The sequence below is a fragment of the Bifidobacterium goeldii genome (genome assembly GCF_003951095.1).
Classification (GTDB): Bacteria; Actinomycetota; Actinomycetes; order Actinomycetales; family Bifidobacteriaceae; genus Bifidobacterium; species Bifidobacterium goeldii.
Genome location: NZ_QXGL01000001.1, coordinates 692,058 through 749,728, shown reverse-complemented (window position 1 = coordinate 749,728; position 57,671 = coordinate 692,058). Strand labels below are relative to the sequence as shown.

Genomic DNA, 57,671 nt, shown 5'->3' with positions numbered 1-57,671 from the left:
CGCGATCGGCTCGCGACGCCAAGTCACCATGTCGGCGGAGGAGACGTGGCCCCAGTGCATCGGGCCCCACTGGGTGCCGTACGGGTGCAGCTGGTAGAAGACATGCCAGCGGCCCTGGTAGTAGCACAGGCCGTTCGGATCGTTGATCCAACCGCCGTTCGAGGCGATATGGAACTTCGGGTACCAGCGGTCGTTGCGGCTTGCGGCGAGCTTGGCAACGCCAGCTTCGGCTTTGGCGAGCTCTGCGTCATGATCGGCGATTGGAGTGTAGACAGGGGATGCGCTCATCGTTGAGTTTCCTTTCAATGCTGATGGGTGATTATTGGTTTGGTAGTGGATGGTTAGGGCAGATTGCGGGTGGTTGTGGGTTTGGACCGGGCATGGTCTGCGATTGACTATGCCCGTTGTGCGGAGGAAGCCGTCCGCATCGTGGGTCAAGAGGACAAGGAAGGGGAATCAAAAAAACACCTCATGACCGACGTTGCGGGCGGCCGCCCCCGAGGGGACGGTGCTGTGGAATGTTGCGAGCAGAATCAGGCCTTGGCCGCCTCCATCTGACGCAGTTGCTTGTCAGTGTAGAACGGGTCGCCGCCGACATCCTGGTCATCTTTCTTGATAACGAAGAAGCCGTAGATCAGCGCTGCGAGCACAATGCCGGAGATAACCCAGAAGGTGACGCGCGAACCCATGTCGTTGTTCGGCAGCATGGCCTTCATCTGGCCGTGGAACCAGCCCAGCGGCGTGGAGAAGACAATCTGACCGACCTGAGAAGCGATCTGGAAACCGACCATGTACAGCGTCGCGGACAGCTTAGTGTCGAAGTGCAACGTGAAGTAGCGGAATGCCGGCAGGCAGAACAGCGGCACTTCGATGGAGTGGAACAGCTTGACGATGGAGACCATAACCGGATCGTGGAACACGCCGCACAAGCCGATGCGAGCGAACATGACGAACGCGCCGAGCAGCAGTGAGTTGCGCACGCCGATTTTCTTCATGATGATCGGCACCACGCCCATCATCGCGGACTCAAGGAAGACCTGGAAGCCGTTAAGCGTGCCGTAAGTGGCCTGGCCGATTTCCGGCGTGGCGAACAGGTTGCGGTAGTAGACGGGGAAGAACTGCTGGTCAAACACGACGTAGAACGTGTTGGTGAACAACATGAACACGACGAGCACCCACAGGGTTGGCATGCCGAGCACAGCGACCATTTCCTTGAAGGTCGGGCCAGACTTTTCAGCCTTCGGATCAGCAGCTTTCTTGAGTTCCTCGCGCTGTTCGGCTGGAATCCAGAACGCGTAGATGGCGAGCATGGCCAAGCCGCAGATAGAGCCGACCCAGAAGTTGATCATCGGGTTGACGTTGAACATGAAGCCAGCGCACAGTGCGACGATCGCGTAGCCGAAGGAGCCCCAAGCGCGCGACTGACCGTATTCGAAGTTGAATTTGCGGCTGTAGCGTTCAGTGACGGCCTCGAGCAGCGAGCAGGCTGCCATGAAACCGGCTGATAGGACGATGGATCCGATAAGTGCGCCCGCCCAGCGAATGTTGCCACCAGCCATGAGCATTGGATGGTAGATGAACTGGACGAATGGGCCGACGAGCGCGGCAATAATAGAGGTAACGATTACCAGGTTTCGTTTGATGCCGAGCTGATCTTGGATCGCGCCGTAAGCGAACATGATGATCATGGTCGCGGTGGAGTTGATGGCGTAAATGGTACCGATTTCAGTGTCGCTCAGCTGGAGTGATTCAAGCCAAATACGGAAGAATGACCACCATACGCCCCATGAGCAGAAAAACATGAAGATGCCAAACGAGCTTTCCAAATAGGAAGGATTTCGCCATGCAGCTTTGCGTTCTGTTGCCATTTGTTGTTGTTCCCTTGTCCCTCTCAGTCGCTGCCGTGCGACTGTGTTGTGTCTATCTCCATTGTGTGGTTTATAGGGGTTCCCTGCCCAGCTTCCGCGCTGTTGTGGGGAATCGTGACACTTCATATGATAGAACGTCAATCGATTTACGTCAAACGATTGACGTTCTACGTACGAAACACATTTGCTGCGTGACGTCAAACGATTGAAATGTTGCGGTTATTAGGTTTTCCAAGATACTGTGTATCGGCGTGTCGCGCGATGGGCATGTGTGTGCTCAAACAATTAAGAGCTAGGACTTTGAGCTGGCACGTTGAGCAATGAACACGGGCGGCAATGAACACGGGCGCACAGTGTTGCCACTGTTAGCGTCGCACGGATTCCTTTTCAATAAGCGTGCAGTGGATTTTCGCTGGAATCGGAGCGTCAAGCGGTGGCAGTGCAGCAGTGGTATGCGGTAGTTGTAGATCGGAAAGATCACGATCCTCAATCATGGAAACAAGCTTGCACGTCGCCCAATAGCCCATTTCATAATGGGGCAGTTCCACGGTGGTCAACTGTGGTGAGAACGTCTCCGCGAATACGCGATGATTATCAACGCCTACTACGGAAACGTCCTTGCCGATGGTGAGCTCGCGCCGCGCAGCACACTCATACACATACCATGCGCGCGCATCGTTAAAGCAGAAGACGCCATCGGGCTTCTCACGGTCGAACAAGTCGCTCACAGCTTGCAGTGCGGGGCCGTTGTTGAGCACGTTAACTACCAGTCGCTCGTCGAATTTGCGCCCAGCATCTTCCAGTGCGCGCCGGTAGCCTTCAAGACGGCCGTCCTGTGCGAGCATCAATTCTGAACAGCCAACGTATGCAATGCGCTCGCACTGTGCATCAATCAGTCGTTTGGTTGCATCGTACGCGATACGGAATTCATCTGGTTCAATGCTAGGGAAGCGGCCTTCGCGGTCGGTGGCATCGACCAAAACAACCGGATAGTCGCCAAGGCTGGAGGGCACGTTGGCGTATCGGTTCGACATTTTTGCGTACATAAACCCGTCTACACCATAGCGTTTGAGGGTGGCGATTTCGGTTTCTTCATCTACGCGACCGTCTGCATTAACGGTGAACAGCATGTAGCCGAGTGTGCTGGCAGCATCCTGCGCACCAAGGATGATGCCGCCGGCGTAAGGGGTAGTGGCGATTTCTTCACTGACGAATGCGAGAATACGCGTACGACTGGTGCGCAATGATCGTGCGAGAGGATTGGGACGATAGCCAAGTTTGCGTGCGGTGTCGCGCACCTGTGCGGCGATAGAAGCTTTGACTCGTCCGGCGTCTCGATCATTGAGCACGAGGGAAACGGTGGATACTGACACCCCCGTTTGTTCGGCGATCTCCTTCATCGTGGTCATACGTCAAACGATACACGTAGCGGTAGGCGATGGGCGGCATTGACTTGCAACTATGTGTTCGTTGCATTACAAAAATTGCAGTTGAGCCAATTTTGTAATATGTAGTTTCAGCAACATGCTATTTTGTGCAGAAAAAACGTCATTTTTTCAATGTTTTCAATATGAAAGCGTGTGCAAAACACGAATGCTCGACGTATGATAGAGGGTATGGAAACCTCAGTTACAGTCTACGATGTCGCCGCTCGTGCGGGGGTATCTGCGTCGACAGTGTCGCGCGCTTTTTCTCGTCCAGATCTTGTCTCTGCAAAGACGCGCAAACTGGTGATGGAGACAGCCGAGGCAATGAATTTTACGGTGTCGCGCTCCTCGCTAGCATTAAAATCTGGCCAGTCATTTCGTGTGGCGCTCTTGCTGAGCGCTACGGTGACGACATGGTTTAATTCGCGTGTTTTTGAAGGATTAGACAACGTACTTCACCCTGCCGGCTACGATATTTCGATTTATCCAATTGGTGACACGCAAAGTCGTCGCGAGTTCTTCGATACGATGCCGGCTCGGCGTAATGCTGATGCGGTGGTCGTGCCATCGTTCGACGTTGATCCTGAGGAATCCGAACGACTCATGACCATGAACGTGCCGATCGCTGGCATCAACACGACTTCGCATGCAGGCATGTCTGTCTCCGTATCAGTGAACGATGCACTGGGTGTGCGCATGCTGATGCGTCACCTTATTTCACTCGGTCACCGCCGGATCGCGTATGTAGGAAGAAATCCGCAGGTTACACTGCCGTTCAGTACTTCCGGCCGTCTTGCTGAATATCGCAATATTTGCGAGCAGGAAGGACTTGAGCAGATCGTCATTCCGATCACTGATGATGATACGAATTTCAACAAGGCGTTTAATCATCTTGTTGGTTTGCCGCAGTTGCCTACTGCAGTGTGCTGCCAGGAGGATGGCATTGCTATTCCACTGATGTGCAAGATGCGTGATTTTGGTATTCGTATTCCTGAAGACGTGTCAGTCACTGGTTTTGATGACAGTACTTATGCGCAAGATATGGATTTGACTACGGTGCGGCAGGATCCGCGCGCAATGGCTTCGAGTGTGGCAACGAAACTGCTCGATATTATTAACGATCGGAAAGTAGCTCAGCCATTCGAGGAATTCCCGCTTGAGATGGTAGTGCGTGGTTCAACGACAGCACCTCGCGCTACACGCGCATTGGGGCCTGCACATAAGTAGAGCGGCAAGCATCGCTGAACAACACGTAAGCGACATCGGATACATTCATCCGATGTCGCTTTTTATATGCATGCAACCGGTGGCATACGATTGTGGCGCATCATGCGATTGCGCAATCACATGATGCACCACAGCAGCAATCAATGAACACAAAGTCGCGTAAATAAATACAAAAAAGCGGGGACCATACCTGTGTATGATCCCCGCGGTGATATCAACTCATTCAGTTAGCAATCGAACTGAATGATAGGAGACTCACTCAGCATCGAAAGCAGTGGCTTCCGGCAGCATGCCGATGGTCTTCTCTTCGGTAGCCCACTCAGTCTTCCAGCCGTTGACGTAAGCGTCGCGGACCTTGGACCAGTCGCCGGTCTCGTTGACGTACTCAACGAGAGCATCCAGCACGCCCTGGCCCCAAGCATCGAGAGTGGAGAAGGAGCGCACGCTCGGCTTGCCAGCGGTCAGGTAAGCGCGAGCAGCCTTGGTCAGCGGGTTAGCCGGCTGGTCGTCATCGCCGTATGCGGTGCTCGGCACAGCGAAGCCCATGTCCTGGCTCATAGCCTTCTTGCCCTTCTCAGAGCTGAACAGCCACTCGATGAAGTCGAAGGTAGCCTTCTTATCCTTCTCGCTAGCGTTCTTATTCACTGCCCAAGAAGCGTCGTAGATACCAGCCGGGCCGTAAGCATCCTCACCAGGAATGCCCATGAAGTAGGGGAGCATGCCCAGGTCTTCGTCAGCGACTTCGTTGTCCTTGATCTGGGTGTAAGCCCACACACCGTTGGTGTAGAAAGCAACCTGGCCGAGAGCGAATTCGCTGGTGACATCCTCATAGGTCTTGGAGGTGAGCATGGAACGCGGGGTCGGGCTGTTGTCCATCTCTAGGTCGAACAGATCCTTGTAGTTGTCGACGTAGGTGCCCTTGATTTCCTTCATGAACGTCGTGTTGTTGTCCTTGTATTCGAAGGCCAGCGGGATACGAGTCATGTGGGAAGCCCAGCGGTAGCCGTTGGAGGAGTCCATGCCCGGCGAGGAGAATGCGCCGTCGATGCCCAGGTCATCCTTGTGCTTCTGCATGTCTTCGACGACTTCCTTGAGCACGTCGTAGTTGGTGATGTCCTTGTCGGACTTGATCTTTGCGTAATCCTTGGAAGCGTACTCGTTGACGATCTTCTTGTTGTAGATGATGCCGTACCATTCAGCGGCGTACGGCAGCGTGTAGTGGTGGCCGTCAGCCTGGTAGGAGTTAGCCTTACCTTCATCGGTGAGCAGCTTGTAGGCGGCGGAGTCGTCAACCGGCTCCATGTAATCCTTCCACTTAGCGAAGTTCGGGTAGCCGGTGATGCTCCACATGGTCGGGGCGTCAGACTTAGCCAGCTCGGAAGCAAGGGTGTTGTCGTAGTTGTTTGCAGCGGAGAGGACCTTCACCTCAACGCCAGTTTCCTTGGTGTACTCCTTGGCCAGATCGTCAAGCTGGTCAACGACCTCTGCCTTGTTGTTGACGAAATAGACCTTGCCCTTGTTCGGGTCTGCAGTGCTGCCGCCGCAGGCCGCGAGCGTGCCGACCATCATCGACAGTGCCGCGATGGAGGCGATGGCCTTGATCTGCTTCTTCATGGTGGTTTCCTTTCCTTTTCCATTGACGAATCCTTCGCTGGATTCGTTTGGCTTTGATTATTTAGTTGATTGGGTTATGAGGGGTAAGAGTGAATGGTTGATTGCGATGTTGGATGAGTACGTGTGCATCAGTGCACAAAATGACTCCGGTTGCATTATGACATGCAGTATTGCATCGCAATGTCATTGAAAGTGGGGGAGGGAACGGTTGGCGGCGGTTTATGCGGAAGGTTGCCGCCGCCAACCATGAGGGAAGGAGGAACAGCACTAGCGTTCGGCATACGCTAGCACCGGGGTGGACCGGTCAGCCCTTAACGGCGCCGGCGGTCACACCCTTGACGATGTACTTCTGGCAGCACAGGTAGAAGATCACGATCGGCAGGATCGCGAGCACCAGTGCAGCCATCAGGGCGCCCATATCAACCGAACCGTATCCGCCGCGCAGATACTGGATGGCGATGGACAGAGTCTTGAAGCGCTGCAGGTCGAGGGACAGGTACGGCATCAGGAAGTCGTTCCACACCCACATGATTTCGAGGATGCCAACCGACACTAAGCCGGGGCGCATCATCGGCAGCACAATCGTGAAGAATGTGCGCAGCGGGGTAGCGCCGTCAATCATTGCAGCTTCTTCAATTTCAGCGGGAATCGACTTGACGATACCAGTGAAAATGAACACTGGCAGGCCTGCGCCGAAGCCCAAGTAGATAATCCACATGCCCCACGGGGTGTTCAAGCTCAACATGTCGGTGATCTTGGACAGCGGGAACATCACCATCTGGAAGGGGACGACGATACTGAAGATGAACGCTACGTACATCGTCTTCGCAACCCAGTTGTTCACGCGCACAATCCACCATGCGCACATCGAGCAGCACAGCAGGATGAGTGCAACCGAACCCAGCGTGATGACAATAGTCCAACCGAAGCTGGCGAGCATGTCAGTTTTTTCAATACCGCGCTCGTAGTTTTCGAGGCCAACAAAGGACTTGCCGGCGGGGATAGAGAACACGTCCTTGGAGATGTAGGCGCGCTTCTTGAACGAGTTGATAATGACCAGGATGATCGGGTAAATCCAGGCCAGAGAGACCACAGCGAAGATCGCGGTCCACAACCATCCGTGCTTGAGCTTGTCGGTCATGCCTGGACCTCCTTGGAAGTGGTGATGCGGTTCTGAATGATTGCAACAATTGCAACGATGATGAAGAAGATGACAGCCTTAGCCTGTGCAACACCTTCAAAGCCGGTACGGCTATACATCGTGCGGTAGATGTTCAGTGCGAGCATTTCGGAAGTGTTGGACGGGGCGCCGTTGGTCAACGCCAAGTTCTGATCGAACATCTTGAAACCATTTGCAACCGTCAGGAAGCTGCACACGGTGATCGACGGCATCATCAGCGGGATAGTAATGCGGAAGAGGATCTGACGGCCGGAAGCACCGTCAACCTGTGCGGCTTCGAGCAGATCACCCGGAAGGCTTTGGAAGCCAGCGATGTAGATGACCATCATATAGCCGATCTGCTGCCAGCAGAACAGGATAACCATGCCCCAGAAGCCGTAGACAGCGGAGTAGGTAAGCGACTTATCAAACAGGGCGAGCACACCGTTAAGCAGCAGCTGCCAGATGTAGCCCAAGATAATGCCACCAATGAGGTTTGGCATGAAGAACACCGAGCGGAAGAGGTTTGCACCCTTCATTGCCTTGGTGAACATGTAGCCAACGGCGAAGGCGATGACATTCACCAGGACGGTAACCACGATGGTGAAGGCTACCGTGCGCCACAGTGCGTTAGCGAATTCGGGGTCGCTGAACGCTTGACGGTAGTTGTCAAGGCCGGTCCACTTTGCATCTGTCATCGTCCTGAAGCTTGTGAAGCTCAGATAGATACCCATTGCTAGCGGGATGATGAACGCCACGATGAATGCGAGAGCGGTTGGCAGTGCGAACAGTGCCCACCACCTCCGTATTGCTTTTCCAGTCATGGTAATCATTGCTGAGTCATCGTCTCCTCCCTGAGATCAACGCGGTGATCATACAGTGTATGTCACCGTGAATGTCACCGTGTGCAATGCTTATTTCCTTTTGTTTTGAGGAAGCTTGCCGTTGCTGATGGTTGAAACAATAACACGTTTTGCATCCGGTTGCAAATCGTGTCGGAAAAATGTATGATCAAGTTCATCAAACATAAGGCAACAAAGGAGTGCATCCGTATGTATGAATCACACTTACCTGACACGCATCCGATGAATCCCACAATGCAACTGGAACCAGTAATGAATCCAGAAGCTATTGTTTCTGGCACCAATTGGCGTATTGGCATTCTGTCAGATGCACTACTGCGTCTGGAATGGTCTGATGAAGGCGTTTTTGAAGATGCAGCAACACAAATGGCTGTGCGTCGCAACTTTGGTCAATCCGTGCACTATACGGTATCTGAAGCTGATGGTCTGCTTGTTATAGAAACGCCATCGCTGCGCCTGACCTACGATCGCAAGCCCTTTAGCAAAGAAGGATTAAGCATCGTCGTCAAAGGTGTCAAGAACACCAAAACCAACACATGGCACTATGGTGAGGCGCAAAGCGGCAACCTGCGCGGCACCGCGCGTACCCTCGACTGGGCGAACGGTGAGATCCCGCTGGGACTCGGCGTCGTATCACGCGATGGTTGGGCGGTACTCGACGACTCAGCCTCGAATCTCATCGTTTCCGACGATGCAAACCCCACCGTCGGTACGCGCATCACACCGCGTGAACACGCCGAAACAGACCTGTACTTCTTCGGTCACGGTCATGATTACGCCGCCGCAGTACGCGACTTCTACCGACTGTCAGGCGACACGCCGCTACTGCCGCGTTGGGCGCTCGGCAACTGGTGGAGCCGCTTCCACCGGTACACCACCGATGAATACTTGGCGCTCGCAGACCGCTTTGAACGCGAACGCTTGCCATTCACGGTGGCCGTGATTGATATGGACTGGCATCTCGTTGACGATGTTGACCCGAAGTACGGCTCTGGTTGGACTGGCTACACGTGGAATCGCAAGCTGATTCCGGATCCAGAACACTTCTTGAATGGCTTGCACCAGCGCGGCTACCGAGTCACGCTGAACGATCACCCGCGTGACGGTATTCGCGCATTCGAAGACTGCTATCCGAAGGCTGCCGCTCAAATGGACATTGATCCAAGCAGTGAGCAACCGGTGGAATTCGATCTGACAAACCCGAAGTTTGTTAACACGTATCTTGACGTGCATCATGACCTCGAGCAGCAGGGTGTTGATTTCTGGTGGGTGGACTGGCAGCAGGGTGGTGTGACGCGTCAGAAGGGTCTTGACCCGCTGTGGGCGCTCAACCACTTGCACTATCTCGACTCTGGGCGTGAAGGCCACGAGCCTTTGACGTTCTCCCGCTATGCTGGCCCTGGCTCGCACCGTTACCCGGTCGGCTTCTCCGGCGACACGATTGTGACGTGGGAATCGTTGCAATTCCAGCCGTACTTCACTGCTACCGCGTCCAATATTGGCTACGGTTGGTGGAGTCACGATATTGGCGGCCACATGTTCGGCTACCGTGATGAGGAGCTGGAAGCGCGCTGGTATCAGCTCGGCGTGTTCAGCCCCATTAACCGACTGCACTCCACTGATTCGCCGTTCAATGGCAAGGAACCGTGGAATTTCAAGCCGGAATATCGCGAGTCGATGAATGAGTCGTTGCGTTTGCGCCACCGGTTGCTGCCGTACTTGCACACGATGAATCATGTTGCAGCTCAAGAAGGCACGCCGATTGTGCGACCGATGTATTGGCTGGAGCCGGACAATGATCACGCGTACACCGTGCCGAACGAGTTCCTGTTTGGCTCGCAGCTGCTCGTAGCTCCGATTACTTCGCCGATGGATAAGGCTTCACATCGTGCTTCGTGCGACGTGTGGCTGCCACGCGGTGAATGGTTCGACTTGTTTGATGGCCGTCGCTATGCCTCCTCGGCGCCTGATGGCCGCCGTATTGGCGTGTGGCGTGGCATTGACCGCATTCCGGTGTTTGCGAAGGCTGGAGCGATCGTGCCGTTGCAGGAGCTTGGCGATGGTACTGATAGCCCAGTGAACGGCGTTGATAATCCGCAAGCATTGACTGTGCTGGCATTCCCTGGCGCGGCTGGTTCGTTTACGCTGCGTGAGGATGACGGTCATGGTGCAAATGCGACTACGGACATCACAATGACACCGGTTGCAGACGGTGATGATGTGACTGAAGTGGTAATCGCTCCGGTTGCAGGTGCGGCGGACGCTGTTCCCGCAACCCGTACGTGGACGATTACGTTGCGCGGCGTGGCTCAGGGTACCGTGAGTGCCACGGTGGATGATCTTCCGGCGACGGCGAACGCGCAGTATGACGAGCATACGCTCAGCCTGAGCGTGACTGTTACAGCATCGAGCAGCGCCCAAGTGCGTGTGCAGTTTGCCAATGCGCCTATCGCTGCAAACCCGTATGTGCAGGATGCGTTTGACGCGCTTATGCATGCTGACATGCGCTACCTGACCAAGGAACGCACGTATGCGGCTATTCGCCACGACGGCCCGCTGGCGTTGCCTTCGCTTGATGCGATGGAACACGTGAGCAGTGACGATATGGAAGATTGCTCCGATTCGCACATGCCATCAGCTGTCAAATCCGTGCTTGCGGAGATTCTTCTGCGCGGCTGACATGATGATGTTCGCATAACAACTGGTGCAGAACATCAATAAATCGATAAGGAGGCTGGGGAAGAACACTCAATACCGTGTTCTTCCCCAGCCTCCTTACTTATGCACATGAACGCGTAGAGGAGGAGCTGGCTATAGGTTGCGTACCGCGCCGATAAACAATGGCACACCGTCCGGCGTGTCGTACTCGTAGAGGAACGGGCGGTTGACATCGAACTCGACGATGTCCTCGACCTGAGCGCTCCCCGCTTCCGCGTCGGCGAACGTGAACGCCGACGCTTTTGCACCATGCTCGTTCACGTCAATCGCTGTACCCTGCATGATCTGGCTCAAATACACGTTCCCGGCGCCATCGCCGCGTTCTGTCATCGCGCCGAAATCCGCTTTCGTAGCATCGAACGCGTCGGTCATACCGAGCGACTCCAACGCGGCGCGCACATCATCGGGGTCGAACGTGTTCTTGATCGCAAAGCGCGGCAGCCGCACGAACACCTCCTTCGACTCCGCGCTCACCCCCATGCCGGCCGCCGAATCCGCCATACAAGCGTATCCGCCAGCGGAGGATCCATCCTCGCCGCGACTCAGGCACGTCGACATCGCCCAAAGCAGCTTGTCCGCGTTGCCGGCGATCTCATCGAAATGACCAGCCTTGGGCAGCAGGATCGTCAGCGCGCCGCCGTTGTCGAACGGAATCGACACGCGCTGCCACGTCTCGTTCTCATCATGTGCCCAGATCATCGTGTCGAAGGTCTTCATCATCATCGGCACCTCGTTATCGCCATTTGTGCCGTGGAAGGTGAAATCCTGCGTGCTTTCCGGGTCGAACGGGCTTTGCCAACGGCCGTCAGCGTACACGGTGTTGATCACCGTGAGCATCGTGGAATCATCGAGATTCAGCGACGGGGCCAACATACCGCGCGTATGTTCAGCGATCCAGCTTTCCATGCGCTTCGCCGCCGCAGCCGAATCGGCGAAATTCAGCGAATGGATGTCCGCGTCGAAATCGTTCTTCGCTGTGGACTTGAACGCATCGGTCAGTTGCCAATCGCGGTTGATCCACACCGAATTGTGCATGTCCATTTCGGATTTCGCGCCGCCGTAGTGTCCGTTCACCGCGCTGAGTAGCGAACGGTAATCGCCGCTTTCAAGCGAGCCTGCGCCGAGCAACTCGTTCATCTGCGCGCGCGTGGAGCTGTTAGCACCTTGCGCAAGAATCGCCAACGCCATCCACATTGAAACAGGGGAGTAGTTCACATTACCGTTGCGGTCGGCGGTGCCAGTGTTATTTTCGGCGTCGCTGGACTGCGTATTCGCCGGTGCAAGGAAACTCGGCGCACTGCGATACGCGAACGACACCGTGGCCTCGCGCGCGGCTTCGCTGGCCGGCTGCGCGGCGGGCTTCATCAGATTCATTGCGAAGAAGCGACCTCCACCGGCCGTCCACCACACGCCGCCGATGCTGAATATCACCAAGGCGACAATCAGCGTAACGGCAATGATCACACGGTGTTTGCGGTGCCGAGTCTGCGTTCGCTGCTGCTCCAGCCAGTGGACATCGTCATGATGATTGTGCTCGCTGGAGTCGAGTTGCGCGGCACCAGCGGGGCGTGCGGCGTCGGCGGGATGAGCCTGCATATCCGTAGTTGTTCGCTTGTTCATGACGCACCCCTTTCGGGTGACGATCGCGCTTCGTTGCGCGGCTTGATATCAGTCTATGGCGTTTGTGAGGTTCATATTCGGCCTGGTCGTGTCGCGCAATCCGCTACCGCGAGGAGACGCGCCGCACGATCCAGCGCACGACGCGCACGCTAAGGAACCCGATATAGCTGGCGATGACGTAAACGAGTGCAAAAAAACCAATGGTTTCAATCGCATACCATTGCACGAAAACGCCTCCGAGTCGAGTGCACGTGACGCCAAGCGCACATTCGGTATCGAACGGGCTGATCAGCAACATCAGAAACGGCACTGCGGCTAGTGCGGCGATCAGCGGAAACGCATACGTTTTCAGCAGTGCCGCTACGCCTGGTTGCGGTTGCTTATTGTCACGCGACGCCCACGCGCCGCAGATCACCAGCAGGGCCGGCGGCAGCGCGAAATTGATCATGATCGCGCCCATAAATGCTGCGTCGCCGCCGATCAGCGTTAACGTCAGCAGCAGCCCGTACATGATCGCCAACGCCAAGAGGCACCCGAAACGCACGGTATCGCGGCGAATCCACGTGAGCATACGTCCGCTTGCGCTGGCGGGCGGCGGGTTGACGAACAGCGTGCGTAGCCCGTAGCGGCCGATCGCATAACAGGCGAACGCGATCGCCGAATAGCACACCAGCAGCAGCACGCAGGCGACGAAGGTCTGCATAACAATACGCGGTCCGTCGGCGCGCATCAGCTCAAGCCATTCGCCATTCGATAAGTATGCGTTGGCGAATTGCCTGGTCGGGCGCATGCGAAGATTCGTGAGTCCGAAGCCGACCGGGCCAAGCAGCGCGCTCGCGACCGGGAACGACAGGCTGCCGGTGCGGATGGAGCCGAGGATCAGGTTCGTGATTGCCAATGCTATAGGCCAGAAGGTCGCCATGCTGGTGTGCCAGACAAAACCGTTCGCATCGGTGAGGGCGGAGTCGCTGACAGCCTCAGGCTCCACGATGAAGGCGCTTGCACCCCAGATGAGCACGGCCAGCATCATCATCAGCGCGCCGATGCCGATCCAATGCGCGCGGTTCCAGGTGAACAGGGGAGCGGGAGTGCCGTTGCGGCCGGAGAGTACACGGTTGACGGTGGATGGTGCAGAGGTCATGATGGCCTCCTTTCCGCCGGATTGCCGGCTTTTATGAGGATCGCCGCACGCCGGTGGAAGACCGGCGCGGCGTGTCCTGATGATTCCACTGTAGAACAGCGGCGACAGGTGGGATGATGGTTGTCATGGCAGCCATGACGGCGGGCGGCGAAGCGGCCGTTCGGGCGGCATGATGAGGGGGACAACGCGGGAGGTGCGGATATGGGAGATATGGATGATATTGCTCTCCATGCCACCGATGCCGGTGTTGCGAACGTTTGCGATAGTGCGAACGTTCGCTCCAATGACGGCGTTCGCATTGATGACGCGCACATTGTTGGCAGCGATTGCGAACGTATCCGCATCGGCATCGTCGACAACGACCCCTATGCGCTGAAAGTGCTCGCCGCGATGATCGCGCGCATGGACGCCCGCTTCGAAGTGATCTGGACTAGCGAACTTGGTGCGGTCGCCATCCGGCGATGCTTGAGTACAGCGAAAAGGCCTGACGTGCTGGTCACCGACATGTCGATGCGCGATGTTCCCGGCACTGAGGTATGTCGGGCGATCCGCGTCAAAACGCCGAAAGTCGGCGTGGTGGGCGTCACCTCGTATGCTGTCACGTCGTTCTGCGCTGAGGCGGCACGTTGCGGCATGCAGGCGCTTATCGCCAAAACCGATCTGAACGGCATGGCCACAGCGATCCGCAACGCGGCGCGCGGAATGGCGACCAACGCGTGCGGGCGTAGTGACAGGCTGGATGATGGCGGCGAGGTGGGCGGTACCGGCATCGTCGGAGACGGTGTCGGGCGCACCGGAGCTGCCGGCGCCGCATTCGCCGGAGCGACGGCCGACGTTCGCTTTCTTGACGCGGCCAGTGCGCACATGCTGCTTGAGGACGGCTCGTATGAGCGTCGCGGGGCGTTGTCCGCCAAGGAACGCGACACGTTGCGCCTGTACGCGGAGGGATTGGCCACCAAGGAGATTGCCGCGGCGTATGGCGTGAGTGAAGCCACAGTCGCCACCTTCGAGCGTCGCGCGCTCGCCAAACTCGGGGCACGCAGCCGAGCGCACGCGATCTCGATATGCGTGCGACGGCACGAATTCTGACGCAATAATCGGCCGTGTGAAACGAACAAAGACTCAAGGAACGGGGTGCATGATGGGCGCGATACGGGAATGGTTTTCCGCTGCCGACCGGCGTGTGAGCAACGCATGGCTGCTCACCGCCACGCTGATCGTGGCGCTCGCCTGCACGGCGGAGACACTGTTCGCTCTAATGAGCGATGCCATGCCGATGTTTGACACCGTACCCGTCATGGTGTTCATCGCGGCCGTGATCGTCATGGCATTCCGCCCAGTCAGCGGTAGCATGCTGGTCGCGCTGCTCTGGACGTTGCTATGTATCTCGCCGGTGCATATGCCATCCGCGTTGCTGTTCGCGATTCTGTTGGCGGTAGGCATCGCCGGGTATGCGAACCGTCGTATCGCCGTGATCGTCGCGATCGTAGCATTGTCATCGTGGATGTTCGCGCGTGGCGGCGTCGCACTGCCGAACTCCGCGCCGGTGAACGACACCGCTATGACCGACACGTCAATGGGTTCGGGCAGCTCGGATTCTTTGGATACTGGTTCGGACACTGATATGAGCGGTTCGGATATGAGTGGTTCGAATGTGGACGGATCAGATGGGACAGATAGCGATGGTTCAGTTGATGGCAACGCGATCGGTGACAACGACACTCATCATGACAACGATAGCGATGCTGGCAGCGATCGCAGTCATGTCATACTCGGTTCAGTGACGATCTACGGCGTCACGCCGGTCGTCATCCTGTTCATCGGATTCATGCTCGGCGGCATGGCCGCACGGTGGAATCATGAGCGGCATCAGGCGCAGCTCGAACTTGCATACCGGCGGCGCAGGGAACGTGCCGCGCACGATATCCACGACTATGTGTCGAACGATCTGGCTTATCTGATCCTGCGCATGGACAAGGACCTCGCTGATGGCAAGACGCCTACGCTCGAGGAACTACAGGAACTGCGCGAGGTGGCGATGGGCGCGTTAGATCGCACGCATAAGGTCATCGGCGTGATCGAAGGGCATGACGATGACGCTCATGCGGTCGCCGGCATACCAACGAAGAATGACACGGATGGGGATAGGGGCGTGGCTGTCGAGACAGCTGCGAATACGATTGGAACAGGCGCTACCGGCGTGATATCGCCGTCCGTCAATCGTGCCGACTGCCCGCTTGCCGCCCAGCTGCGGGATATTGCACATACCGGCGACCATCGGCTTAAGGAACTCGGCTTCGAAGGGCAGACGATCGTCTCCAATGCGAACGATACGGCCGCGCGCAACGACATGATCGCTGGATTGCTGGAGGAACTGTACGGCAACATCGCCAAGCATGCCGAAGCGGAACAGGGCTATGTGCTGACGGTCGGCATCGGGCTTGACAGTGTGCAGATCGCCCTGATCGACACGCAGTATGACGGTCAACAGAACCGTCACGCGAACGATACCGGAAAGCAGAGTAGAGGAGCGGCGCTGGCAGCGTCGTCGGATGCACTACCGGCCGCATCCCCATCCATGTCATCCGGCACTGGACTGAGCCGATACCGTCAGGCCATCGAACGCCGTGGCGGCGAATTGCAGTACGATTCGCAAGACGGAGAGTGGACGCTATCGGCCATCATTCCGCTGTAGAGTGGCTCTTCGTATTTTGGTGTGTATGGTGCCGCATGTTTGTTGTATCGGTATCGCGCTTGCGCGCGATGATGTGTTGTTGACGGCGCATGGCACCGCGATGCTCCCCCAGTCTTCGCTCCGCTCAGACAGCCGTCCTGCAATTTCGGACGTGCTGCGCACGGCATTATCTGGCTCGCTGTCGCTCGCACCTCGCCTGAAAACGCCGCTGGCGTTTTCTTCACGGCTCGGCCTCGTTGAGGGGGCCAAGGCTTCCGCATCCACATTGGCGTGCGTTCACTTACTCGGCTCCCTTGGTTGAGGCATCACATTGACTGGCTGACGTCAGTGATGATTCTGTTTGGCGAGGATCTCATCCACCAGCTTCGGCTTTTCGGTCAGCTGACCGGTGAAACCGGGGCGGATATCCATGTGCAGCACAAGGCTCGTGCGATAACCCTGCTCGGCGAGCTTCTTCGCAGCCTCGCCGGCAACATGCAGCACCTCGTCAAGATCGCCCTCCACATTGGTGAACAGAGCATTGGTCTCCTGCGGCAGGCCGGATTCGCGGATCACCTCAATAGCCTGCGCTACATATGGCGAAACCTCCGAGCCGACGCCCGCTGCCGACACTTGAATCGCGGCAACGGTATTGAGATACGGCTTACCGGTCTGCGGATCAACCGGCACTTCCTGCTTTACTGCATTGCGATCAATAGGCATGATAGGTACTCCTTTATCCATGAACTCTCTTTGTAAGACGAAGCTGTAAAGTGGTTCTTCGCATTTTGGCGTGTACGGCGAAACTTGTTGTCGTGTCGGATGCTGGTTGCGGTGTTTGTGGTGTGACGCTCCCTCAGTCAGCCTACGGCTGACAGCTCCCTCCGCCGAGGGAGCCGAGTAAGTGGACGCACGCCAATGTGGATGCGGTAGCCGTGGCTCCCTCGGCTGAGGGAGCTGGCGCGCGTAGCGCGACTGAGGGAGCGTCACCACAACTGGCATGGTTTAGTTTTGCCTTCGCTCAGCTGTCGCTTCGCTCAGGGCTCGCCTACTCGAAGCCCGCTGGGCTTCGAGCTTAACGGCTCGGTCCTGCAATTATGGACACACCTGCGGTGTGGTTCATTGTTGCCTTCGCTCAGCTGTCGCTTCGCTCAGGGCTCGCCTACAGGAAGCCCACTGGGCTTCCTGCTTAACGGCTCGCCCATGCATGGTCCATTGGGCCGGAGCCGTGGCCGAGGTTGAGTTGGGCGTTGAGGGCGCCGGTCAGGTATTCCTTGGCGTGGCGGATCGCGTCAGGCAGAGTGTCACCCTTGGCAAGGTTCGAGGCGATCGCGGAAGACAGCGTGCAGCCGGTGCCGTGCGTGTTCGGATTGTCCACGCGCTCGCCGTCGATCCACGTGACCGTGCCGTCCGGCTCGGCCAGCAAATCGTTCGCATCGGACACGCCGTGCCCGCCCTTGACCAGCACCGCGCAACCGTAATGCGAGGAGATAGTCCGCCCGGCGCGCTCCATCGCGTCACGATCCGCGATCGTGTGCGACTGTTCGGCCGTCTCCGCCCATTTCTCGGTTTCAAGCGTCGCATCATGGTGCGCGAGCAGCTCGAGCAGCACCTCAGTCTCCGGAATGTTCGGCGTGATCACCGTAGCCAGTGGGAACAGGCGTGCGGTGAGCGCGGCGATCGCATCATCGTCGATGAGCTTCGCGCCGGACGTGGCGACCATCACCGGGTCGAGCACAATGTTCTTCGCCTGATGCGCTTCGAGACTGTCAGCGATCGCGTTAATGAGCTCGGCGGAGGAGACCATGCCGATCTTGATGGCCTGCGGCGGAATGTCCGCATACACGGCGTCGATCTGCGCGGTAACCATGTCGGGCGTGACATTCTGCACGCCGGTGACGCCCATCGTGTTCTGTGCGGTGAGCGCGGTAATCGCGCTCATGCCGAACACGCCGTTAGTGAGCATGGTCTTGAGATCGGCCTGCATGCCGGCGCCGCCGGACGAATCCGAACCGGAAATCGCCAAAACAGGAATAAGAGTGGTGGTCATGATTGGTCCTTTCTATAACATGTGGCGGCCGCGTCGTTGCAGACCGCGGTCGCCACATGTTCATATGTTCTAGGCTACTCGCTTACTCGGCGGTGGTATAGAGCTTGCCGCCCTGAGCCTTGAACTTCTCGCTCATCTCGGCCATGCCGCGAGCCACGTTCTCGGCCGATTCGGCAACGATCTGCTCCTGAGAGGCCTCGCCACCGAACTGCTTGCGGATGTTCTGCGAAATGGCCATCGAGCAGAACTTCGGGCCGCACATCGAGCAGAAGTGCGCCATCTTCGCCGGCTCGGCCGGCAGCGTATCGTCGTGGAAGGCGATCGCCGTATCCGGATCGTAGCTGAGGTTGAACTGGTCGAGCCAACGGAACTCGAAACGGGCCTTCGAAATCGCGTCGTCGCGGTCCTGCGCGTGCGGGTGGTGCTTGGCGATGTCGGCCGCGTGGCAGGCGATCTTGTACGCGATCACGCCCTGCTTCACATCATCCTTGTTCGGCAGGCCCAGGTGCTCCTTCGGCGTCACATAGCACAGCATAGCGGTGCCGTAGCGGGCGATCTCCACGCCGCCGATCGCGGACGTGATGTGATCGTAGCCCGGCGCGGTATCGGTCGTGAGAGGTCCGAGCGTGTAGAACGGCGCATCGTTGCAGATCGCCTTCTCCATCTCGATGTTCATGCGCACCGTGTCGAATGGAATGTGGCCCGGGCCCTCGATCATCACCTGCACGTCCTTCGCCCACGCGCGGCGGGTCAGCTCGCCCAGCGTCATCAGCTCGCTCAGCTGCGCCGGATCGTTTGCATCCGCAAGGCAGCCTGGGCGCAGGCCGTCGCCCAGCGAGAACGCGACGTCATACTTGGCGAAGATGTCGCACAGCTCGTCGAAGTGCGTGTACAGGAAGCTTTCCTGATGATGCTGCAGGCACCATTCGGCCATGATCGAACCGCCGCGCGAAACGATGCCGGTCATGCGGTTCGCGGTCATCGGCACGTAGCGCAGCAGCACGCCCGCGTGGATGGTCATGTAGTCCACGCCCTGCTCGCACTGTTCGATCACGGTGTCGCGGAACAGCTCCCAAGACAGCTTCGAGGCGTCATCCTCGACCTTCTCGAGGGCCTGGTACATCGGCACGGTGCCGATCGGCACGGGGGAGTTGCGCAGAATCCACTCGCGCGTGGTGTGGATGTCGTTGCCGGTCGAAAGGTCCATGACCGTATCCGCGCCCCACTTGGTGGCCCACGTCAGCTTCTCGACCTCCTCGTCGATGGACGAGGTGACGGCCGAGTTGCCCATGTTCGCGTTGAGCTTGGTGAGGAAGGCGGATCCGATGATCATCGGCTCGGCCTCCGGGTGGTTGATGTTGCACGGCATGACCGCGCGGCCCGCGGCGAGCTCGGAACGCACCAGTTCGACATCGCAGTTCTCACGCTCGGCCACATACTTCATTTCCGGGGTGATGATGCCGTGGCGGGCGTACCACATCTGCGTGATCGGATGATCCTTCGCCTTGAGCGGGTTGTGCTTGCGGCCGCGCCACTCCTTGGTGGCCTTGCCGCGCTTGATCGCGCGCTTGCCGTCGTCCGCGAGGTTGCGCTCGCGGCCCTCATACTCCACCACGTCGCCGCGGTCGAGGATCCAGTCGAGACGCAGGGGCTTCAAGCCCTCCTTCGGATCGCACTTGGGGCCTTCGGTGTTGTAGTCGTGGAACGGCGGGTTCGGGCCGACGCCGGGCGTGTCAGACAGCTTGATCTCGGTGTACGGCACCTCGAGATCGTAAGAGCCAAACTGGTTCTCGAAATGCACCGGCTTGGTCTTGCGGATGTGCGCCTTGTCGCGCTGTTTGGAGCCGCGGGCGGCGATGTCGACGCGCTGCTGCTTGGCGAGCTTCTGCGCCTCCTTGGCCTCCTTCGCGTTGGTGAACTTCGGCTCGGCGGATTCGGTGGCCTGAGCGGCTTCCTCCGGCTTGGTTTCCACGCGCTTGGCATAGCCGTGCTTCGCATCGCCGCGCACAGTCTTCCACGCCTCGACCATCTGACGGGTCGCGACCTGCGGATCGTCCGCGCCGGCGATCGCGGAGACGACGAACCAGCCGGCCGCCTTCGTGCGCGCGAGCATGTCCATGTCGGCGAGCGTCACGCCGCCGCCGACCACGACCGGGAAGTCGCAGGCCGAGCAGATCGTGTTGATCTGATCCGCGTCGAGCGTACGGCCGGAGCCGTCATTGCCGCCGACGGAGGCTTCTGGTTTAGTAGTGGAGACGTGCAGCGGGCCTGCGCCGATGTAGTCGATGCAGCCGTCAGGCAGCTCGTTGATGAGCTTGACGAGCGCTTCAGTTTCCGCGGAAAGGCCAACGATCGCGTCGTCGCCGAGTAGTGCGCGGGCCTCGCGCGGCTCCATGTCGGTCTGACCGATGTGCACGCCGTCGACCTTGATGCCCTTGTTACGGCACTGCCACACGACATCCACGCGGTCGTCGATCACGAACGCGACCGAATCAGACTTGTCGTTATCCTCGATGATCTGCGCGATGTCCTGCGCGAGCGAAGTGATCTCCTTAGCGTCGGCGTCCTTGCCGCGCAGCTGGATGAACGTCGCGCCGCCGCGCAACGCCTCCTCGATCACGTCGGTGACCGGTCGGTCGTGCGTATCCTGCGGACCGACGACGAAATACGCGGACAGGTCGAACGAGTCGCGCATCGATGCGTATGGATAGTTATCCATGATGATTCCTCTGTTCTCTATATATAAAAGGGAAGTCAGTTGTTGATGTGATATACAGCAATGAATTGTTGCCAAGCTGGCGGAGCCTCGGCGTCCTGCAAATATGGACAGCCTCCGGCTGACTGTGTTGCTGGCTCGCTGTCGCTCGCTCCTCGCCTACAAACGCCTCTGGCGTTTGCTTGACGGCTCGGCCTAGTCGAGGGAGCCGAGGCTCGCTGTGCTCGCGTGATATTTGCTCCTGATATCAAGAAAGAATCTCGGAACCCGCCACCTGCTCGGGTGTGACGTTCCACAGCGCGTCCAGCAGATGCACTTGGAACGAGCCTGGGCCTTCGGCCTTGGCTTCGGCGACTTCGGCCGCACGGTTGTACAGCAGCGACGCGGCTAGCGCGGCCACGAGCGGCTCGGCGACGGCCAGATACGTGGCGGTCACGCCACCCAGCGAGCAACCAGCACCGGTAATCTTCTCCATCAGAGGGCTGCCGCCCGGCAGGCGGTACACGTGTTCGCCGTCGGTCACCAGATCGACCTTGCCGGAGACGGCCACTGCGGCCTGATTGTTCGGGGTCGAAGCGGAGAGGAACGCGGCGAGCTTCTTCGCGGGTTCGATTGCGGCATCCACCTCATCCACCGATTCGACGCCGGCTGGGCGGCTCGCCTCGTCGGCGGAGATCAGCCCCCACATGGTCGCTAGTGCGATGATCTCGGACGCGTTGCCGCGCACGATCGTCGGGGGAGCGGCGCGAAAGGAGCGCAGGATCTCGGTGCGCGTTTTGCCGATGCCGGCCGCCACCGGGTCAAGCACCCACTTGTGGTCGCTCTTGCGGAATGCGCGCGCGATCTGCGGCAGCGCATCCTTGTAGAACGGCAGCAGCGTGCCGACATTGATATAGTCCGCGCCGGAAATCGACGCGGTGTCGATGATGTCGTCCGGCAGGAAGCTCATCGCCGCTGTGCCGCCCGCCGCCAGCTGCGCGTTCGCCACCAGGTTGATCGTCACGAAATTGGTGAACGACTGCGCCAGCGGCGTGGTCTTCTTGACGTCGCGAACCGCCTGCGCGATACGCTCACGCAGATCGGTCAGATCATTGAGATCGCCAGTCGGATTGGTATTGTCTGCATCATTGCAACAGTGCGTCTGCGAATCATCGCTCATATCGCTGCTCCCTACGATGGTCTTGACCAACAGGTTCCAAGGGTCAGGCTCACGCCACTCTCAACCCGGCCGTTGATTACCGGGTTCCCCTGCATTACGGTTTTGACGCTATGCGCCAACATGGACATTTTCGTGACAAAATCGCACAGAAACGGCGAATCGACCCAGTTTCGGTCTGGCGAGTCGCAGATTCGCATGGTATATAAAGCGGCTCAATTAGGATTGCGATAGAGTCTCGACGCTACGATGAAGATATTCGCGCATGATGGACAACGAACGACGACGGCGTCATACGGTCGGCGCATGGAGGCCCGGTCTAGGAAGAAACACGCACAGGAAAGGAGCCACGTACATGTCTGCTTTCGACATCAGGATCGTAAGTTCGTTGGAAAAGGTTTTTCTTCGGACGTTCGCAGGTGACGCCGCTGCCGTGACGCCGGCCGATATGCCGCCGGCCCGCGTGCTCGAAGGACTCGGCGGCGAAACGGTGTCGTTTCAGATCGCATACCGTTATATAGGTGCTGACGTGCGCAAGGACGTGCCGGCCGGGGCAGCGAACCCGTCCAATCCCGTGATGCGCGTGACGATATCCGGCCCGCTTGCCGAGCGTGCGCGCATCCGCCGCGTCGAGAATGTGCCGGTTACTTTTCCTGCTTACCAGCAGGTCGATGATGCTTATCTTTCCACGCAACCCGGCCTGTACCCTGATCTGCTGCGCGATATCGAACCTTGCGTGAATGCCGCGGATACCGCCGCAGACCTGGCTGCCGGCCCGGCTGTCGAAGTCATCGCGATGCCGAGGCAGTGGCGCTCGCTGTGGGTGGACGTCGAACTGCCGCCCGCCGATGAGCTGCCGCCGGCCGAGGCGCTGCCGGAAACTGGCGATTCTGCTGGCAAATCACCAATCCACACGCTTCCGCTGCATATCGGCATCACCGATGCGCGCGGCGGCGTCATCGAATCGCAAACCCTTGAAGTGCGCGTCATCGCCAGCGAACTGCCTGAACAAAAGCTGGTTTTCACCGAATGGTTCTATGCCGACTGCCTAGCGGATTATTACGGCGTGCCCGTATTTTCCGAGGAGCATTGGCGTATTCTCAAGCGCTTTGTGCGCACGGCGGTCAGGCGCGGCGTGACGATGATCCTCACCCCGCTGTTCACCCCGCCGCTGGACACGCTGCCGGGCGGCGAGCGCACGACCACGCAACTAATCGGTGTAACGAAGCTGCCGGGCGGCGAAAGCACGGAGCCGATTTGGAACTTCGACTTCACGTTGTTTGACCGTTGGGTGGCGATGTGCCGGCGTTGCGGCGTGAGGCAGTTCGAGATGAGTCACCTGTTCACGCAGTGGGGCGCCGCGCATCCGCCGAAGATCGTCGCCAACATCGACGGCGAAATCCGCCGCGTATTCGGCTGGGAGCAGTCCGCCACCGACGAGCGCGACGGCTATCCGGCGTTCCTGCGCTCGTTCCTGCCGAAGCTGGACGAGCATCTGCACGCGCTCGGCATCGCACAGGACACCTATTTCCATATCTCAGACGAGCCGCACGCCGAACATCTGGAAAGCTACCTCGCCGCCAAACGCTTGGTGGCGCCACTGCTCGAAGGGTATCCGATCATCGACGCGCTGAGCGACATCGCCTATTGGAAGCAGGGCGTATGCGAGCGGCCAGTGCCCTGTGAAGACACGGTCGATGACTTCATCGACGCGAACGTGCCTGATTTGTGGACGTACTACTGCTGCGCGCAGAACATCGACGTGCCGAACCGCTTCATGTCAATGCCCTCGTATCGTAATCGCATCCTCGGCTTCTTACTCTTCAAATACGATATGGCCGGCTTCCTGCACTGGGGATACAACTTCTACAACACTGCGAACTTGACGCGCGCGATCGACCCATATCAGGAGACCGGCGCTGGCGACGCGTTCCCCGCGGGCGATTCGTTTGCCGTATACCCGGGCCGGGGCGGCGAGCCAGAAGAATCAATTCGTTTGATGGTGATGCAGGAGGCGCTGGACGATCTGCGCGCCTGCCGGCTGCTTGAATCGATGATCGGACATCAGTCGGTGGTCGACCTGCTGGAACAGGGGCTCGAGCGGCCGCTTACTTTCCGCGACTGGCCGCATAGTGCGCAGTGGCTGCTCGAGGCGCGCCACCGTGTGAACGCGGCGATCATCGCGAACATGTAGCAGGCGCATATCGGGCGTGTCAGACTGTGCCTATAAACTCGGGAACGCTAACTAGTCCCCAAACCGTTCAAACCAGAAGGTGCATTGTGGCTGTATCCAAACTCGATGAAGTCGTATCCCTCGCGAAGCGTCGCGGGTTCGTGTTCCCCGCCGGCGAAATCTACGGCGGCACCCGCTCCGCGTGGGATTACGGTCCGCTCGGCGTCGCGCTGAAGGACAATATCAAGCGCGAATGGTGGCGTTCGATGGTCGTCACCCGTGGCGACGTGGTGGGCGTGGATACGTCCATTATTCTGCCGACCCCGGTGTGGGTCGCCTCCGGCCACGTGGCCGTGTTCAACGACCCGCTGGTCGAATGCCTCAACTGCCACAAGCGCAACCGCGCCGACAAGCTGCAGGAATCCTACGCGGAGAAGCACGGCGATAAGCTGCCGGAGAACGGCATGGCCGACATTGTCTGCCCCGACTGCGGCACCCGCGGTAAGTGGACCGAACCGCGCGACTTCAACATGATGCTGCGCACGCACCTCGGCCCGGTCGAGGACGAGAACAGCCTGCACTACCTGCGCCCGGAGACCGCGCAGGGCATCTTCGTGGACTTCAAGAACGTGATGACCTCCTCGCGTTCCAAGCCGCCGTTCGGCATCGCCAACATGGGCAAGTCCTTCCGTAACGAGATCACGCCGGGCAACTTCATCTTCCGTACCCGCGAGTTCGAGCAGATGGAGATGGAGTTCTTCGTCGAGCCGGGCACCGATGAAGATTGGCACCAGTACTGGATCGACGCGCGCACCCAGTGGTACCTCGATCTCGGCGTCAAGCCGGAGAACCTGCGCCACTACGAGCACCCGAAGGACAAGCTCGCCCACTACTCGAAGCGCACCGTCGACATCGAATACAAGTTCGGCTTCCAGGGCTCCGATTGGGGCGAGCTCGAAGGTATCGCGAACCGTACCGACTTCGACCTGTCCGCGCACGCCAAGCACTCCGGCGAGGATCTGAGCTACTTCAACCAGGCCACTGGCGAGAAGTACGTGCCGTACGTCATCGAGCCGGCTGCCGGCCTGACCCGCTCCCTCATGTGCTTCCTCGTGGACGCCTACGATGTGGACGAAGCGCCGAACACCAAGGGTGGCGTTGACAAGCGTACCGTGCTGCGCCTCGACCCGCGTCTGGCTCCGATCAAGGCCGCTGTGCTGCCATTGAGCAAGAAGCCTGAATTGCAGAACATCGCGCAGAACCTCGCTTCTGACCTGCGTCAGCACGAGTGGATGATCGACTACGACGAGGCTGGTGCTATCGGCCGCCGCTACCGCCGTGAGGATGAGATCGGCACCCCGCTGTGCATTACCGTTGACTTTGACACGATTGATGATCAGGCTGTGACCATCCGCGATCGTGACACGATGAACCAGGAGCGTGTCTCGCTCGACCACGTTGCTGAATACGTGGATTCTCGTATCGGTGAGAAGCGCACGCACGTGCCGCAGAAGCCGGTCGCGATGGGCGGCGAGGCCTGGCCGGACTCCGTGAAGATCAACGAGGCCGGCGGCCTGTACTGATTGAGCGTTTCTTGGAGTATGTGCTGACATACATACACGCATATTCCAGTAACCAGTAAGCAGTTGTGTGGCTCCTCTTACTGCAAGAGGAGCCACACTTGTGTGCGATGACATACAAAACGACTATGGAAGGGCTGTTCGTGGCAGAAACCAAGGAAACTGTGCTGAATGCGCCGCATGAGACAGATAATCTCGACCCGCGCACGGATGCGCCCGCCCAGACGTCTGCAGCAGAGCCAGTGACGATATCACCCGTCCAGCTTGGTCCGATCGCCGTACCCACGCCGGTTGTGCTTTCGCCGATGGCTGGAGTTACCAACTGGCCGTTCCGTGTGATCTGCGAGGAATACGGCCCCGACGGCCTGTATGTGGCCGAAATGATCACGGCGCGCGCATTGGTCGCCCGCAACCCGAAGGCGTTGCGATTGTGCCATTTCGCGCCGAGCGAGAAGATTCGTTCGCTGCAGCTGTACGGCGTCAATCCAGCTATCGTCGAACAGGCCGCGCGCATAGTCGTGGACGAGAACATGGCTGACCACGTCGACCTCAACTTCGGCTGCCCGGTGCCAAAAGTCACCCGTCGCGGTGGCGGTTCCGCTCTGCCGTGGAAAACCGACTTGTTCCGCGAGATCATCCAGCGCGTCGTGCGCGTGTGCGGCGAGGCAAACATCCCCGTCACCGCGAAGATTCGCGTCGGTATCGATCATGAGCATGAGACATTCCTCGAAGCCGGCCACATCGCGCAGGAGGAGGGGTGCGCGGCTGTGACGCTGCACGCGCGCACTACCGCCGAGTACTACGGTGGTCACTCCGATTGGAGTCGCATCGGTGAACTGGTGGAAGCGCTCAATATTCCCGTGTTCGGCAACGGCGACATTTGGGGAGCGGACGATGCGCTCGAAATGGTGCGCGAAACCGGCTGCGCTGGTGTTGCTATCGGCCGAGGTTGCCAAGGACGCCCATGGTTGTTCGCTGATATTCGACACGCATTCGCCGGCGAAGAGACGCGAGTTGACCCCACTCTTGGGGATGTATGCCGCGTGATTATGCGCCATGCACAACTACTCACCGAGTTTTATGACGGTGATGAACGCATGGCGGTGCATGATCTGCGTAAGCACATCGCGTGGTATCTCAAAGGATTTCCGGTGGGTGGCTCAACCCGCAAAGCGTTCATGGAATGTGAAAGCCTTGCTGATGTAGAGCGTGAGATTACCCATCTTGACCCAGCGATGAGGTTCCCTGAACGAGTGAAAGACAAACCTCGCGGTCGTGTACGTTTTGCGAAGAAAGTTCACCTACCTTACGGTTGGCTTGACTCGCGTACCACGACGCATGAGGAGCGTGAAACATTGTTCGGTGATGACCCAATGGATGCTGAATACTGATAGTTTCGGGTGGTCAATAGGGGATCGGCGCCCCTTCCACGTGCGCTGTTTCGCGCAAAGCATACCCACCGATATGCAAATGACGTGGAAAAACGCCGATACACGCCGAGAAAATGGACTTATATTTATCCGTTCTGCGATAGAGTTATGCGTAACCGTGTGAGTGACAGGAGACAATGGTGAGCGAGATCGCCCAGACTGACAATTTCAACGACAAGACCAACATCAAAGTCGTCGGTGTCGGTGGCGCCGGCGGCAATGCAGTGAACCGCATGATTGCCGAGGGCCTGCAGAATGTTGAATTCGTGGCTATCAACACGGACGCTAAAGATCTTCTGCGTTCCGATGCTGATGTCAAGATCTCGTTGAATGATGCGTCGAGCCGTGGTCTGGGCGCGGGTGCTGACCCTGAGCGTGGTTGCAAGGCTGCGCAGGATCACCAGTCTGATATTGAAGAAGCGCTGAAGGGCGCTGACATGGTCTTCGTGACCTGTGGCGAAGGCGGCGGCACCGGTACTGGTGCTAGCCCGATCGTCGCCCGTGCAGCACACCAGCAGGGCGCGCTCACTATCGCCGTGGTCACTCGTCCGTTTACGTTTGAAGGACCGCAGCGTTCCGCATCCGCCGATCTTGGTATCGAGAATCTGCGTAAGGAAGTTGACGCACTGATCGTCATTCCTAACGATCGCCTGCTGGAGCTCTCTGACCGTACCATCGGCATTGTTGAAGCGTTCAAGACGGCTGATTCCGCACTGCTTGCTGGCGTGCAGGGTATTACCGACCTGATCACGATGAACTCGTACATTCACGTCGACTTCTCTGACGTCACCTCCATTCTGCGTGGTGCCGGCACTGCACTGTTCGGTATTGGTTCCGCGCGGGGCGAAGATCGCGCCACCCAGGCCGCCGAAATTGCTATCAGCTCGCCGCTGCTTGAATCCAGCGTCGAAGGCGCACATGGCGCGCTTATCAACATCGCTGGTCCGACCGACCTCAAGCTGCAGGAAGCATCCGCGGCTACCGAGCTGGTGCGCAAGGCTATCCACCCTGAAGCGCAGATCATTTGGGGCTTGGCTCTCGATGACGCATACGGCGACGAAGTGCGCGTTACCGTTATCGCCGCTGGCTTTGACGCTGACTCGAAGAACGCAAACGCGCCATCTGTTAAGGCTGCCAAGGCTGCCGCAGCGGCTGCTTCTGCAGCGCCTGCCGCACAGTCTGCCCCGGCTGCTGCATCCCAGAGCGCAGCGCCTGCAGCATCACCGAACCATTCTGTCACGCCGCCGGTGCGCCCGCTGCCGAGCTTTGCCTCCCGTCCGGTACAGCAGCAGCCTACCTCGCTGCCGTTCGACGATCAGACTTCTGAACACCAGGTAGTGTCGCCTAACGACCCGGGCGACTTGGACATTCCCGATTTTCTGCGCTGACGCGAAGGCGAAAGGATTAAACTGCGATGGCTGGGTTTATGAAAAACGCGATGTCCTACTTGGGCATGGCGGATGTGGTAGATGACGACGAGCCGGTTGACATTCCAGAAGACGATGATCCCGGTTTCGACGCGGACCATACCGTTACTCCGGTTTCTACGCCTGCGCCAGCTTCCACGCCGGCGACCTCGCGTGCAAGCGCTAGTAGCCGCGAGTCGAATCCGTTCCAAAATCGAGTGAGCCGTATTACTACCATTCACCCGAAGTCATACGAAGACGCCCAGCTTGTTGGCCGTGCAATTCGCGACGGTGTGCCCGTGGTGTTGAACCTTACTGGCGTATCTGAAGCAGTAGCGTACCGCATCGTCGACTTCTCTGCCGGCGTTGTTTTTGGTGTGCGCGGGTCTATCGAGCGTGTTACTCCGCGTGTGTTTTTGCTCAGCCCAGCCCAGGTGAACATTAAGGTCGAAGAGCCGCAGGCGCCGTCTGCAGCGCATGACCTGTTTGCAGACTGAGTTACTACTGAGTCACTTTGCAATAAAGCCATCCAGAGTTTTATAGCGTGATTGCCGGGAGCTGTTCAGCTTCCGGCAATTCTTTTCCCTATTATCTTGCTAAGCTGACGCCATGTTGTTCTACATCGTGCATAGCATCGTGGATTGGGCCATCGGTGCATATATCACTGTTTTGTTTATTCGAATGATTCTGGACTGGGTAGCAGTGCTCGTGCCGCGCTGGTATCCGCGCGGAGTGGTAGCAGCGTTGATTAATGTGGTCTATCAGATTACTGAGCCTCCGCTGCGATGGTTGCGCCGCTACATTCGCCCAATTCCGCTTGGACCGGGCATGTCGCTTGATACAAGCTTTATCGTGCTGTACTTCATCCTGATTGTGCTGCAGATTTTGCTATAAGCTCCAGCTACTACGCAGCATAAACTTCAGCGTCAACGTCACCAAAAGAGGTAAATCGAGGCACGAAAAGCGCTCGTAAAGCGCGTTCGAGCGCGCATTCGCGTAGGGTACGTGATAGCATCGGAAGTTGATACCAACACAGCGAGGCATCGTGCCCAAAGCGAGGTGTAAGTTTTATGGCTCTTTTGACGCCGAAAGATATTAGGGAGCATACCTTCCAGACCGTGCGTTTCAAGGAAGGCTATGATGTCGACGAGGTCGATGATTTTCTTGACCAGGTCACGGAAACCGTCGAAGCGTTGGGCAGGCAGGCCGTGTCCGGTGGCCAGGCCACGCAGTCCTTCGGTCCGGAAGTGACCAAGCTCAACTCGAAGATCTCCGAGCTGACCGCGCAGGTGCAGTCGCTGCAGAGCGAAAATGAGCAGTTGAAGTCCGCTGCCAAGTCTGACGATAAGGATGATCAGGCTGCCAAGGTTGCTGAAGCGAAGCTCACTGAAGCTGAGGAAAGCAACCGCGCACTGTCTTCGCAGAATGAGCAGCTCAAGGATCAGGTTGATCGTCTCAGCGCTCAGGTTGATCAGCTGACCGCGCAGGCTGCCAAGGCTTCTGGCCAGGCTGATGTAGCCAAGCAGCTTACCGCTGTGCAGCAGGAGCGCGACCAGTATCGCGTCACTGCTGAAGATATGTCCAGCAGGCTTCAGGAAGCGCAGCAGCAGATTACTGCGATGCAGCAGAAGCTCACTACTGCTGAGCAGCAGGCTGCTCAGGCTGGTGACCTTGCTCGTCAGCTTGACGAGTCCAAGCAGCGCGAAGAGCAGCTGCGCAAGCAGGTCTCCAAGGTTGAGCCGAGCACTGAAACCGGCAGCCTGCAGAAGATCGCTGGCGCTGCCGCTGCCGCCAACACTGAGCCGGAGCGAGCTACCGCCATGCTGACGCTGGCTATGCAGCTGCACGACCAGTATGTGGATAAGGGCAAGGCCAAGGCGAAGGAAATCACCGAAGCCAGCCAGAACAAGTACAACGAGCTGGTCACGAAGGCCAACGATTACTCTTCGCGCACTCGCACTGAGGCTGATGATTACAACAAGCAGGTGCATGCTGACGCTGACGCCTACTCCGAGCGCACTCGTAACGATGCTGACGCCTACTCGGTGAAGACCCGCCAGGATGCTGACACGTACAAGCACAACACGCAGCAGCAGGCTGACAATTATGAGGCTGAAGTGCAGCGTCGTGCTTCCGAGTACGATCAGCAGACGCGTTCCGCTGCGGATGATTACGCGCAGCAGGTTCGCGATCAGCTCACCACGCAGTCCAAGGTGATTGAGGGCAACATTCAGGGCCTCAAGCAGTTTGAGACTGAGTATCGTGCTCGCCTTACCGAGTTCTTGGGTCAGCTGTCGCGTCAGGTGTCTGACACGAACAACTACGACCAGATCGGCAAGCAGGCGGAATAGTCGATGAAGGATCGTCAGGGACGGCTGCGCGATCGCGTGGCCGTCTTTGCATGTGTGGCCGTTGTTGCGCTCATCATTGATCAGCTCACGAAGTTTTGGGCTAGTGTTGCGCTCGGCGATGGTCGCACCGTACCGGTAATTCCTCACCTGCTGTCATTGACGCTGGTACACAACCCCGGTGCCTCGCTGGGATTCGGGGCTGGCAATACGTGGATGATCTCTGTGCTTGCGATCATCGCTTGCATTGCGCTGGTGGTGCTGGTTGTACGTACGACTTCAATGCGTTGGTCTGTTTTGCTTGCACTTGCGTTCGCCGGAGCTGCGGGCAATCTGATTGATCGCGTGGCATACGCCGATGGGTTTCTCAACGGCAAGGTTGTGGATTTCCTCAACTACGGATGGTCGGTAGGCAACGTTGCCGATATTTTCCTGATGGTTGCGGGGATTGGCATTGTGGTGATGATTGTCATGGATGTGCCATTCCGAGCCTTTCAGGAACGCTTAAGCGACGTAGATACTGACAGCAAGGGTGACGATAGTGCGCATGGTGCGCCGACGCCCGCGGATTCGGAGGTTGCTGCTCTATGAGTCGTCTTGTTCCGGCTCCCGACGCATTGGTGGGCGCGCGTTTCGACGTTGCGGTCTCCAAGATGCTGGGAATCTCCCGAGCAAAGGCGGCGGAGCTTATCGAAACTGGTCAAGCGCGTGTGCTTGACCGTGAGATCGCCAAATCAAGCACCCTGATGGCGGGGGACACTGTCGAATTCGACATTGTCGAAGAGCAGCAGACTCCTGAACCAATCTGCCGTGATATGGCTATCGTCTACGAAGACGATGATGTTGTTGTAGTTGATAAACCAGTCGGAGTGGCAGCGCATGCTTCAGTAGGCTGGACGGGCCCGACCGTGCTCGGCAGTCTGCTAGATCGCGGTGTACACATCACCTCCTATGGGGCTCCCGGCAGGCAGGGCATTGTCTCGCGTCTAGATGTTGGCACGTCTGGACTGATGCTGGTATGCAAGTCAGAACTCGCCTACAAGGAGATGCGCCGTCAGTTCGCCGAGCATGAGGTTGTGAAAACCTATCATGCGCTGGTACAAGGCAACCTCAAAGAGGACAAGGCCACCATTGAGGCGCCGATCGGCCGTGCGAAGGTCTCCGACTTCCGATTCTGCGTTACTCCAGCAGGCAAGCCTGCTGTTACGCATTGGGATGTTATGGAGCGCTTCGGCGAGGCGACACTGGTGTCGGTGAACTTGGAAACAGGCCGCACCCATCAGATTCGCGTGCACTTTTCATCGATCGGCCACCCTCTGGTAGGTGACCCGATGTATGGAGCTAATCCTGTACTGTCACATGAACTGGGACTTGACCGCCAGTGGTTACACGCAATGCGCCTCGAGTTCAAGCACCCTCGCACCAAAGTATGGACTACTGTGCAGTCTCAGTATCCGGCTGATCTCGCGCATGCATTGGAAACGATGCGGGAACGCCATGTACAGTCGTCGGATCAGGATCATATGCAGGAACTGGTAGCCCCGCAGCCGGTGGCGCAGTAACTGTTTCAGCAAACAATGGACCGTACGCTGCCGGCATGTTGGCATTCCCATCACCATGTCCAAGTGGCGTGAATCGTCCATCAGCACGCATGGGTGGCTCATTGTAGACTCTCGGATGATGCGCTGGCGGCAGTGGCGAAGTGGGCGCGGGTGCCGCTGCCAATACGGGACCAGGAGTAACGGGCGCAGCATACATCGGCATTGGTGGCACAGGTGACAACATTGCTGCTATGCGTGCAGCTCGACGTTTACGCCACGATGCTACGGCAACAATAATCCATGAAGTAAGCGCAGAAAGCAGCAGCATTGGCGTAACTAAGCCAACTATTACAGCCGCTAAGAGTACGAAGACATCAAGCGGGTTATATTCTCCGCGGTTGAGATAGAACATAGCGCATATGCAGGCTGTAGTAGTCAATAATCCGAGCACAGTCAGCACGATGGCAATAATTCGTACGATGGCAATGTCATCAGTAACTCGTCGCCGTGCGCGTGTGTTCTGCTGCATATTCTGCTGCATATTCGGTGGTGTGCTGTGTTGTTGCGCGTTGACTTGCTGTATATCGTTCATCAGTGTTCCCCTTCGCACGTCGTCATCCATTGCCGACATATCAACCGCTGTAACCCGGTTCTGTGAGCGTAGACGATAGAACCTATGCGTGTCTAGAAAAAACGGGCAATGTGGTCGAAGGGTAGCGAGTTATCCACAATATCGGCGTGTTGACCATGCCTTATTGTGAAGTAACAGCGCTTACCGCATGCCTTGTTACACAATCCGGCCCAAGCGCACACTGCCGCTGTCTTCTGCTCACAGCCGAGGTCATGCGGTATGGTGGAACACATGGTCGAATCGGGGAAGAACTTTGTGCAATTGCATAACCACACGCATTATTCACTGCTGGATGGTGCGTCAAAAATCCCGAATCTGGTAAACCGGGTGAAAGAACTTGGCATGCCGGCAGTAGGCATTACTGATCACGGCAACATGCACGGCGCTTATGAGCTGTGGCGTACCGCAGTTGATGCTGGTATTAAGCCGATTATTGGCATCGAAGCATATGTCACCCCGGAAACCGCTCGTCAAGATAAATCCCGTGTGCACTGGGGCACTGAAGCACAGCGACGCGATGATGTTTCTGGTGGCGGTTTGATTACCCACTTGACTATGTGGGCTGAAAATGATGAAGGACTCGTCAACCTGATTAAGGCGAGCTCTGTGGCCAATCTTGAAGGCCGTGTTATGCGATACCCGCGTATGGATAAGGAAGTACTCTCCACATATTCCAAGGGTGTTATCGCTTCCTCAGGCTGCCCCTCGGGCATTATTCAAACGAGGCTGCGTCTGGGCCAGTTTGATGAAGCGTTGCGCGCTGCCGGCGAATTCCAAGACATTTTTGGTCGCGATAACTTCTTTATCGAACTCATGGACCATGGTCTGACAATCGAAACGCAGGTCACTAATGATCTGCTCACGATTGCCAAGAAACTCAACGCGCCGCTCCTCGCGACGAATGATTCGCATTACGTGCTTGAAGAAGATAAAGATGCACAGGATGCTATGTTGTGCATCAACTCAGGAGACACGCTTGACAATCCTGACCGTTTTAAATTCGACGGTTCGGGCTATTACATTAAGTCCGCTGAACAAATGCGCGAACTGTTCAAGGACCTCCCTGAAGCATGCGATAACACGCTGGAAATTGCTGAACGTTGCAATGTGATCTTTGACGATCATGAAGATGGCGCGTTCATGCCACAGTTTGACTGCCCTGAAGGATGGGATGAGACCTCGCTCTTCTTGAAAAAGGTCGAGGAAGGCTTGGAACAGCGCTATGACGGCAATCCGCCCATTGAAGTGCTCAAGCAAGCTGATTATGAGTGTGGCGTGATCTGCCAGATGCAGTTCTGCGGCTACTTCCTTGTGGTGGCTGACTACATCAACTGGGCGAAAACGCACGGCGTTATGGTCGGTCCAGGCCGTGGTTCCGCTGCAGGTGCCATGGTCGCTTATGCGATGGGTATTACGGAACTTGATCCGCTCAAGCATGGTCTGATCTTCGAAAGGTTTTTGAACCCGGAGCGTGTCTCCCTACCGGATATCGATGTGGATTTCGACCCGGAAGGTCGTATGCGCGTACTCGACTATGTCGGTGAAAAATACGGTCGTGACAAGGTCGCTCAGTGCGTGATTTATGGCACGATCAAAACCAAGCAGGCGCTTAAAGACTCCGCTCGCATTATGGGCTACGAGTTTTCAATGGGCGAGCGTATTACTAAAGCGTTGCCGCCGGCAGCCACCGGTGGCAAAGATATTAGTCTGCATGATATTTTCGATCCGACGGCGAAGCGATATGCGGAAGCTCGCGAATATCGTGAGCTTTACGAGTCTGACCCGGATGCCAAGCGCATTACGGAAGAAGCGAAGGGTATCGAAGGTCTGATTCGTCAGACTGGTGTGCACGCGTGCGCCACGATCATGGGTAGTGAGCCGATTACGAACACGTCTCCGCTGCTGGAACGTACTGATGGCACGGTTACGACGACTTTCGAATACCATACGTGCGAAACGCTGGGCTTGGTCAAGATGGATTTCTTGGGACTTTCCAACTTGACAGTTATTCGCGATACGCTCAACAACATTAAAAACAATGGTAAAGAGCCGATCGAATACACGAAGATTCCGCTGGACGATAAGGAAACCTACAAGCTGTTGTCACGCGGTGACACGCTTGGCGTGTTCCAGCTCGATTCTGATGGCATGCGTTCGCTACTGAAAACGTTGAAGCCTGATAACTTCAACGATATTTCCGCACTGATCGCCCTGTACCGACCGGGCCCAATGTCAATGGAATCGCACATCAACTACGCCAAGCGTAAGAATGGTTTGCAGAAGATCACGCCAATCCATCCTGAGCTTGACGAGCCGCTCAAGCAGGTGCTTGATGAAACCTATGGTCTGATTATTTATCAGGAGCAGGTGCAGTCTGCTGCGCGTATTCTCGCTGGATATTCGCTTGGTAAGGCAGACGTGTTGCGTCGAGCTATGGGTAAAAAGAAGCCGGAAGTGCTGGCAAAGGAGAAGATTCCATTCTTTGCTGGCATGAAAGAGCATGGCTATTCCGAGGAAGCTGCAGAAGCGATCTGGGAGATTCTGGTTCCGTTCTCCGGCTACGCGTTTAACAAAGCGCACTCTGCCGCATATGGTCTGATTTCGTATTGGACTGCGTATTTGAAGACGCATTATCCAGTCGAGTTTATGGCAGCCTTGTTGCAGGGCGCAGCTACGAACAAAGATAAGACTGCACTGTACTTGGGCGAAGCGCGTCGCATGGGCATTCAAGTGCTATCGCCGGATGTGAACGAATCAGTATACGAGTATTCTGCTGTCGGCGACGTGGTGCGTTTTGGCCTTGGCGCTATCCGCAATGTTGGCGAAAACGCGGTGAAAGACATCATCGCTGAGCGGCACAGTGAGCGCGGCAAGTACGTGAATTTCATGGATTACATCCGCCGCGTACCGTTAACTGCACTGAATCGCCGTCTCGTGGAATCGCTGATCAAAGCTGGCGCATTCGACTCTATTGATCCGAACCGTCGCGCACTATTTACGGTGCATGAGGCGGCAATCGACTCGGTAGTAGGGTTGAAGCGTAAGCAAGCTGAAGGGCAGTTTGATCTGTTCGCAGATGCTGAGGATGGCGGAGCAGAGACGATGGGCGATGCTGCTGTCACCGTGCCGGATATTGAGGAGTGGGATAAGAAAACCAAGCTCAATTTCGAACGTGAAATGCTCGGCTTGTACGTGTCTGACCATCCGCTTTCTGGCATGCAAGCAGTGCTTGCAGGTTTGCGCGAAATGTCGATTGCGCATTTGATCGACCGTGCTCCCACTATGCCTGATGGTCAGCAGGTTACGCTTGCGGGCTTGATTACCGGTGTGGATCGCCGTGTTTCCAAGAAGGGCAACCCGTGGGCGATTGTGACCATTGAGGATATGGAAAGCTCGATTCAATGCATGTTCTTTGGCAAAGTGTATGAGGCTGCTGCTGCTGAACTTGCGATTGATACGGTGGTGCAGATTCGCGGTCAGGTGGAAGTGCGCGAAGAGACGGTGAGCTTGCGCGCCACTGAAATGCAAGTGCCAACATTAGAGTCTGCTGATGAGCGCCCGCTGGTGATTACGCTGCCGCAGGTAGCGCTCGAGCGCGGCAATGTGGAGCAGCTCGCACAAGTGATTGCGCGGCACCCGGGCTACTGCGAGGTGCGATTGGCAGTACTCGATGACAGTGGTAATGCGCAAGTGCTCACCTTTGGTGACCGCTTCCGCGTGAAGCGTGATACGAGCTTGTTTGCTGAGATTAAGATTCTCTTTGGCCCAGGATGTTTGCCTGCTGCCTGAGCGTTGCGTAAGTGCCGCGTAGTTGATGCGCTGTGAGCGTATTTGTGCGAGCATGTGCGCTTGTGCTTGAATGCGTGCGGTTTTGCGCGATACCATAGCGTCGGTTGCATGGTCCGGGTTAATACCGGGCCATATGCCGAGTATTTACGTTACGAAGAGGCGCATCATGAGCGAAATGACGGCATCTAACGACAATGCAAACACGAACAACGCGAGTGGTACTAATCAGCCGATGCTGACATTGCAGAACAAGGCAGCGTCAGTGATTCCGCAGATCGGGTTTGGTACATTCCAAATTCCTCCGGAAGACACGCAACGTGCTGTCGAGGAAGCGCTGGAAATCGGTTATCGGCACATTGATACTGCTGCGGCCTACTACAACGAACAAGAAGTTGGTGATGCGCTAAGAGCCACCGGCATGGCTGGCAAGGTGTGGGTGACTACCAAGCTGCGCAACTGTGATCAAGGCTATGATGCGGCACAATGTGCTTTTGAAGAGTCGCGGCGCAAGCTTGGCGTCGACGTTGTGGACATGTACTTGATTCATTGGCCATTCGCCGCTGTTGACTTGTACTGTGAAACGTGGCGCGCGCTGTTGAAGCTGCGCGATGAGGGTGCTATTCGCGTGGCGGGCGTGAGCAACTTCCTGCCCGAGCACTTGGAGAAGATTATCGAGGACTCCGGTGAGGCGCCTGCTGTCAACCAGATTGAAGTGCACCCACGCTATTCGCAGCCAGATAATCGTGCGTTCTGCGCGCAGCATGGTATTGCGGTTGAAGCATACAGTCCGCTTGGCCATGGCAAGGATATTGAATCTGCGCCGGTTGTGGCTGCTGCTCAAGCGCATGGGGTTACTCCAGCGCAAGTAGTGTTGCGTTGGCATACGCAAGAAGGGCGCATTATCATCCCGAAGTCCAAGCATGCTGCACGCATGAAGGAGAACTTGGCTAGCGCTGAATTTGATTTGAGTGCAGCGGAACTCGCTGCAATCGATGCGCTCCATGATCCTGATGGGCGTGTCAGTGCTGATCCAGCAACGTTTGTGCAATCGCAGTCGTGGGCGAATCAGCACGTGCGCGGCAATATCTGACGCGTGCAGAGTGAGGCGCGTTGCATAGTCAGGCAGAATGGCGTACTACCACATGCGTAGGCAGCCAAACAATGCTTGGCGCTTCATCACCCTCAAGTTGATTGAGCACCATATCCGCCATTTGCACACCGAACTGGCCAATAGGCTGGTGCACGGTGGTTAATGGCGGATTGGTAGCTTGCGCATCCGGACTATCATCAAACCCAGCTACAGCCACATCTTCAGGAATGCGCACGCCATGCGCGATCAAATATTGCATGGCACCTGCAGCAAGACAGTCGTTACCGCATACCAGCGCGTCAATATGCTGCTGTTTCAGCACTGCTGGAACATTGGGCGCAGTATCACTGCTCGCGCCCGCTAGTCGTTGCAACAGTTCAAGGAGTGCTTTCTGCCCGCTTGCACGGCCCCAATCTTCTGCTTGAACAACCAGCGTAGGGTCGAAATTGTCACCCATGGCTTCTTGAAAGCCGTGCAGGCGCTCGCTCGCGCATGGAATAAATTCGGGGCCGCAAATGTACGCGATGTGTCGATGGTCTTTGCCAAGTAGATAGCGTGTCAACTCAGCTGAAGCTTCACGATTATCAATATCAACGGTTGGGAATGGTGACGACTCGCCATAGCCGGCGCCTGAAACTGCTACAGGCGCGTCAACTGAACGAAATACGGTAAATAATGGATCATCAACTTGGAGATTGTTGAGAATCCAACCGTCAGCAAATCCGCTGCGCACGAGTCGCGCGATGCGTTCGCCTGCTTCGTCACTATCAGCAATGAGGACAACGAGCTGATAGCCAGCGTCGCTCAGTCGCCGATTGGCGTTCACCATGATGGTGTTGATATTGGGATCGGTGGTAATGGACTCGGGCTCGCCGTGCATAACAAACGCAACAGTTTGCGTACGCTGCCGTACGAGCGATCGCGCTGCATTGTTGGGAATGTAGTGAATATCGCGCACGGCGGCGGCAATGCGCTCTGCGGCTTCGGGGGAGACGTGTGGGTTGCCGTTTAAAAACCGTGACACGGTTGCGTACGATACCCCCGACACGCGGGCGACGTCCATGATGATTGGTTTTTTTGCCGCTCGGCTTGCGTTTGGTTGAGCCGTTTGCGGGCTGATTGTGTGCCATGTGCATGCCGTCCTTTACACCATTCGATTTGTAATCGTTTACAAACCAGTGTATACTCACATCTTGTAAACGATTACACAATATGGATCTGGCTATACGGCAGTGATGACGTCGTCTCAGGGGCTTTACGGATCCGCGAAGGCCGAGGCAGGGTCGCCTCGGGAGGGAGAGCACAATATGAAGCATGTAACCGGCACTAAGGTCACCGCCGCCGCACTCGCGGTGTTGATGGGCGTGGGCCTTGCGGCATGCGGGTCAAGCAGCGGAGCTAATGGGCCGGAAGGCACTGCAGACGATCCGGTTGAAATCAACGTGTGGGCATGGGAGCCTACCCTCAAGCAGGCAACTGCAGCCTTCGAAAAGGCAAATCCTGGCATCAAAGTCAAGCTCACTAACGTTGGCTCTGCAGTACAGACCATCACCTCCCTGACCAACGCGATTAATGCCGGCTCGGGCGCACCCGATGTAGCCCAGTTCGAATACCACGCGCTGCCGCAGTTCGCGCTCGCCGGTTCGCTCGCCGACATGAGCGACATGGGCGCCAAGGACTACGACGGCTTCTACACGCCCGGCACGTGGGCGCAGGTCAACAGCAACGGCGGTATTTACGGCCTGCCAATGGACTCCGGCCCCACCGCGCTGTTCTACAACAAAGAAGTCTTCGATGCTGCCGGCGTGACCGAGCCTCCCAAGACCTGGGATGAATATTATGAGGCCGCTAAGAAGATCAAGGCGCTCGGCGGCGGCCACTACATCACCGCCGACACCGGTTCTGAAGGCTCCTACACGATACTCGCCAGCCTGATTTGGGCTGCTGGTGGCCGCCCGTACGAGATCAAGGACGCCGAAAACGTCTCGATCACGCTCGCTAGCGACCCGGCTGTCAAGAAGGTCGCCGACTTCTGGCAAAAGATGATCGACGAGGACCTCATCAACACGAAGGTCAACTCCTGGTCCGACGACTGGAACCGCGGTCTCGGCGACGGCACTATTGCATCGCTCAACTACGGCGCGTGGATGAGCGCCAACCTGCTCACCAGCGCATCGCAGGCTTCCGGCAAGTTCCGTGTTGCTACGATCCCGCAGTGGGATGAATCCAAGCCATCTAATGGCGAGGCTGGCGGCTCCACGCTGGCGATTATGGCCTCCAGTGAGAAGCAGAAGGCTGCTTGGAAGTACATCGATTTCGTCAACCATGAGCGTGAAGGCATCGATGCGCGCGTTGACAACGGCTCGTTCCCTTCCGATCTGGAGACGCTCAAGTCCGAAAAGTTCCTTAACGGCTCCGACCAACTGACCGAGTATTTCGGTGGTCAGGAATACAACAAGGTGCTTGCTCAGGCGGCCAGCGAGGTGAGCGAAGGCTTCTCCTACATGCCGTTCAGCGCTCACGCGATGAGCATCTACGGCGACAACCTCGGCCCGGCTTACCGCAAGGAAGTCACGCTCAGCCAAGCCCTCGCCAACTTCCAGAAGGCACTCACTGAGTACGGCGAAAGCCAAGGCTTCACGGTAACCAACTGAGTGGCTACAACATCTGACGACATATAATTCCGGCCCGCAATCCGTGTGTGGATTGCGGGCCGTTTGACGCCGTAAGTGCGGCGATTGAGTTGCCGACAGTCGTTCGCAGGCCAACCGCTACTCGCGTACGAGCACGATCTTCTTCACATCGTCGCGCTTGGACTCGCGATACAGCACGAAGCGATTGCCGATCGTCTGCACGAGCTCAGCGCCGAGGCGTTCGGCAAGCTCCTCGCCAGCCTCCTTGGCGGTCAGGCCGGAACCGTCCTGCACGGCTACCTTGAGCAGCTCGTGCTTTTCGATGGTCTCATCCGCCTGCTTGACGGCGGCGTCGGTCAGATCGTTCTTGCCGATGAACAGCAGCGGCTTGAGCTGGTTTGCCAGTGCGCGCAGCTGCTTGGTCTGCTTCTTGGTCAGTGCCATGGGGCTCCTTCGTTCCTTCGTATCTCACCCGGTGCGTCTCGGGCGTGTGTAACAGCGTTCGCTATCTGTTGAGGATACCGGTTCGGGGCGATGAACGACCGGGATGCTGCAGGCGGCATGCGCAGAATCGTGCTGAATTGCCGCTGAATCTTTATCAGACTTCGTTCGCAACCGTTGTAATTCGGCGAAACGCGGTCTACTGTCTATGGCGGGGAAGAGAACAATGCGGCAAGATGCCACTAACAACGTTGACGCAATGTCAACACTGTGAACCTGATCCTCGGGGAGGCGGACCATGTACTACTCAAACGGTAATTATGAAGCATTTGCTCGTCCGAAGAAGCCGGCCGGTGTAGAGACGAAAAACGCGTACATTATCGGTACAGGACTCGCAGCACTCTCTGCTGCCTGCTACCTCGTGCGCGATGCACAAATGCCCGGCAAGAACATCCACATCTTCGAAAAGGACCCAGTCGCCGGTGGCGCATGCGACGGCGCGGAGATTCCAGGCCTCGGCTACGTAATGCGCGGCGGGCGCGAAATGGACAACCACTTCGAAGTGATGTGGGACCTGTTCCGCTCCATTCCGAGCATTGAAACGCCAGACGTTTCCGTACTTGACGAGTATTACTGGCTGAACAAAGAAGATCCCAACTATTCACTGTGCCGTGCCACTAAAGATCTCGGTCACGATGCTGAAACGAACGGCAAGTTTGGACTTTCTGACAAGGCTTCGCAAGAGATTATGAAGCTGTTCTTCACCCCCGACGAAGACCTGTATGACAAGCCGATTACCGACTTCTTCGACGACGAAGTGCTGAACTCCAACTTCTGGATGTACTGGCGCACGATGTTCGCCTTCGAAAACTGGCATTCTGCACTCGAAATGAAGCTGTACATCAAGCGCTACATTCACCACATTGGGGGACTCCCAGACTTCTCCGCACTGCGCTTTACTCGTTACAACCAGTACGAGTCAATGATCCTGCCGATGGTGAAGTATCTCGAAGCACACGGCGTGCAGTTCCACTACAACACCAAGGTTGAGAACGTTGCCTTCGCGATCGGTGGTGGAGACGGTCCCAAGCGCGAGCACACCGGCGTCGGTCAAGACACCATTCTCAAAATCCAAGCAACCTCCGGCGTCTTCAAGCGCAATCCATACTCCACGCCAACTAAGAAGCTTGCTGTACGCATCGACATCGACCATGAAGGCGAGAAGTCCTCAATCGACCTAACTGAGAACGATTTCGTATTCATTACCAACGGCGGTTGCGTCGAGAACTCTACGATGGGCTCGCAACACTCGCCAGCCCCGTGGAACCCGGATATTAAGCCCGGCGGCGGTTGGGATATGTGGCGTCGCATCGCCAAGCAAGATCCGAGCTTCGGCCACCCGGACACCTTCTGCTCCGACCCGCAAGCCACCAAGTGGATGAGCGCCACCGTCACCACGCTCGACAAGGAGATCCCGCCCTACATTCAGCGCATCTGCAAGCGCGACCCGTTCACCGGGCACGTCGTCACCGGCGGCATCGTCACCGTCACCGACTCCAACTGGCTGATGAGCTGGACACTCAACCGCCAACAGCAGTTCCGCGACCAGCCCAAGGACCAGCTGTGCGTATGGGTCTACGGCCTGTTCCCTGACAAGCCCGGCAACTACGTCAAGAAGCCGATGACCGAATGCACCGGCGAGGAAATCTGCGAAGAATGGCTCTACCACATGGGAGTGCCAACCGACAAAATCGAAGCGCTCGCCAAGAGCCACGCCAACACCGTGCCGGTGATGATGCCATACATCACCGCGTTCTTCATGCCGCGTGCCGCCGGTGACCGCCCGGACGTGGTGCCGGATGGTGCAGTTAACTTCGCGTTCCTCGGCCAGTTTGCTGAGACTCCTCGCGACACGATTTTCACCACCGAATACTCAATGCGTACCGGTATGGAAGCGGTGTACACGCTGCTCGACGTGGACCGCGGCGTGCCAGAAGTGTGGGGCAGCGTCTACGACGTACGCAACCTGCTCAACGCGACCGTCAAACTGCGCGACGGCAAGCCGGTGACGGATATGAAGCTCAACTTCGTGGAGCGCGCAGTGCTCGGCAAGGTGTTGAAGAAGCTCGACGGCACTGATATTGCCACGCTGCTGAAGGAGTATCACGTGATCTAATACTGCGCGCATGCCATGCGCAGAACTTCAGCTGAATTACAGTAGAACCATAACTGAACCATAGCTGCGCATGATCATGCAGCATTGCTGCCCACACCCCCATAGTGGTAGTGAGCAAGATAACAACGGCCGGAAGTCCTTACTTAGGGTGCCCGGCCGTTTGTATGTCTGCAATGGCGCGGAATACTGTCTGTCCGCTATGTGTGTTGATTTCTTGTACGTTACGACCGCAAGCGTATAGTTTTGAAGCGTAAGTGTTTCTTAGCAAAGGGGTTTCCCATGGGGCGTGCAGTTGGCATTGACCTCGGTACTACCTATTCCGCTGTCGCCATTATGGATGACGCGGGTGGAGCTACCATCCTACCGAATTCTGAGGGAGAGAACACGACTCCTTCAGTAGTATTCTTCTCCGAAACCGATGGCAAGGATGAGCCGGTCGTCGGTACGATGGCTAAGCACATGGCCGCTCAATCGCCGGACGATGTTGTCCAGTTTGTTAAGCGGCATATGGGCGATCCAAACTGGCGTTTTGATTCCACGTCGGGGCAGTCATACACCGCTGAAGAAGTCTCCGCAATCATTCTGAAGCGTCTCAAGCAGGATGCTGAACTCGCGTTGGGCGAGCCAGTTACCGATGCAGTAATCACCGTTCCTGCATACTTCGATGACGCACGCCGAACCGCCACTAAGCAAGCCGGCAAAATGGCTGGTTTCAACGTGATGCGAGTGCTGAACGAGCCTACCGCCGCAGCCATTTCCTAAGGTCTTGACGCGCAAACGCACGGTACCGTACTGGTTTACGATCTCGGTGGTGGCACTTTTGATGTGACCGTACTGCGCATCGAAAACCTGAACTTCGAAGTACTGGGTACTGATGGCGACCGTAACCTCGGCGGCTATGACTTCGACAATGAGCTGATGAAGCTCATTGCTGCCGACGTAGCACGCCAGGGCGGCGAAGGTCTGCTTGACGATTTTGTTGCCACTGCTGATCTGCGCGAAAAAGCCGAAATGGCCAAGCGCGCATTGAGCAATGTTGCCAAGACCAACGTGTTCATTACCTTCCAAGGCAAGAACTACAAGGTGACTGTGAGCCGCCAAGACTTTGAGAAGGCCACGGCATCGCTGCTCAACCGTACGCGTGACCTTGTTGAAGACGTGCTTGATGAGACGAACCTGACATGGGATGGCATTGATTACGTGCTGCTCATCGGTGGTTCTACGCGCATGCCAATGGTCCGTGAAATGGTTACGAAGATGTCTGGCAAGACGCCAGAAACCAACGTGAACCCTGATGAGGCTGTGGCACTTGGTGCTTCCATTCAGGCAGCTCTTGAGGTAGCGAACGGTGGCGGCACCTACGCTGTAGACGATCCGAGCGCTCCTGCAGCGCCAGCGGATCCATCTGCCGCACCTAGTGCAGGCACTGTGGTACCCGGCGTAGGCAAGGCTATTGTCATTCAGGATGTGACCTCGCAGGCACTGGGTACGCTCACCTATAATCCGGAAACGGATAAGCAGTCTAATGCTGTGGTGATTCCGCGCAACTCTAAGATTCCAGGATCGTATTCTGAAGACTTCTACACGGTTGCGGATAACCAGACTGAAATTCGTATCCAGGTGACGCAGGGTGACGATCCGGACCCGAACTTCGTAGTGATCTTGGGTGAAAGCACACTGCGTATTCCGCCGTACCCGGCTGAATCGCCAATTCGTGTGACCTACCACTACGACATCGATCAAACGGTGCAAATTGAAGTGACTGATTTGGTCAGCGGCCAGTCCTTGGGCATGTTCGAAATCGATCGTGCAGCCAACATGGATGACGCACAGGTTGCTGCCGCTACCGACAAGATCAGCCGTATGACCGTCGAGTAGTCAACCGCTTACAGACATTTCGCGCAATGATTGGCCGGATGAGTACAAGCAGACAAACTGCTGTATCCGGCCAATCTGCGCAATAACTCCGGCGCAGAACTTGCGTTAGAGCATCACCATAGGAGAAAAAGAGAGAAATTATGGCATTCGTGAACTACTACGAACTGCTTGGCATCGAGCAGAACGCGGATGAAGAGACCATCCGTAAAGCTATCCGCACTATGCGCAAGCGCTTCCGTCAGCTTGAAGGCTCGCCGGACCTTGACCAGCGCAGCATGGCAGAAAAGAAGACCGCGCAGATTTCTGAAGCGGAAAAGGTACTGCTTGACCCTGCCGCTCGTCAGCAGTATGACGCTAGCTTTGCACAGGCTTCTGCAGCTGCCGCAGCGCAGCAGGCTGCCGAGGCTGCCCAGCAGGGTCCGAGTGAAGATCCGCTCGACGACGTGCGCCGCTACTACCGCAACGGTGACATGCGCAACGCTGTCTACGCTGTTAAGGAAGCTACGCGAATCCAGCCGAACAACCCGGATGCTTGGTACATGCGTGCCAACATCGACGTTGAAATTCAGGATTACGGCGACGCAAACTTCTCCGCAAACCAGGCGCTCAAGTACGCGCCGAACGAGCCGAAGCTGTACGGTCTGATCGGTGAGATCGCTGACTCTGAGAAGCGCTACGCAGACGCCGAGCAGGCCTTCCGCCACGCTTCCTCACTGGACCCGCAGAACGGCTACTATGCAGGCCGTGTTGCGTGGGCGTTGATGGATCAGAAGAAGAATGAGGAATCGTTGAACCTCATTCGCCAGATTCATCAGGCATTCCCGAACGATGATTACGTTAAGCGCACGTACATCAACCTGCTGCTCATCGATATTTCGTGGAACCAGAGCAACAATGCTGACGGTACCGTGTTCTTCTACGCCAACACGAAGCAGGTTGAGCTCGGCAAGCAGCGTCTGGCTGAAATCGACTCCCTCGGCCCGATTGAGGATGAAGAACTGCGCCAGCGCGTCGCCCAGCACCATGCTGATCTGGCTGCTGCGTCCGCGCGCAAGTTCCGCTGGCCTGGCATTGGCTACCTCGCGATGTGCGTGATCGGTTGGTTCATTGGCCTGCTGATCATTGGCGGCTTGTTCAAGGCTGAATTCATCCAGATGATCCTCTTCCTGGCACTGACCGGCGGCATTGGCTACGGCGCATACCTGAAGATGTTCCCATTCGGTTGGGCTGTGAACAATGAGCTGGGTGGCACTGCCTCCCAGAACACGGGCCTGCACTGATCGGGGATAGGCTATGAGCGACGAAACATCACAGGACTCCCTTGCGCAGTTGGCGCAGGAAGTCGCAGGACTGCGCGATTTGTTCGTGCGCCGTCTCGCTGATGATAAGAACACGAAGCAGCTTGTTCAAGCGGTCAACGCGAGCCTTGTACGCCGCGATGACATTGACAAGTACAAAGTGTTTGCGTCAATGGCCAAGGAGCTACTGCTCGCTGTTGACCGTCTGCAAGCGAACGAGCCAAGCGCTGATCTCAACCAGTCCATTGCTGATGAGCTGATCACAGTGCTGTCACGCTACGGTCTTGAACAGATCGACACGGACGGAACAGTAGATCCGAAAGTGCATGAAATTGTTGGCATTGAACCGGTTACCGAAGGCGTGCAACCGGATTCTATCGTCAAAGTTCTGCGCACTGGCTACATGCTATCCGGCACAGTACTGCGCCCAGCGCAAGTAATCGTGGCGAAAAACAAGTAGCGAAATCAAGTAACTGCGGGTGATGCGTGTCAATGCCACCCGCAGTTTCGTACATTGTTGGTCATTGCGCAATGCAATCGAACGAACCTATACGCGAGTGAGAGGTTAATCATGGCTGCGGTAACGCTGGCGACGCTTCGCGAACGAATCGCCAAACAGTGCGAAGAGCTCAAACGGGTTCACGCCCAATATTTGGGTGCTCTCGAGTCGTGGAGCACTCGAGAAGCTCAAGCACAGGAAGCGCGCACGCGCAAAGCAAAAGCTGATGCAAAACGGCAGCTTATGGTGGCTAAAATCCGCGCGACAGATGCGATTACTTCAGCAGTAGCTGACGCTGCATCGCGTGCGAAATCACTGACTGAACCAAAAATTGATAATCCAGCGCTACGCGTCGCTGAATATGTCGAACTTGGACGTTTTCGTATCGATGGCCGCAAAGCTGATGTCAATGATGACATCAGCATGCCACTCATCGCTCCGCTGCTCGGTCACGGCAATATCGTAGTCACCGGCGACAATCCTCAAGCAGAAGGATTTGTTCGCGCCATTATCGCCACGGCAATCGAACATACAGAGCCTAATCAGCTGCAACTGGTTGCATACGATCCCTCATACCGTACGCCACTTGCCCCATTTTCTGCCCTTGCTCAAGAAGATCAGAACATGGTGCGTACCGTGCAAGCTGCCAGTGGCATGGGCGCGAATGGCTTGAATGGCATTATCGACGAATGCAGTGAAACCCTGCAGCGCGTCGGCAATATCTTGCAGGGCGCGGAAACCACGCTCGTGAGCTATCGTAAAAAAGTTGGTATGCCAGTCGAACAGTACACGCTGGTAACGCTGTACGATTACCCGGGCGAAATACGCGAAGAAGAACATCGCCGGCTCATGAAACTCATCGCCGAAGCGCCACGCTACGGTATTAGTTTCATCATTCGTATTGCCGACCCGACCAAGCTTCCTGAATGGTGCTCGCTGAGCGAGATTCAAACGCTCGGCACGAGCTTCGACCTCACTCATCGCACGCCAACATGGAATATTTCCAACACGTTCCCCATTGAATTGCGCACATTGAGTGCTACTGAAGCGGCACAGGTTGCAGCTAAGGTTGCCGAAAGCGCGCACAACTTGAGGCTGCCGATTGTTGACTTCAATGAGGTCCAACCCAAGCATGATTGGGGCATGTCTACCGCTAACGGCATTACGTTTGCGCTGGGCCGTGAAGGCATTGCGAACGCGGAAATCACGATCGGTGATGAGCGTTCGCAGAAGCACAATATTCTCGTTACTGGTGCTGTTGGTCAAGGTAAATCAAACCTGCTCAAGGTCATGATTTACAGCATGTGCTCGCGCTATTCGCCAGATGAGCTGGAACTCTATCTGCTTGACTTTAAGGATGGCGTCACGCTGGCACCGATGGCGCCGAGCCGCAATTCGCCAGCATTTTTGCCACAGGCACGTATCCTTGGCCTGCAAGCCGATCAAAACTTCGGTTTTGCAGTACTTGATTACATGCGTAAGGAAATTGAGCGTCGTTCACGCCTGTTTAAGCAGGTTGACGTCGATAATATCGCCAAATATCGTGCGAAGCGCCCCAACGAGCGTATGCCGCGTATTGTCGTGATTATCGATGAGTTCCAAATGCTGCTCAAGGGCGGCAATAGTGATCTTAACTCTGAGGCTGCAGCAAAGCTTGAAGAGGATGTGCGACTTGGCCGAGCATACGGCATCCATGTGATTCTCGCGTCGCAGACCATTACCGGTATTCAAGCGCTCGCCAACTCGGCAGATAACCTGTTTGGCCAGTTCCCGATCCGTATTGGTTTGAAAAACTCGCCTGAGCAAGCACAAGCCACATTCGTGCAAGGCAATCTTGCGGCAGCTCGACTGCACTATCGTGGTCAAGCTATTGTCAATTATGACTATGGTGCGCTCGATTCGAACCATACCATTATGGTGGCGATGGCCAAGGATGATCAGCTGAACAATTTGCAAGAGCAGTGGTATAAGCGGGTTAAGGATTCCACTACTGGGCCGATGGTGTTCGACGGTACGAAGCCTGCTGACCTGGCTAGCGATCTGATTGATCTTCAGCGTGATGGTCGACTTGGTGGCCGCGTTACGCGCGCATACTTGGGCCGCCCTGTTGCGGTGGATCCGAACCCGGTATCGTTCAAGATCGACGACGGTATGGGACGTCATATTGCGGTTATTGGCAATGGCGTATCGCCGAATGCGCTTGACGATGATCAAGACAACAACATGGGTATCGGTTTGCTTGAGGCGACTGGTTTGTCTCTGGCTGCTTCGTGCGTGCCTGGTAGTGCGAAATTCGTGATTATTGACTGCTTGATTGACCGTGACCGCGAATTCAACCATGTTGAAGAGTGGATACAAGCGATGAAAGACCTCGGCCACGATGTAGAGGTCGTGAAGAAGCGTGATGCGATTCGCTGGTTCGACAAGGCAGATCAGCTGCTTATGCAACATCGGGAGAGCGATCCGCCGATGTATGTGATGGTGTTTGCTATCGAACGCAGTGGTGACTTTGATCATAAGCCTATGCCACTGCCATTTGAGACTGCTACGGCACCAGTTGTTCCGGCTGCATCGTCAATGTTCCCGGATTCTGGTCTGAGTGTTGCTGCGAACAATCTCGACTTGAGCTGGGATGACAACATCAGCAGCCCGAGCAATGCGCCGAGCACTAATGGCGCAAGCAGCTCTGATCTTGGTGCGGGCAGCTCTGATCTTGGCTTTGGAAGCTCTGATTTGGGCTTTGGCAGCTCTGATCTTGGTGCGGGTAGCTCGGACCTGGGTGCGGGCAGTTCTGATCTGGGTATTGGCAGCTCGAATTTGACTGGCAGCAGCACCAATCCTGCTGGCAGCACTAACCTTGCTGGCAGCTCTAACCCTGCTGATACCACCAGCTCGGCGAGCAGTTCGCTGAATTCCAGCCTCAACGCTGGCATGAACGTGTACTCGAACGAGCCAACGCCAAGAGAGAAACTGTTCAAGCTGCTTTCTACTGGTTCAATGGTCAACATCCATATGTTTATTTGGTGGTCGAACGCCACTGGCTATGAGACGTTCATGCAGAACGGTTTGGGACCAACCGGCGCGTTTGATGGAAAGATTTTGCTCTATGGCACCCATGAACAAGCTATAAGGATTGACAGTCCTACTTCTGCATGGAATGGTGCGGAAAACCGTGCGCTCTACAAAGATGTCGAAGGAATGACTTCAGCAGCCATAATGATCCCTTATCAGCCATTAAACCCGCAGCAGTTGCGAGACCTGGTGAAGGAGCTACGTGATGCCCGTTAACAAAATCGTCTCGTATCAGAGGCTGGTAGAAAACATCAACGTTAAGCTTGAAGATGCTGTTCGTGTAAACGTTGAAGCCGAACAAAAAATGGCTCAGACGCTAAAACGACTCGATGCTGAAGCGCGCGCTCAACGCAAAGCAGTCGCGGAGCAAAGCGAACACGCAAAAGCGGATTACGGTAGGGTAGCGAGCTCGCTCGCGTCTGGACCGTATGCGGCGATGAACGTACGTATTCCTCCAGCTGTTCGACCCGTACCCTCAAATGCGGATCCGCAGGTGTTGGAAGCGCAACAGCATAATCTGATTGTGCAAATCAGATCAACCGCAGAAGCCTATCTTCACCAAAAGAAAGCTGAGGATGAGGCTGAAGCGCGCAGAAAGCAAGCTGAAGCAGAGGCTGCTGCTCGTGCGCGTGCTGCAGCTGCAGCTGCGCTGGCTCGACGCCGTGCAATGCTGAACCAGCCAAAGCCTGCGCCGGAACCGGTGAAGAAGAAGCCGAACGTTGCGCTGATTGTGGGCATTGTTGTTGGCGTGGTTGCTGTGATTGGAATCGCAGTAGCTGTGGCACTGATGATGTAACCGATATAGGTATTTTTATCCAAGTTTTATCCAATTCAATCGCAGATAGCCATACCCCAATGGGTATCAATACAAAGGAGAATGAACATGGCATCAACACTTGATCAACTGAGGCAGACAGTGCGCGCGCTGGCAGATAATTCCGACAAGATCGGCAATCAGCTGGCACCGTTCACGCACAAGTTCGCTCAAGAAAGCCAGAAGGTTATCGCCGCAATCGGTAACACTGCTACCGGTCAGGATAAGCAGATTGCACAGACTCTCGCTGCTGCTACCAAGTCGCTGGAACAGACCATTGCCGCACTGCGCCAGGTGAAGAAAACCGGCGACGAGTGGTCCGCAAGGGCGTAACGCACCCGTTCAGTGGATTCGTTGGTATCGCGCAGCGCACAGGACATGTGCTACTGCGCGATGCCTATATATGAGCGAAATACATGGCGTAAGGATGGTGATGAGCGATGAGTGACTACACGTATATGGCTCGAGATATCGCTCGCCAATTGCTTGAACTGCGCGGCAGAGTCAACCGTCATCGTTTTGAGATGCGAGCAGTAATCGGCGGCAGTGCCACTGGCTTAGACCAGCAGATTGATGGCGCATTGGACGAGGCTACGAAAGCTATTGACCAAGCTGTTGTCGCATTACAACAGACGTGAGTGTGAAACCGTTAAGTGAGACTGAATAAGCCGGATAATAGGGGGGAGACAGTGGATGAGTGAGTATACGGATACGTTGGATCTGAACAAGCTCAAAGAGCCGGCATACGTTTGGATCGGCAAGGAACTGCCACAGTTTTTACGCGATGAAGATGATAGTGCTATTCCTATGATCGTGGCAATAAATCGCTTGCATGATTTTCCACCGGATTTCAATGATGTAATCCAGTACATGGCCACGCCACGTGAAGAATCCGTACTGCTTGAATGGCTGAAAGGTCAGCAGGCTCCTGATGATTTTCTTCCCTGGATGATACAGGAGAAAGCAATTCTGAGAATTGATCCTGGAATGCATATACTCGATTCATTTGAAGGTGTGCATCTAGAGCCATATGGGTTCCGCGTTCCAGTAGAAGGACAGGAACAGCAGGAAAATCCCAAGCTCTCAAATGTTATATATTCATCGAATCCGAACAAGAAAACTCGGGAATTATCTCCAACGCTTATTGATCTGCTTTTTAGCCAGCCAAGGCTAGACGTACGTGCATCAATTCGACGTACTGCAGATCATTTGAATCGAGACTCCTTAGCAGTTGCTCACGAAGTAATCAAAACAATTGCGGATTTGTGTGCCAATGATTTCGCTTTTCTCATGTGGATGGAGTGACCATAATGCTGAATAATGCGCACAGCACTTATGCGGCCACGCAAAACAGTCCGCATAATCATAATCTGTTATTTAACTTATTTGATAGCGCTGACACTGCGTTAGATAATGCTTCTGATTTTATTGCTGACAAGTTTAGGGGAGCATCGTCGTTTTTATCAAAGTGCGATTACTACTGGGATGCTCAGATTATTCCAGCTGGATTGACAAAAACGTTTCAGGTTATGGGCAGCCTTTTTGACCCTGACGTTCTATCAGGCAAAAAGACACTCGATGTAGATCCTACAGATATTAGTGATACCAAATCCTTGCATGATCTTTTTCATGATAGTGAAGCGGTAGATAATATTCCTATCATTGGTGATGTTCTCAGTCAGCTCAAAGATCATGTGCCATCAGACCTTATTACAGCGGATTTCATCAAAGAATCAATTATCAGCAATGATGGTTTCCTCCACAAATGGGGTCTTCGTTTCATGGGATGGGGTATAGGTGTAGTAATTGGTGGGGCAGTAGTAGGCACTATTGTTGGACCAATGATTGCGGGTCTTCTTGGTATGGGACTGACTGTAGGTTTCAATGTGGTTGCGCGCAACAAAGAAGAACGGCAACAGCAGTCTGCAACGCAAAATACGGCACAGGCTACACAACAAAATACGCAGCCTAGTGCAGCATCTGGGACGGCTGCTCAGCAGCAAGCTGCTGCACAACTTGGTCCGAGTGTCGCTCGCATGAACACGTTGACTGGTCATGGTGACGGTACAAGCGTGGACGAGGAAAATGTGATGAGCGAGTTTGTAGACCGCTTACGACACGGTGGCTTAAGCGATGCGGAACGTGAAGGCGCCCGAGCGTATTTTGATGATGAGCAGCAGGGGCATGTTGGTCATTATCTTGCTGACAATATGGATGGACGACCGCTTGGTAACTTGCGCGGATACCGGTGGGCTATGGGATTAGCAGCTGCGCTGGGTGGCGCGGCAGCGGCTAAAATGTTGATGAATCATGGTGGGCCTGCAGGAGTTGCGAACGCGTTGGCAGATGGTGCGGCAGGTGCTGCAGCTGCTGCTGGGCCAGCAGTGTCTAGCGCCGCTTCTGCAGCAGCATCTGCTGCAGGCAGCGCAATGGGAGCCGTCGGCGGCAGTGTCTCTGTCATGGGTATTCGCGGTAACCTGCGCAGTATCGTTCAAGACATTATGGGCAATCGAAGCGTACTGCAAGAGAAAACACACCAGATTGAACAACTCAGCGCACAAATACGTCAAGCTATGCAAGGTACGAATGATACCAATATGCAAACAGCTTTTAGACAACTGGAGTTTGCGCGCCAGCGACTCGATTGGGCGAACAATATGATGTTGCAACAGTCGATGCAATACGCGCAAGAGTTCTCTGATCGCCTGTAAGGCACTACACAATGTGAAAGTGGCGGAATACCTCAAGGGAGATATTCCGCCACTACCAACTTGATCGCATGTGCCTTCGTTTATGCTTGCGGTTTGGCAGTATCGCCCAGCAATCCCTCGGTCACTGATTTAGCGATCGTGTAAAAACGCACATCTGGGATAGTGTTCTGCGGCATAGAGATCACCGCATGGCTGCGTTCCAGTGTGGTGGTTGGATTACCGTTGGTCGAAGCACGATCGCTGAAAATCGCCGATGCGACAGTATCATCCACTGCACCAAAGCAGATACGCATTTGGCAAGCATCCACCAGCGATTTCGGCAAGCTTGCCTGGCCTGGCTGTTGCGTTGACAACACGACGATGACACCAGCTTGACGACCGCGTTCAATAATCTGCAACAGCAGTTGCTGAATCGTCTCGATTGCCTCACGGTCCTCGCTGGAAACAGAGCCACTGCTCGAATCCAAGTTGAACAAACTACCGCATTCGTGAATAAACAGCATCAGCGGCTTCAACCGACGCTCAGCATTCATCGCCCAATAGTCACCGTTAGGCTGCAAACGCCTGACTAGGAACGAACGCGAATCAACTAAGCGTTTCACATCTTGCACTTCTTTTAACAGTGCATCAAGACCTTGCGAACGGTGAATCAGCGTTGCGAACGCAGGCTGGTATGTGTCCAAGTACGCACTGTCTTTACAGTCAATAAATCGCATGAACACGCCCGCACGCTTAGCGAGCAACGTGGCCATAAACATCATGCCCGTCACTTCGCCCATGCCAGACGTGCCAGCAGCAACAACGCCAGAAACACCACTGAGCGAGAGCGACACTGGCTTCATATTCGGGTCAAGACCGCACTCGTAGCTCAACGTAGCAGCATCAAGCGGCGGCTCATGGTCAAGCGAATACGGGTTTGCAGCCTTTGCACGAGCCTTGGGCTTTGCTGAGCCTGACGAGGCAGTACGCGACTGACCATCCGGGCGAGCAAAAGGATCTTTGTGAGCGGCTGTTGAGCGAGACGATGATCGGCTTGCCGATGCGCGCGCACTACCGGATGCGCGCGATGCTGCCTGAGGCTCAGGCTTCGGCATCTTCGACGGTGGCACCCAATCATCGTCATCATCAATATCATCAGCACCCCAACCCGTCGGCAATGAGGATGCATGCGAGCTGCCAAACGGTTGACTGTTTGAAGACGCAGAAGATCGTGACGAATCTGATGCAGTAGACGAGCTGGTTCGTGACCGCGAAGATGTACGCGGCTTATCGTCGGTGCTCGTTGCGCTCGCGCTCGCGCTCGCAGAAGCACTCGAGCGCGAGGAGCCACTTGACGAGCTTGACGACGATTCGCTGCTACTCTTACGCGGTTTCGATTCACTGCGGCTACTGGAAGAGCGCTCACTACTACTGCGCGAACCAGCTTTGCTTGACGAGCCTTTGCCGCTGTTTTTACTACTTTTACCGCTACCGCTTTTACCGTGAGAACCGCCCTCGTTGAGCTGATCAATATCGCGATCATCATCAAACGTTGGCTTCGGCCACGCGCTCTCGTTTACTGGTGCTGTAGGCGAGATAGGGGAGCACGTGTAATGCTTCACCATGGAAGCAAGAAAGCCCTCAAGCGGTGTACGCCGCACAAAACCCTGATTAGGGGGCAGCATACGGTTCACAATGCTTTTGAACGCGGAATATGAATATGCGGGAATACCACCTGGCCACGTAATATCAGGATCCAATGTCGCTTCGCCAGATTCACCCGGTACCAGCACCACAAACGTGTCAATAGTTAATCCCGGGCAGCGAGGGCCGAGATAATCATTGAGATTATTGCGCGCCCAATTCATATTCACTGAGAAAATATAGGGGTTTTGCGCCACTACGCGCGCCGCTGGATATACGCAGAACATAGCCTTATCGGGAATAAGCGTGTGATAAGCAAGACCAGCACGATAATTCTTCACATCGATAAGCAACAGATGATTATCAATCAACAGCGCGCAGTCAACATCGGCGCCGCTGGAATCACGCTCACCATCCTCAGTGGGGCGAGCCATCGACCAAAACGAAACGCAACGGTCAAGAATGCCATCACGGCTGAGCAGTTTGGCAAAAATCTGCTCGCCAGCAGTACCAGAGCGCACCTGCTCCTGACCAAAATCACTGTCACTCAAGCCTGAGCCAGGCTTGCCATAAATACGACGACCATGAATAGGCAGATGCTTAATCGCACTAAACTTCTTACGCTGCTCAGGGGTGACACGTGGCACTAGCGAATTATCAATTTGTGGAACAAACGAATTGCCTTGCACCGTTTGCAACTGATAACGCTGAATTGCCGCCGGCCAAGCGTTGCCAATCTCTTCCTCCGTAGCGCGTTTAATAAAACGCGGTCCAGCACCAGACGAAGAGCGATGAGGAATCGGTGTGTTTGATGCCGCACCGAACGGTGTAGAAGATTGCCCACCAAACGGAGCACTGCCAGTAGACTGCCAAGGAGCCGGAGCTGTATTAGCGCTACCATACACAGGCGGTTGCGGCGCAAACGGATTATTCGAAGGCTGTTGAGGCCCCTGCGTATCGCCATTCAAAAAATCGAATAAACCCATTTTCGCTCCTCTCGAGGCAACATCCTTTTTAGAATACCGCGAGGGCAGCTATGCGGCGGGCGGGTTTCCGGAGCGTAAACCCCGCAAACCCGCCCGTGATAGTCGATTAGAAATCGAAATTGTCTGGATCAGCACCGTTGCGCTTGCCAGTGTTCAGCGCGCTCACCGCCGCCATATCTGCGTCAGACAATACGAAATCAAACACGTCAAAGTTCTGACGGATACGCTCGGCATGCGTGGACTTCGGCAGCACGATCACACCGCGCTGAATATGCCAGCGAATCACCACCTGCGCCGGCGACTTGCCGTACTTCGCACCGATCTTAGCCAACGTCGGGTCGGATAGCAGGTTGCCGCCGGTACCACCCAGCGGGCTCCACGCTTCAGTGGCAATGCCCTTGGTGGCAAGAAAATCGATAAGCTCCTGATTGTCGAACTGCGGCGACGATTCGATCTGATCGACCGCCGGCGTCACATCACTGTTCTTCGACAGCTCTTCAATGTGATGCTGCTGGAAGTTGCTTACACCGATTGCCTTCGCGCGTCCGGAAGCGTAGATCTCCTGCAGATCATCCCACGCCTGCTGCCAGCCGTCCGCAGGCCAGTGAATCAGATACAAGTCCACATAGTCAACGCCGAGACGCTCCAGACTCTCCTCGAATGCAGCCTTGCCACGGCGGGCACGGATGTCGTCGTTCCACAGCTTCGTTGTGAGGAACATATCACCGCGCGGCACGCCGGAACGGCGAATGCCCTCGCCTACGGAACGTTCGTTGCCGTAGATCATCGCCGTGTCCACGTGACGGTAGCCGGCTGTAAGCGCCGCCTCGACCGCGTTCGCTGTTGTTTCGCCATCTGGCGTTTGAAACACGCCCAAACCCACTTGCGGAATTACCGTGCCGTTGTTGAGCATGATCGTCGATTGAATCGCCATGAACCCTCCGTTCATCAATTACGCCGCGCCACCATTGCGAGCGCGCAGTATTGCACTGGTCTTCGTCGCACGACATTCTACGGAACTGCCGCCGATCATTTGCGCTCTCGGCGCAGCGGCGGGGGAGTGGCCGCGCGGTGCGGGTATGAAATGGTCGCCGACGAACACGCATCATGCACCTACCATAAATGTCATGAGCAAGGGTGATATGCGCAACGATATGATCACGGCGGACGAGAGCATGCACGGCGCGCGCTATGCTGCGGTGTTCGACTCGGGTACGACGGCGCTTAAAGGTGCGTTAGTGAACGACAGTGGTCGTATCGTTGCTTCGGCAAGCGGCGATCTTGACTTGATCGTTGACGATGGCGTGCGCGAACAGGAT

Annotated in this window: 43 protein-coding genes and 1 pseudogene (2 of these 44 cut by a window edge); 28 read left to right on the top strand and 16 right to left on the bottom strand. The window is 56.3% G+C overall.

Features of this window, described 5'->3' with window-relative positions; translation table 11 throughout:
- The 3 genes from D2E25_RS03260 to D2E25_RS03250 all read right to left on the bottom strand — a co-directional run.
- A protein-coding gene (locus D2E25_RS03260) for a glycoside hydrolase family 32 protein (RefSeq protein WP_125979557.1) crosses the window boundary here: on the bottom strand, positions 1-288 show its 5' end (the start). The gene continues 1,287 nt to the left of window position 1, outside the view; only the first 288 of its 1,575 coding nucleotides appear in the window; its start codon is at positions 286-288; its stop codon lies off the left edge, out of view.
- 245 nt (positions 289-533) lie between these two features.
- On the bottom strand, positions 534-1,868 hold the full coding sequence (locus tag D2E25_RS03255) for an MFS transporter (protein WP_125979555.1): 1,335 nt from the start codon (positions 1,866-1,868) through the stop codon (positions 534-536).
- Positions 1,869-2,233: 365 nt separating this feature from the next.
- A complete protein-coding gene (locus tag D2E25_RS03250; RefSeq protein ID WP_125979553.1) occupies positions 2,234-3,277 on the bottom strand; it encodes a LacI family DNA-binding transcriptional regulator in 1,044 nt (347 codons plus the stop codon).
- Between the two features lie 207 nt (positions 3,278-3,484).
- Here D2E25_RS03250 and D2E25_RS03245 point away from each other — a divergent pair, with 207 nt between their 5' ends.
- Positions 3,485-4,522 carry a LacI family DNA-binding transcriptional regulator gene (locus D2E25_RS03245; RefSeq protein ID WP_164514683.1) on the top strand — a complete coding sequence of 346 codons (1,038 nt, stop codon included), beginning with the start codon at positions 3,485-3,487 and terminating at the stop codon, positions 4,520-4,522.
- A gap of 255 nt (positions 4,523-4,777) precedes the next feature.
- On the opposite strand, the gene D2E25_RS03240 is transcribed toward D2E25_RS03245, so the two are convergent.
- The 3 genes from D2E25_RS03240 to D2E25_RS03230 all read right to left on the bottom strand — a co-directional run bounded on the left by D2E25_RS03240 (position 4,778) and on the right by D2E25_RS03230 (position 8,128).
- Positions 4,778-6,136, bottom strand: a complete 1,359-nt coding sequence (locus tag D2E25_RS03240; RefSeq protein WP_125979550.1) for an ABC transporter substrate-binding protein — start codon at positions 6,134-6,136, stop codon at positions 4,778-4,780.
- Positions 6,137-6,440: 304 nt separating this feature from the next.
- The gene (locus D2E25_RS03235) at positions 6,441-7,277 is read right to left on the bottom strand and encodes a carbohydrate ABC transporter permease (protein WP_125979549.1); all 837 of its coding nucleotides are present in this window, start codon (positions 7,275-7,277) and stop codon (positions 6,441-6,443) included.
- A complete protein-coding gene (locus tag D2E25_RS03230) occupies positions 7,274-8,128 on the bottom strand; it encodes a carbohydrate ABC transporter permease (protein ID WP_125979548.1) in 855 nt (284 codons plus the stop codon). The genes D2E25_RS03235 and D2E25_RS03230 overlap by 4 nt, the downstream gene beginning before the upstream one ends.
- 219 nt (positions 8,129-8,347) lie before the next feature.
- Here D2E25_RS03230 and D2E25_RS03225 point away from each other — a divergent pair, with 219 nt between their 5' ends.
- Positions 8,348-10,837, top strand: coding sequence for a glycoside hydrolase family 31 protein (locus D2E25_RS03225; protein WP_420897310.1), 2,490 nt, complete (start codon positions 8,348-8,350; stop codon positions 10,835-10,837).
- A gap of 132 nt (positions 10,838-10,969) precedes the next feature.
- Here D2E25_RS03225 and D2E25_RS03220 read toward each other — a convergent pair whose 3' ends face one another.
- Together D2E25_RS03220 and D2E25_RS03215 are read right to left on the bottom strand one after the other, a co-directional pair.
- A complete protein-coding gene (locus D2E25_RS03220; protein ID WP_241216955.1) occupies positions 10,970-12,496 on the bottom strand; it encodes a serpin family protein in 1,527 nt (508 codons plus the stop codon).
- 103 nt (positions 12,497-12,599) lie between these two features.
- Positions 12,600-13,637, bottom strand: a complete 1,038-nt coding sequence (locus D2E25_RS03215) for a hypothetical protein (RefSeq protein WP_125979547.1) — start codon at positions 13,635-13,637, stop codon at positions 12,600-12,602.
- A gap of 390 nt (positions 13,638-14,027) precedes the next feature.
- On the opposite strand from D2E25_RS03215, the gene D2E25_RS03210 reads away from it, so the two are divergent.
- From D2E25_RS03210 to D2E25_RS03200, 3 genes are read left to right on the top strand one after another with little or no spacing between them, the layout of a single operon-like run.
- The gene (locus D2E25_RS03210) at positions 14,028-14,726 is read left to right on the top strand and encodes a response regulator transcription factor (protein ID WP_420897318.1); all 699 of its coding nucleotides are present in this window, start codon (positions 14,028-14,030) and stop codon (positions 14,724-14,726) included.
- A 49-nt stretch (positions 14,727-14,775) separates the two neighbouring features.
- On the top strand, positions 14,776-16,332 hold the full coding sequence (locus tag D2E25_RS03205; protein ID WP_241216952.1) for a sensor histidine kinase: 1,557 nt from the start codon (positions 14,776-14,778) through the stop codon (positions 16,330-16,332).
- Between the two features lie 25 nt (positions 16,333-16,357).
- Positions 16,358-16,633 (top strand): hypothetical protein, encoded by a 276-nt coding sequence (locus D2E25_RS03200; RefSeq protein WP_125979545.1) that lies wholly within the window; start codon positions 16,358-16,360, stop codon positions 16,631-16,633.
- A 23-nt stretch (positions 16,634-16,656) separates the two neighbouring features.
- Here D2E25_RS03200 and D2E25_RS03195 read toward each other — a convergent pair whose 3' ends face one another.
- The 4 genes from D2E25_RS03195 to thiM form a co-directional block, all read right to left on the bottom strand.
- A complete protein-coding gene (locus D2E25_RS03195) occupies positions 16,657-17,034 on the bottom strand; it encodes a thiamine-binding protein (RefSeq protein WP_125979543.1) in 378 nt (125 codons plus the stop codon).
- A gap of 466 nt (positions 17,035-17,500) precedes the next feature.
- On the bottom strand, positions 17,501-18,361 hold the full coding sequence (gene thiD / locus D2E25_RS03190) for a bifunctional hydroxymethylpyrimidine kinase/phosphomethylpyrimidine kinase (protein ID WP_125979542.1): 861 nt from the start codon (positions 18,359-18,361) through the stop codon (positions 17,501-17,503).
- Positions 18,362-18,443: 82 nt separating this feature from the next.
- Positions 18,444-21,056, bottom strand: a complete 2,613-nt coding sequence (thiC, locus tag D2E25_RS03185) for a phosphomethylpyrimidine synthase ThiC (protein WP_164514704.1) — start codon at positions 21,054-21,056, stop codon at positions 18,444-18,446.
- Positions 21,057-21,324: 268 nt separating this feature from the next.
- A complete protein-coding gene (gene thiM / locus D2E25_RS03180; protein ID WP_125979541.1) occupies positions 21,325-22,236 on the bottom strand; it encodes a hydroxyethylthiazole kinase in 912 nt (303 codons plus the stop codon).
- A gap of 352 nt (positions 22,237-22,588) precedes the next feature.
- Between thiM and D2E25_RS03175 the strand changes: the two genes are divergently transcribed.
- From D2E25_RS03175 to D2E25_RS03125, 11 genes are all read left to right on the top strand, one after another.
- The gene (locus D2E25_RS03175; protein ID WP_164514682.1) at positions 22,589-24,427 is read left to right on the top strand and encodes a DUF4091 domain-containing protein; all 1,839 of its coding nucleotides are present in this window, start codon (positions 22,589-22,591) and stop codon (positions 24,425-24,427) included.
- An 86-nt stretch (positions 24,428-24,513) separates the two neighbouring features.
- Entirely contained in the window at positions 24,514-25,989 is a 1,476-nt protein-coding gene (locus D2E25_RS03170) for a glycine--tRNA ligase (protein ID WP_125979539.1), read from the top strand.
- 125 nt (positions 25,990-26,114) lie between these two features.
- On the top strand, positions 26,115-27,377 hold the full coding sequence (gene dusB, locus D2E25_RS03165; protein WP_125979897.1) for a tRNA dihydrouridine synthase DusB: 1,263 nt from the start codon (positions 26,115-26,117) through the stop codon (positions 27,375-27,377).
- Positions 27,378-27,556: 179 nt separating this feature from the next.
- Positions 27,557-28,804, top strand: a complete 1,248-nt coding sequence (gene ftsZ, locus D2E25_RS03160; RefSeq protein ID WP_125979895.1) for a cell division protein FtsZ — start codon at positions 27,557-27,559, stop codon at positions 28,802-28,804.
- 26 nt (positions 28,805-28,830) lie between these two features.
- Positions 28,831-29,319 carry a cell division protein SepF gene (locus D2E25_RS03155; protein ID WP_125979538.1) on the top strand — a complete coding sequence of 163 codons (489 nt, stop codon included), beginning with the start codon at positions 28,831-28,833 and terminating at the stop codon, positions 29,317-29,319.
- Positions 29,320-29,431: 112 nt separating this feature from the next.
- Positions 29,432-29,716, top strand: coding sequence for a YggT family protein (locus tag D2E25_RS03150; RefSeq protein ID WP_125979537.1), 285 nt, complete (start codon positions 29,432-29,434; stop codon positions 29,714-29,716).
- Between the two features lie 176 nt (positions 29,717-29,892).
- The gene (locus tag D2E25_RS03145) at positions 29,893-31,173 is read left to right on the top strand and encodes a DivIVA domain-containing protein (protein WP_125979536.1); all 1,281 of its coding nucleotides are present in this window, start codon (positions 29,893-29,895) and stop codon (positions 31,171-31,173) included.
- Positions 31,174-31,176: 3 nt separating this feature from the next.
- Positions 31,177-31,761 (top strand): signal peptidase II, encoded by a 585-nt coding sequence (locus D2E25_RS03140; RefSeq protein WP_125979535.1) that lies wholly within the window; start codon positions 31,177-31,179, stop codon positions 31,759-31,761.
- Positions 31,758-32,732: an RluA family pseudouridine synthase gene (locus tag D2E25_RS03135; RefSeq protein ID WP_125979534.1), complete on the top strand. Its 975-nt coding sequence runs from the start codon at positions 31,758-31,760 to the stop codon at positions 32,730-32,732. The genes D2E25_RS03140 and D2E25_RS03135 overlap by 4 nt, the downstream gene beginning before the upstream one ends.
- Before the next feature lie 841 nt (positions 32,733-33,573).
- On the top strand, positions 33,574-37,131 hold the full coding sequence (gene dnaE / locus D2E25_RS03130) for a DNA polymerase III subunit alpha (protein ID WP_164514680.1): 3,558 nt from the start codon (positions 33,574-33,576) through the stop codon (positions 37,129-37,131).
- A 175-nt stretch (positions 37,132-37,306) separates the two neighbouring features.
- Positions 37,307-38,221, top strand: a complete 915-nt coding sequence (locus D2E25_RS03125; RefSeq protein ID WP_164514703.1) for an aldo/keto reductase — start codon at positions 37,307-37,309, stop codon at positions 38,219-38,221.
- Positions 38,222-38,249: 28 nt separating this feature from the next.
- Here the strand turns inward: D2E25_RS03125 and D2E25_RS03120 are convergent, their stop codons facing one another.
- The gene (locus D2E25_RS03120; protein WP_125979532.1) at positions 38,250-39,284 is read right to left on the bottom strand and encodes a LacI family DNA-binding transcriptional regulator; all 1,035 of its coding nucleotides are present in this window, start codon (positions 39,282-39,284) and stop codon (positions 38,250-38,252) included.
- A 244-nt stretch (positions 39,285-39,528) separates the two neighbouring features.
- Between D2E25_RS03120 and D2E25_RS03115 the strand changes: the two genes are divergently transcribed.
- On the top strand, positions 39,529-40,875 hold the full coding sequence (locus D2E25_RS03115; protein WP_125979531.1) for an ABC transporter substrate-binding protein: 1,347 nt from the start codon (positions 39,529-39,531) through the stop codon (positions 40,873-40,875).
- A gap of 117 nt (positions 40,876-40,992) precedes the next feature.
- Here the strand turns inward: D2E25_RS03115 and D2E25_RS03110 are convergent, their stop codons facing one another.
- Positions 40,993-41,298: a YhbY family RNA-binding protein gene (locus D2E25_RS03110; RefSeq protein WP_125979530.1), complete on the bottom strand. Its 306-nt coding sequence runs from the start codon at positions 41,296-41,298 to the stop codon at positions 40,993-40,995.
- Positions 41,299-41,593: 295 nt separating this feature from the next.
- Between D2E25_RS03110 and D2E25_RS03105 the strand changes: the two genes are divergently transcribed.
- The 10 genes and pseudogenes from D2E25_RS03105 to D2E25_RS03060 all read left to right on the top strand — a co-directional run bounded on the left by D2E25_RS03105 (position 41,594) and on the right by D2E25_RS03060 (position 53,743).
- A complete protein-coding gene (locus D2E25_RS03105) occupies positions 41,594-43,471 on the top strand; it encodes an oleate hydratase (RefSeq protein ID WP_125979529.1) in 1,878 nt (625 codons plus the stop codon).
- Between the two features lie 279 nt (positions 43,472-43,750).
- A pseudogene (locus D2E25_RS03100) lies at positions 43,751-45,349 on the top strand (Hsp70 family protein).
- A 140-nt stretch (positions 45,350-45,489) separates the two neighbouring features.
- On the top strand, positions 45,490-46,629 hold the full coding sequence (locus D2E25_RS03095; RefSeq protein WP_125979528.1) for a DnaJ domain-containing protein: 1,140 nt from the start codon (positions 45,490-45,492) through the stop codon (positions 46,627-46,629).
- A gap of 13 nt (positions 46,630-46,642) precedes the next feature.
- A complete protein-coding gene (locus tag D2E25_RS03090) occupies positions 46,643-47,107 on the top strand; it encodes a nucleotide exchange factor GrpE (RefSeq protein WP_125979527.1) in 465 nt (154 codons plus the stop codon).
- Positions 47,108-47,218: 111 nt separating this feature from the next.
- Entirely contained in the window at positions 47,219-50,434 is a 3,216-nt protein-coding gene (locus D2E25_RS03085) for an FtsK/SpoIIIE domain-containing protein (protein ID WP_125979526.1), read from the top strand.
- Positions 50,424-51,014 carry a hypothetical protein gene (locus D2E25_RS03080; RefSeq protein ID WP_125979525.1) on the top strand — a complete coding sequence of 197 codons (591 nt, stop codon included), beginning with the start codon at positions 50,424-50,426 and terminating at the stop codon, positions 51,012-51,014. Before D2E25_RS03085 ends, D2E25_RS03080 begins: the two co-directional genes overlap by 11 nt.
- An 87-nt stretch (positions 51,015-51,101) precedes the next feature.
- Positions 51,102-51,365 carry a hypothetical protein gene (locus D2E25_RS03075; RefSeq protein WP_125979524.1) on the top strand — a complete coding sequence of 88 codons (264 nt, stop codon included), beginning with the start codon at positions 51,102-51,104 and terminating at the stop codon, positions 51,363-51,365.
- 107 nt (positions 51,366-51,472) lie between these two features.
- A complete protein-coding gene (locus D2E25_RS03070; RefSeq protein WP_125979523.1) occupies positions 51,473-51,670 on the top strand; it encodes a hypothetical protein in 198 nt (65 codons plus the stop codon).
- A 55-nt stretch (positions 51,671-51,725) separates the two neighbouring features.
- Positions 51,726-52,337, top strand: a complete 612-nt coding sequence (locus D2E25_RS03065; RefSeq protein WP_125979522.1) for a hypothetical protein — start codon at positions 51,726-51,728, stop codon at positions 52,335-52,337.
- A gap of 5 nt (positions 52,338-52,342) precedes the next feature.
- Positions 52,343-53,743: a hypothetical protein gene (locus D2E25_RS03060; protein ID WP_125979521.1), complete on the top strand. Its 1,401-nt coding sequence runs from the start codon at positions 52,343-52,345 to the stop codon at positions 53,741-53,743.
- Positions 53,744-53,823: 80 nt separating this feature from the next.
- Here D2E25_RS03060 and D2E25_RS03055 read toward each other — a convergent pair whose 3' ends face one another.
- Together D2E25_RS03055 and D2E25_RS03050 are read right to left on the bottom strand one after the other, a co-directional pair.
- Positions 53,824-56,352, bottom strand: a complete 2,529-nt coding sequence (locus tag D2E25_RS03055; RefSeq protein WP_125979520.1) for an ATP-binding protein — start codon at positions 56,350-56,352, stop codon at positions 53,824-53,826.
- Between the two features lie 106 nt (positions 56,353-56,458).
- Complete coding sequence (locus D2E25_RS03050; RefSeq protein ID WP_125979519.1) at positions 56,459-57,286, bottom strand: aldo/keto reductase; 828 nt, start codon at positions 57,284-57,286, stop codon at positions 56,459-56,461.
- 241 nt (positions 57,287-57,527) lie between these two features.
- Between D2E25_RS03050 and D2E25_RS03045 the strand changes: the two genes are divergently transcribed.
- Positions 57,528-57,671, top strand: partial view of a xylulokinase gene (locus tag D2E25_RS03045; RefSeq protein ID WP_125979891.1) — the start only. It continues 1,326 nt past the right edge of the window; the window shows 144 of its 1,470 coding nt (coding positions 1-144); the start codon lies at positions 57,528-57,530; its stop codon lies beyond the right edge, outside the window.

What these genes read in the sequence shown, in the direction of transcription:
- D2E25_RS03240 (WP_125979550.1), bottom strand. Translation starts at nt 6,136, where the DNA reads ATGAAGAAGCAGATCAAGGCCATCGCCTCCATCGCGGCACTGTCGATG.
- D2E25_RS03215 (WP_125979547.1), bottom strand. Translation starts at nt 13,637, where the DNA reads ATGACCTCTGCACCATCCACCGTCAACCGTGTACTCTCCGGCCGCAAC.
- D2E25_RS03210 (WP_420897318.1), top strand. Translation starts at nt 14,028, where the DNA reads ATGATCGCGCGCATGGACGCCCGCTTCGAAGTGATCTGGACTAGCGAA.
- D2E25_RS03230 (WP_125979548.1), bottom strand. Translation starts at nt 8,128, where the DNA reads ATGATTACCATGACTGGAAAAGCAATACGGAGGTGGTGGGCACTGTTC.
- D2E25_RS03085 (WP_125979526.1), top strand. Translation starts at nt 47,219, where the DNA reads ATGGCTGCGGTAACGCTGGCGACGCTTCGCGAACGAATCGCCAAACAG.
- D2E25_RS03225 (WP_420897310.1), top strand. Translation starts at nt 8,348, where the DNA reads ATGTATGAATCACACTTACCTGACACGCATCCGATGAATCCCACAATG.
- D2E25_RS03075 (WP_125979524.1), top strand. Translation starts at nt 51,102, where the DNA reads ATGGCATCAACACTTGATCAACTGAGGCAGACAGTGCGCGCGCTGGCA.
- dnaE (WP_164514680.1), top strand. Translation starts at nt 33,574, where the DNA reads ATGGTCGAATCGGGGAAGAACTTTGTGCAATTGCATAACCACACGCAT.
- D2E25_RS03245 (WP_164514683.1), top strand. Translation starts at nt 3,485, where the DNA reads ATGGAAACCTCAGTTACAGTCTACGATGTCGCCGCTCGTGCGGGGGTA.
- D2E25_RS03235 (WP_125979549.1), bottom strand. Translation starts at nt 7,277, where the DNA reads ATGACCGACAAGCTCAAGCACGGATGGTTGTGGACCGCGATCTTCGCT.
- D2E25_RS03140 (WP_125979535.1), top strand. Translation starts at nt 31,177, where the DNA reads ATGAAGGATCGTCAGGGACGGCTGCGCGATCGCGTGGCCGTCTTTGCA.
- D2E25_RS03065 (WP_125979522.1), top strand. Translation starts at nt 51,726, where the DNA reads ATGAGTGAGTATACGGATACGTTGGATCTGAACAAGCTCAAAGAGCCG.
- D2E25_RS03105 (WP_125979529.1), top strand. Translation starts at nt 41,594, where the DNA reads ATGTACTACTCAAACGGTAATTATGAAGCATTTGCTCGTCCGAAGAAG.
- D2E25_RS03090 (WP_125979527.1), top strand. Translation starts at nt 46,643, where the DNA reads ATGAGCGACGAAACATCACAGGACTCCCTTGCGCAGTTGGCGCAGGAA.
- D2E25_RS03080 (WP_125979525.1), top strand. Translation starts at nt 50,424, where the DNA reads ATGCCCGTTAACAAAATCGTCTCGTATCAGAGGCTGGTAGAAAACATC.
- D2E25_RS03155 (WP_125979538.1), top strand. Translation starts at nt 28,831, where the DNA reads ATGGCTGGGTTTATGAAAAACGCGATGTCCTACTTGGGCATGGCGGAT.
- D2E25_RS03055 (WP_125979520.1), bottom strand. Translation starts at nt 56,352, where the DNA reads ATGGGTTTATTCGATTTTTTGAATGGCGATACGCAGGGGCCTCAACAG.
- thiM (WP_125979541.1), bottom strand. Translation starts at nt 22,236, where the DNA reads ATGAGCGATGATTCGCAGACGCACTGTTGCAATGATGCAGACAATACC.
- D2E25_RS03135 (WP_125979534.1), top strand. Translation starts at nt 31,758, where the DNA reads ATGAGTCGTCTTGTTCCGGCTCCCGACGCATTGGTGGGCGCGCGTTTC.
- D2E25_RS03195 (WP_125979543.1), bottom strand. Translation starts at nt 17,034, where the DNA reads ATGCCTATTGATCGCAATGCAGTAAAGCAGGAAGTGCCGGTTGATCCG.
- D2E25_RS03205 (WP_241216952.1), top strand. Translation starts at nt 14,776, where the DNA reads ATGATGGGCGCGATACGGGAATGGTTTTCCGCTGCCGACCGGCGTGTG.
- D2E25_RS03175 (WP_164514682.1), top strand. Translation starts at nt 22,589, where the DNA reads ATGTCTGCTTTCGACATCAGGATCGTAAGTTCGTTGGAAAAGGTTTTT.
- D2E25_RS03255 (WP_125979555.1), bottom strand. Translation starts at nt 1,868, where the DNA reads ATGGCAACAGAACGCAAAGCTGCATGGCGAAATCCTTCCTATTTGGAA.
- D2E25_RS03050 (WP_125979519.1), bottom strand. Translation starts at nt 57,286, where the DNA reads ATGGCGATTCAATCGACGATCATGCTCAACAACGGCACGGTAATTCCG.
- D2E25_RS03120 (WP_125979532.1), bottom strand. Translation starts at nt 39,284, where the DNA reads ATGGACGTCGCCCGCGTGTCGGGGGTATCGTACGCAACCGTGTCACGG.
- thiD (WP_125979542.1), bottom strand. Translation starts at nt 18,361, where the DNA reads ATGACCACCACTCTTATTCCTGTTTTGGCGATTTCCGGTTCGGATTCG.
- thiC (WP_164514704.1), bottom strand. Translation starts at nt 21,056, where the DNA reads ATGCGCGACTCGTTCGACCTGTCCGCGTATTTCGTCGTCGGTCCGCAG.
- D2E25_RS03250 (WP_125979553.1), bottom strand. Translation starts at nt 3,277, where the DNA reads ATGACCACGATGAAGGAGATCGCCGAACAAACGGGGGTGTCAGTATCC.
- D2E25_RS03095 (WP_125979528.1), top strand. Translation starts at nt 45,490, where the DNA reads ATGGCATTCGTGAACTACTACGAACTGCTTGGCATCGAGCAGAACGCG.
- D2E25_RS03150 (WP_125979537.1), top strand. Translation starts at nt 29,432, where the DNA reads ATGTTGTTCTACATCGTGCATAGCATCGTGGATTGGGCCATCGGTGCA.
- D2E25_RS03220 (WP_241216955.1), bottom strand. Translation starts at nt 12,496, where the DNA reads ATGAACAAGCGAACAACTACGGATATGCAGGCTCATCCCGCCGACGCC.
- D2E25_RS03145 (WP_125979536.1), top strand. Translation starts at nt 29,893, where the DNA reads ATGGCTCTTTTGACGCCGAAAGATATTAGGGAGCATACCTTCCAGACC.
- D2E25_RS03060 (WP_125979521.1), top strand. Translation starts at nt 52,343, where the DNA reads ATGCTGAATAATGCGCACAGCACTTATGCGGCCACGCAAAACAGTCCG.
- D2E25_RS03070 (WP_125979523.1), top strand. Translation starts at nt 51,473, where the DNA reads ATGAGTGACTACACGTATATGGCTCGAGATATCGCTCGCCAATTGCTT.
- D2E25_RS03125 (WP_164514703.1), top strand. Translation starts at nt 37,307, where the DNA reads ATGACGGCATCTAACGACAATGCAAACACGAACAACGCGAGTGGTACT.
- dusB (WP_125979897.1), top strand. Translation starts at nt 26,115, where the DNA reads ATGGAAGGGCTGTTCGTGGCAGAAACCAAGGAAACTGTGCTGAATGCG.
- D2E25_RS03200 (WP_125979545.1), top strand. Translation starts at nt 16,358, where the DNA reads ATGGTGCCGCATGTTTGTTGTATCGGTATCGCGCTTGCGCGCGATGAT.
- D2E25_RS03115 (WP_125979531.1), top strand. Translation starts at nt 39,529, where the DNA reads ATGAAGCATGTAACCGGCACTAAGGTCACCGCCGCCGCACTCGCGGTG.
- D2E25_RS03110 (WP_125979530.1), bottom strand. Translation starts at nt 41,298, where the DNA reads ATGGCACTGACCAAGAAGCAGACCAAGCAGCTGCGCGCACTGGCAAAC.